Below are 57,671 nucleotides of genomic sequence, written 5' to 3'. Positions count from 1 at the left end.
CGCCGCTTTCAGCGCCTTCTGGATCCACGCGGACAGCTCGTCGAAGCGCTTCTCCGGACCGAGCGTCTTCGCCGGCGCCGACGGCTGCGGAGCCTCGCCGCGCGTCGCCAAGACCTCGGCGACGCGCGCGCTCACGCTCTTCTTCTGGTGCAGGACCCGAAGCATCTCGACGGCCTTCGGCGACGCGACCAGCGCGAGCTCCTCGACGAAGCCGGCGAGGCGCTCCTTCGGCAGCTTCGGCAGACGCTTGGCGTACCACTCGAGGACCGGCTCGCCCCCACGGAAGGCGAGCTGGATGTCGAAGGAGCCGACGTTGTCTCGATGCGCGTTCTCGACGATGAACTTGGCGTCGTCGACGTGGTGGAGGGTGTGCAGCCAGATGCCGGCTGCGCGCGGGGACTTGGTCGCGAGGACGGCGGGGGCGCCGCCGATCACCCGCGTGAGCTCCCTCCAGACGGAGTGCTTCCCCCAGCGGCCGAGCAGGGCCGCGACGCGGGCGCGCCCTGCCTCCTGCGCCGCCCGATCGAGGCGACGCAGGACGAACCCGAGCCAGTCGGCGACGTAGAGCGGATCGTGGAGGTTGTCGTGCTCGAGCTGGGCGTCGCTCAGCTCCTCGTAGACGGAGAGCGCGGCGTCGAAGACGACGTCGCCGCCGACCATCGCCTCGAGCAAGAAGAGCAGGTTCTTGACGTTGTTCTCCGGATGCCTCGACTCCGGGTGAACGATCCGAGCCAGGACGCTGCGAGCCTCCGCCTCGGTGACGGGGCCCGCCACCTTCGCCTGTTCGGCGATCGCGGCGAGCCTCTCTGCGAGGGGGAGCTCCTTCCGCGGCATCCCCATGATGCGCACGAACCGGTGCGCGACCTCGCGCGGCCAAGCCACGTGATAGATGTCCGCGGCGTACGAGTGGAACGCCTTCTGGCTCCACTTCGCAGGGTCCTTCAGGTGAGGATGGTCGTCGACCAGCGTGCGCAGCTCGGGCCAGCCTCGCTGGAACAGCTCCTCGGACTTCGGATCGATCGCGAAGGGTCTCATCGTGACGGCTCACCCCGCCGAGGCGTAGAGCTCCTTCGGGATCAACGGGAACACGACGAGCGGCCAACCGAGCGCCAGGACGACGTACGTGAGCCCCAACGGGACGCCCTCGCGCTCGCGGAGCTGGATCGCGGGGTAGTGCTTGCTGCCGCCTTCGCCGTGCTCGCCGAAGGTGAGCGTCACGCCGCCGACCTTGCCCCTCAGACGCCAGACGGCGGCGACGAGACAGAGGACCGAGCCGATGACCGGCATGAACACCCCGAAGAGCGCGAAGAACCACACGATGAAGAACATCATCGAGCCGTCGTAGCCCGTCCGCGCGGCGATCGGCTTGCCGCACACATGGAGGACCACGCATGTGACGACGAGGCAGAGCACGCCGAGCGCGTACGCGACGCCGCCGCGTGACGGGGCGAGCCACAGCCACGCGCCCGCCGCGACCATCGTCACCGCGTAGACCGTGCACGCGACGAAGCCGGCGCGGACCTGAGCGGCGATCTCGACGTCACGGCCCTTCACGCAACCCCCTTCGAGAGAACGTGGTCGCCGCCCTTCGTGGGCAACGCGAGGAGACGCTTGCTCGCGTCGCGCGCGCGGGCGAGGGAGTACGCCGCGTCGAGGAGCACGAGGCCGCGACCCTCGAGGGTGCCTTCGAGCAAGAGCCAGAAGGATCCATCGCCTGGCTCGAGGAGCTCCGCGACCCTCGAGCGCAGGACGAGGACGTCTTCGCCGCCCCGTGAGATCGCCTCGAACGATCTCGCCTCGTACGCATCGTGGTAGTCGCCCTCGGGCGGCATGTCGGGGAGCGAGCCGCGCCACTTGGCGAGGGCGCGCTTGGAGCCGAGGAGGATCGGCCCACCATCGGTCGCCACGACACCTGCTACCGGCGGCACCGGCGCCGTCGTCGCGGCGCCGCGGGACGAGAGCTTCTTCACGAGCTTCGAGAGCTTCTTCGCGACGGGCCGCCTCGACACCTTGGGCAGCACCGCGCGCAGGGCCGGCACCGAGCTCGCGGCGGCGCGCAGCTCCAGGCCGACGAGGATCGACGCGTCGCAGGTGTCCGTCGTCGCGAGGGCGTGGACGAGCACGTCGACGGGGGCGCGCGCCTCGAGCTCCTCCGCGATCACGATGATGTTTCGTCCGTAGCGCCTCCGGTAGAGATCCCAGAGCGCCGGCGTAAGAGGAACATGCCCGCGGGACAGGGCGGCGAACTTCGACAGCGCGTGTCCGAACGCCGCCTTGCCGTCGTCGAGGGCGGCGAGCCGTCGCCCGACGTCCTCCTCGCCGAGCAGGTGTGCGGCCACCGCCGCCGCCCCAGAGAGCGGATCGCCCTTCCGCATGTGCGTCGCGAGACGAGCGAGGACCGTCTTGCTCGCCGGTGCGGTGCGCTCCTCCAGATTCCCGCCGATCGCGACCTCCTCTGCGTAGGCCTGGATCATCTCCTCCGGGCTCTCGACGAGCTCGATGAGCGCGCGGTCGGCGGCCGGCCCTCCGCGCCGCTTGAACGCCGACGCGAAGGTCGAGCCGAGGATCGACGCGCGACGCAGCTGGAAGAGGTTCTTCTCCTGTCCCGCTAGGGCGTGGATGTCGGCTGGCCACGACGTGCGCGTGAGGAGCGCCGTCGTCGCGGCGAGGAGCTCCTCCAGCGATGCGCGCTCGGCGGCGTCGGACACCGCCTTGAAGTGGGCGTTCTTTCCGGTCTTGAGCGCGTCGTCGATCGCGCTCAAGAGCGATGGGCCCTTGCTCGCCACCGGCGTCTTCTTCTTCGCGGCCACGGCCCATCATCGCGCCGGCATGCGCGGGGGTGAATCGAGAACGACGTCACTTCGGCAGCCGGACGAGCCGAACGAGGCCCGCCTCGACCTCCTTCGACTTGACGCGAGCCGTCTTGATCGCGTACCGGCCGGGGGCGAGCGTGACCTCGAGGATCTCGTCTTCGTCCGCGTCTTCGTATGCACACGCCGAGTCGAACAGGGCGAGCTTGCCCTTTTTAGCGACGAGCAGCTCGAGCTTCGCGTCTTTCCACTTTCCCGACGCCAGCGCTCCGTCCACGGCACGAATGACGGCCGCGTCCTCGTCTCCGAACACACGCTGGATGAAGACCCCTCCGTCCTTGGTCGCGCGGTAGGCCGTCACCTCCGCCTCCCCCAGGACGAGCGCCTTGCCCTTGCCGACGTCGAGCACACCGACGGTGGACACGAACGCCTCCGCCCGTTCGTAGTCACTCTCGTCGTCGTCATCGTCGTCATCGTCACCGGCGCCCTTCCACGCCTTCTTGAGCTCGAGGGGGAGGAGGACGAAGGGGCCGCCTTCGGTCTCCACGTAGGTCAGCGTGTCCTTCTTCGCCATCCGACGGGCATATCAGATCCTCGACGCGCTACGTCTGCGAGCGGAGGTGGTCGAGCGCCCTTTTCCACGACGCGTGCGATATGCTCGTCGAATGGTGCGCTGCATCCGGGGCTTGGTCGTGTTGGTCGCGATCGTCGGCGCGTGCGGCAACGACGACGCGAGCACCACGCCGCCACCGTCGTCGCCGCGCTCGTTCGATCCCACGAGGTACGACTCCGCTTGCACCTCGGTCGCCGACTGCATGATCGTCGACGCGGTCAAGGACTGCGCGAGCTGCTGCGACAGCGCGGCGGTTCGCCGTGACGCGGCCAAGGCCGACTACGACGCCGTGGTCAAGGAATGCGCGGAGAGCAGCGTGCTGTGCACGCAGGCCTGCCTCCCGCAGTCGCTGGGATGCGTCGACGGCAAGTGCGCGCTCACCGCCGAGTGATCCTGCTCACGCGTGGAAGACGAGGACCCAGACGTCGTAGATGGCGTGGGTCCACACCGCGGCCGCGAAGCCGCGCGTGACGAAGATGAGCGTGAGCACGAGACCGAGCACCGCGCGGAAGGTGAAGCTCGTGAGGTGGAACGTATCGGACATGGAGCCGACGTAGTGGACGCCGCTGAACACGAGCGCGCTCGCGACCGCCCAGCCGAACATCACCATCCATGACCGGAAGGAGAAGCGCGTCACGATCTGCGTGCCGGCGAGCTCGACCTTCTGGTTCCCGAACACCTTCACGAGGACCTTCGCGCCGAGCCCGAAGAGGATCACGCGGAACGTGAGCTCTTCGTAGAACCCGGCGCCGAGCGACATGATGAAGCCGACGAAGCGCCCCTCGTCTCGGATCGACGACGGCCCCGCGAAGATGCTGCCCACCACGTAGCTCGCGAAGACCGCCATCGTGAAGGCGTAGACGACGCCCTCGATCGCGATCTGGAGGAACTTCCGCGGGCGGAACGCCTGCCCGCGTCCGGCGAGCGCGAAGGTGCCGGCGAAGATGACGCCGATCGCGAGCGTGGAGAGGAGGTACGTCGTCTTGTTGCCGGCGCTCAAGCTCAGCAGCGTGCCGGTCACGACGTCGGTGGCGTTCTGCACGCCGAGGAACACGACCGCGAGGTGATAGACGAGGAAGATCGGCAGGGTGAGCCCGAGATCGACCCACGCCCCAGGCTTGGCGGTGAGCGAGTCGGCGGCGGGGGCGGCGGCAGCCATACGGTTCGAGACGAAAGCTTAGCCACGCCGCCGACCTCACGCCATTTCGCGGCGGCGCGCGGCCCAGAATGGCTCGCCGGAGAAGCGGGACTCGAGCATGTAGACGTAGCGATGACGCTCGACGTACGCCGCGCGGATCTCCTCGAGACGACGCGCGTACGCGGCGAGCTCCTTGGGGTCGCCGCGGAGCGCGGCGTCCACCGCGATGCCCGCCTTCATGCCCGTGTAGAGTGCATTGAACAGTCCCTGCGCCGCGACCGGATCGAAGGAGAGCGCCGCGTCGCCGGTCGCGACCCAGCCACGACCGAGGAACGTATCGAGCCGCGCGCCGCACGCCTCGGTCACCTGCGGCGGCCCCGCGAACGTCGCGCCCGCGAGCCGCGCCGACACGAACCGCGTCGCCGCGAGCGCGTCCCTCCACCGCGCGGGCTCATCGCGCATCGCGCGCGCATCGACCTCGCCGACGTGGAGCACCACGACGTGCACGCCGTCCGGCAACGGCGCGGTGTACCACCAACCCCTCGCCGTCGCCTCGACCAGCGTGCGCGTATCACCGCGAGGCCCCGGGGGCGGCGCGCCGTGCACCTCGCGCGACTCCGGTGGACTGGAAGGGTCGGGCGGCATCGCCGCGGCGCGGGACTCCGACGGCCCAGGGCTGGATGGCGCGTCCAACGACACCGCGGCGCGGGACTCCGGCGGCCGCGAGCTGGGGAGGGCGGGTCGTGACGTCCACGCGTAGAGCGCGAGGAGGTCGTCGTCACGCGTGCGTGTTGCGCCTTCGCGGCGGGCGATCGTGGCGCGGCGGCCGGTGGCGTCGATGATGCACGCTGCGGTCTCCGTCGCCGCCGCGTCGGTGAAGCGGAGCGCCCAGCCGTCGGGGCCGCGCGTCGCGTCGCGGAGGCGGGTCGCGCGCAGCGTCGCGCCCGCGGCGACGGCGGCCTCGCGGAGGTCGCGGTTGAACCTCGCGCGATCGAGGTGCCAGCCGTGCCCGTGCGGATCGTGGATGAAGTCCGTCGCCTCGAGGTCGTCGCTCCCCCACGACGACAGGTTGCCGAACGCCGGAGCGTGCACGCCGAGGAGCCCACGCAGCTCCAGCTCGCCGAGCAAATGCCCCGCGATCGCCGGCAACGACTCGCCGATGACCCGGCCCTCGACCAGCGCGTCGTCGTCGACAAGGAGCACGCGCCGCCCCGCCCGCGCGAGCACGTACGCCGCGATCGCGCCGCCCGGCCCTCCCCCCACGACCGCAACGTCCCAGTTGTTCAACGTCGGGGCTTCGCCCCGACACCCCACCCCAGACACGGCCCTCGCGCTGCGCGCTCGGGGCGCTTCGCGCCCGCTGAAGCGGCCGCTTCTGGGGCTCCGCCCGACCCTGCCCTCGCGCGCTCCGCGGCCGGTTCTGGGGTCCCTGACGCCCAATCCCAGGCTCGCGCGTCGCGTTCGGGGCGCGTTGCGGCCCTGATCATTGGGGGCGGCGGATGCGGATTTGACGGAAAGCCTCGAGCTGGGCCTCGTCGTCCCAGCCGGCTTGTTGTGCTGCGCTCGCGGCGCTGCCGGGGGGGGCCGTCTCGCCCAGCGGGACGCTGCCGCCGCTGCCGCGGACGGACGGCGGGAGCGACTCGACGAACATCTGCGCCGGGAGATCGGGATCGCTCGCGGGGCCGGGGCGCGCCTCGACGACGCCGAGGAGATCCCACTCGCGGACCATCTGCATCATCTGCGCGGGCGGGCCGCCCGTCATGCGGCGCACCCAGCTCGCGCGGTTGCGGAACGCGGCGAGGCGCTGCTCGCGCGGGAGCGACGTGTTCATCGCGGTCGCGTAGTCCTCCGCCGTGAGCACGTGGTTCGGGACGCGCGCCGGCCAGAACGTCGGCAAATACGGATCGTATTGGGGCTCGTAGCCGGAGCGGCAGAAGATCGTGTCGCCGTGCCACGGCATCGCCATCCAGCGCGTGAGGTCGCCCGCCGCCTGCGCGTGGAGCGGGCCGTTCGGGCCGAGCGCGATCGCCTGCGTGAGCTCGGGGCCGTAGTCCGGCTCCTTGTCGCTCTCCTGCCGGCGCTTGACGCGGAAAGGTGCAGAATACATGGTCGCGTGGCGCATCGGCCACGTGAGCTCGCAGCCGGGGTGGAACGCGTCCGCGAGGCAGAAGTGGAGCGCCGCCATGTCGAGCATCGCGGGCTGCTCGCCGAGCGGCACCTGCTCGAGCGCGCGGAGCGGCTTCGCGGTCGGGTCCCAGTCGTCGATGAAGTCGCCGTTCGCCCAGCGCTCGAGGTGGAGCGAGCGGAGATGCCCGACCGAGAGATCGACCGCCGGCGACTGATCGAAGGTGCCGAACGCGTCGCCGTAGATCCACGGCCAGTCGCGGCGCGCCTTGCCCGGCGGGCGGAAGGAGCTCCGGATCTGCTCGCGGAATCCCTTGTTGTCGGCGTCGCGCCGGTTCAGGTTCGCGATGCTCGTCGCGTCGTCGAAGTCGAACTGGACGCCCTTGCGGTAGCCCTCCGAAAAGCCCCTGTTCACCCACTGCAGGTTCGAGAGCCGGCGCAGCGCCGGGAGCACGTCCTTCGTGAACGACGTGGTGGCCGGAAGCGCGAGCATGCCCGCGTCGACGAACGTGTCGACGAGGAGATCGTGCATCGTGCGCCAGCCGATGACGTCGGGCGCGTAGTTCGGCGGACCGACGATGACCCACGCCGGCTCGACCGGGATCTGCCGGCCGCCGAGGCGCACCACCGCGCTGACGGGACCGTCCGCGATGTCGTCCCACCAGCCGTCCGCGTTGTTGAAGCTGTCGCCGTCGCGCGGATCGTAGATCGGTTTGTTCTCGGGCGAGCCCGCCTTGCCGAGGCCGCCGAGGACGAGGAGCCGGCCGTGCTCGTCGGTGCGGACCTCGCCGAGCGAGACCGGCGCGCCGAAGAGCCTCGTGTCGAAGCGGTAGGCCGGACCCGAGATGCTCTTGCCCTTGATCGTCTTCGTGCCGCCGCCCGCGACGAGCGACGCGCGATCGGTGACGCCCGCGTTGCGGCGGATGCACTTCAGGGTCGAGGACTCCGGCAGGTCCATCGCCGCGATGAAGCGGTACCAGGCCGCCTTCTTGTTCGCGAGCTGCACGAACCAGTCGACGTCGGCGTTGTCGCCCGTGATCTCACGGACGATCTGCCCCTGCGCGTTGTAGCCGTAGATGCGGAAGCGCGCGGCCTGCCGCTTGAGCGCGCCCGCCCCGTCGCGGCTCTGCCCCACCTCCGTGATCGTGGGCTCCACGACCTCGGGCCCGATGAAGAAGCCCTCGGCGCTGTTGCCGACGCGCGCGACGCCGATGCCGGGGTGGATGACGGCGCGGACGATCTGCTCGTCCCCGTTGAGCTGCGACTCCGACTGCGCGAAGTAGTCCCGCCGGCACGCGACGCCAAGGGCGGCGCCCGCCGCGGCTCCGCCGATGAGCTGACGGCGTGTGATCTTCGGATCGCTCATGGCTGCGGCTCCCGGATCGGGACGTTGTTCTTCGTGCGCCGCTCGTCGGCGAGCTTCTTGTACGCGATGCCGCGCGCCTTGTTGATGCTGCCGACCGGGCGATGCTCCGGCAGCGCGTGCCACGCCGTGAACGACATGTTCTCGCAGGCGGCCTCGTTCGCGGCGACGTCCTGCTTCGCGATCGTGATCCGCGCCACCGTCTGCGGCGCGCTCACCGACTCGTCCCAGCGCACGGTCGCCTTGTCGAGCGGGAACGCGTTGGCGTCGTCGCCGCGGAGCTGCACCTGGAGATCGAAGCACGCGTCGCTCGCGGCGAGGTCACGCTCGACGCGCGCGCGGATGTAGCTCGGCTCGTCCTCCGCGGGAGGCTCCGGCGGCCACGCCGAGCACGGGCGCACCGCGTACTTCACGTAGTCCTTGTCGCCGAAGCGGTACGGCTGCGTCGACCAGTAGCGCGTGGCGAGCGCGTTCTCGACCGGCTTCTCCATGTCCTTGAGGATCTGGTCGAACGTCGGGTGCGCGGCGAGGTACTGGTCGAGCGTGCGATCGAAGATGGCGCGCGTGAACTCGAGGAAGTCCTGCGCCGTGTCGACGAAGAAGACGTCGTGGTTCTGCGTGAGGAAATCGTGCGTCTGCGCGTCCTCCTCGCCGGCGAGGATCTTCGTGCCCGGCACGCCGAGCACCTTCAGCGAGAAGCCCACCGTGCTGTTCGCCTTGTCCGGCGTCGCCGGCGAGGTGTCGCTCGAGATGCGGACCCACGCGTCGTGCGTCCCCGGCGTCGCGAAGAGGCCGACCTTGAGGCGCTCGGGCAGATCGGCGGAAATGTCGAATTTCGCCGTCGCGCACGCGTGGGGCTTGAGGAACACCGCGCGCTTCACCGGCGGCGGCCGCGAGCGCATCACGCGCGCGAAGAGCTCCGCGATCTCGTCCCCGGTCTTCGGATCGAACGGCCCGTCATCGTCGGCGGTGATGGAGCTCTCGTCCGCGACCGGAACGTTCACCGCCGCCGACTTGCACCCGAGCCCGAGCACAAAGAGAAGCACGATCCCACCCAGGCGCATTCGCCCAGGATACCGAAACTCAGCCGCTACGCGAGCCCCCCTCAGCCGGGGCGCAGGCGGTAGACGATCGCGACGACGATGAGGACCCAGATGACGAGGTTCAGCACGAACGGGACGTCGCTCAGCATTTCCTGGGTCGGGCTCTCCGCCTTGCGGCCGCGGCCGGCGCGGCCGGAGACCAACATGAGGAAGCGATAGATGCCGAAGAGCGTGAAAGGCGCGGTCAACCAGAGCTTGTCGGTCTGGAAGAACGCCTCCGTGTCCTTGTCGAGCGTGTAGGCCACGTACGTCGCGGCGGTCGCGATGCCCGTGACGGCGAGGGCCACCGTGAGCGACCGCTTCGTGTACGCCTCGAGCGCCGCGCGCTGCTTGCCCGCGGTGGCGCCTTCGAGCTCGTGCCGGCGCTTGCCGAAGCCGAGGAAGAGCGCGATGCCCGCCGTGCACGCGAGCATGTACCAGCTCACCTTCGTCTCCGTCGCGTAGCCGCCGGCGAGGACGCGGAGCACGAAGCCGAACGAGATGAGACCGACGTCGAGGAACGCGACCTTCTTGAGCTTGAAGCTGTAGGCGATGTTCTCGACGAAATAGAGCGCGGCGACGCCGGTGAACGCCCAGTTGAGCGTCCCCTCGTGGAGGCGGAGCGTGCCGAGGCTGATCGCGAACGCGAGGACGACGAGGAGCCCGGCGAAGCCGCGCGCCATGTTCTCCGGGACGACGCCGCTCGCGATCGGTCGCTCGCGCTTCACCGGGTGGATGCGATCGGCCTCGACGTCGACGAGGTCGTTGATCGTGTAGACCGCGCCCGCGAGGAGGCAGAACACCGCCGTCGCGGCGAAGGCCTTCCCCGCGACCATCAGGTTCAGCGTCGGATCGCCGCTCCCGACGGAGGTGCCGAAGAGGTCCTTGTGGAAGAACATCGGCGCCATCACGAACAGGTTCTTCACCCACTGGTGTGGCCGGATCGTCTTGATGAGGCCCTTGACCACGGACGAGCGCTTCAGCCGCACGGAGGGCGGGGGCTCGGATTCCAGGGCCGAGGACACGAGGTCGTTCTTACACCAGATGGCGGAGGGAGGCACGAACGCGAGCATTGCAACTCGAGCGCCATCTCGCTGACCTTGACGCGGGGGAGCGCGCGGCGGAAAACCCTGCGCCGTGAAGCGTCTCCTCTTCTTCTGCGCGGTGCTCTTCGCCGTGGTGCCCGGCCTCGCCGCCGCGGACGTGGGGCAGCGGCTCCCGCGGCTGACGAAGCTGTCCGACGACGTGGTCCGCGGAGGAATGCCGCTCGGCTACGTCCCGCTCCGCCAGATCTGGCAGGAGTGGGATCAAGGCGAGCCCGCCCAGGTCGAGGAGACGCTCGGCGCCCTCGCGCGCGAGCCCGCCGTCGCCCCGCCGCTCCGCGTCTACGCCGGGCTCCTCGAGGCCTACGCCCGCCGCCGCCGCGGCGACCTCACCGCCGCGAAGTCGAAGATCCGCGCGCTCGGGTTCGTGAGCCGCTGGGTCGTGGCGGGTCCCTTCGACAACGAAGGCAAGACCGGCCTCGATCGCAGCTTCGGCCCGGAGGAGGAGCTCGCCGACGCGCTCAGCATGGCGCGCACCTACGAGGGCAAGGAGCGCCAGGTCGGCAACCGCCTGACCCCCGACGCGTTCCCGTACGGGTGGGTCGACCTCGGCGCGATGATGCGCCCGCAAGAGATGGTCTGCGGCTACGCGACGACGTTCGTGCGCGATCCGCGGGCGAAGAACGCGCCGCGTCCCTTCTCGGTGTGGCTCGGCGCGAGCGGCGCGACGAAGGTCTTCTTCGACGGCATCGAGGTGCTGAAGGATCCCAAGTACCGCGACCTCGACAGCGATCGCTTCGGCGTGACGCTCACGATGCGCGACGCGAGCTGGCACCGCCTCACGGTGAAGGTCTGCGGCGACGACGACGCGCCGATGTTCTCCCTCCGCCTCGCCGATCCGAGCGGCGCGCCGGACCGGCAGCTCGAGTCGGATCCCGATCCGTCGCACGCGCGCGAGGCCGCGGCGGTGCGCTTCAAGAAGGGCGAGAAGCCGCCCTCTCCCGCCGTGAGCGGGCCCGTCACCGCGTTCGAGAAGCTCACCGCCGGTGCGGCGACGCCGGCGTCGCTCGAGGCGTACGCGCGCTACCTCGTGCTCACGAGCTCGGACGATCCGGCGGAGCGCCGCGCGCGCGATCTCGCGGTGCGCGCGGCCGAGAAGGCGCCGACCGTGCAGCGCTGCCTCCTCGCCGGCGACCTCGCCGAGAACCGCAACCAGCACGCGATCTGGCTCGACAAGGCGGAGGACCTCGTCCGCAAGAACAAGGACACGTCGCTCGAGGACCGCATCGACGCGCTCATCGCCCGCGCCGCCCACGCGCGCGGCGGCGCGAACTGGCGCGACGCGGTCCCCTACTTCGACAAGGTCCTCGCGCTCGATCCCGACAACGTCCCCGCGAACCTCGCCCACGTCGAGCTCTTCTCCGAGGCCGGCCTCCGCGAGACCGCGCTCTCGATGCTGCAGCGCGCGCTCGATCGCCGCCCGCGCTCGGTCGCGCTCCTCCGCGCGAACACCGCCGCGCTGCGCGACCTCGATCGCGTCTCCGAGATGGAGGAGACGGCCGCCCGCTACGCGACGCTCCGCTACGACGACACGCAGATGCTCACCGACCGCATCGAGCTCGCGCTCGCGAAGCGGAACCCCGCCCTCGCGAACCGCTGGATCGAGCGGCTCCTCGAGACGAACCCGGACTCCGGGCGCTCGCTCGCGACCGCGGCGAAGGCGTACGTCGCGCTCGGCGATCGACCGAAGGCGATCGCCACCTTCCGCCGCTCGCTCGACCTCGCGCCCGAGGACGTCGCGACGCTGCGCTCGCTCGCCGACGTCTACGCGGTGGGAGGGCAGACAGACGAGCAGCTCCGCCTCCTCAAGAAGGTGCTCGAGCTGAAGCCGCAAGAGAAGGACGTGCGCGAGTACGTGGCGCACACCGAGCCCGCGCGCCCGCGCGCCGACGAGGTCTACGCGCGCCCGAGCGCCGAGTTCCTCAAGCGCCGCGGCGAGCCCGCGAACGGCCGCACGCGGCGCACGCTCGTCGACCTTCAGGTCACGACCGTGTTCCCGAACGGCCTCGCGAGCCGCTTCCATCAGGTCGTCTTCCAGCCGCTCACCGACGCCGCCGCGGCGGAGGCGCGCGAGTACGGCTTCGGCTTCCAGGCCGACAGCGAGACGGTGCAGCTCCGCGGGGCGAAGGTCTACCGCAAGAGCGGCACCGTCGACGAGGCGATCGAGAGCGGCGAGGGCCCGACCGACAACCCGTCGATGGCGATGTACTCGTCGGCGCGCGCCTTCTACGTCCACTTCCCGCGCCTCGATCCCGGCGACGTGGTGGAGCTCCAGTACCGCGTCGAGGACGTCGCGCACCGCAACGCGTTCGCCGACTACTTCGGCGAGATCACGTACCTCCAGTCCACCGAGCCGATCGCGCACTCCGAGTACGTGCTCATCACGCCGAAGACGCGCACGTTCTACTTCAACAAGCCGAACGTCCCCGGCCTCCAGCAGAAGATCGAAGAGCAAGGGAGCTCCCGCGTCTGGCGCTTCACCGCCGCCAACGTCGCGCCGCTCGATCCGGAGCCCGGCGCGCCGCCGCTCGCGGAGACGCTGGGCCACGTCCACGTCTCGACCTACAAGAGCTGGGACGACATGGGGCGCTGGTACTGGGGCCTCGTGAAGGACCAGTTCACCGCCGACGACGAGGTCCGCCGCCGCGCGCTCGAGATCACCAAGAACGCCAAGACCGACAAAGACAAGGTCAAGGCTATTTACGACTTTGTCGTGCAAAAGACGCGCTACGTCGCGCTCGAGTTCGGCATCCACGGCTTCAAGCCGTACCGCTGCGCGCAGATCTTCGCGCGCGGCTTCGGCGACTGCAAAGACAAGGCGACCCTCATCGTCACGATGCTGAAGGAGCTCGGCATCAACGCGACGATCGTGGTCCTCCGCACCGGGATGAAGGGCGACTTCGAGCAGGAGCCCGCGAGCCTCGCGCCGTTCGACCACGCGATCGCGTACGTCCCCTCGCTCGACTGGTACCTCGACGGCACCGCCGAGTTCACCGGCTCCGGCGAGCTGCCGGCGATGGACCGCGGCGCGCTCGCGATCCAGATCAACGAGGGCAAGCCGAAGCTCGTGCACCTCCCCGAGCCGCCCGCGAGCGAGAGCGTCTCGTCGAAGCGCATCGAGGCGGCGGTGAACGCCGACGGCTCCGCGCAGATCGACTGGAACGTGTCCGTCAGCGGCGTGCACGCGTCGTCGTGGCGCGGCCGCTACCACGCGAAGGCGACCCAGAAGCAGCGCGTGCAGGAGGACCTCGCGAGCGAGATCCCGCAGCTCGACGTGCAGTCCGTGACGTCGAACGACCTCGACGACATCGAGAGCAACGTGGAGATCAAGGCGAAGGCGAAGGCGCCCTCGTTCGCGCGCAAAGACGGCGACACGCGCACGGTGGGGATGGGCGCGCGCGAGCACATGGTCCGCGGCTACGCGGCGCTCTCGAGCCGGCGCCAGTCGCTCCGCATCAGCGCGCTCACGACCGAGGAGAACGAGACGGTGGTCCGCCTCCCGCAAGGCGCGAAGGTCCTCGGCGCGCCGCACGCGGCCTCCGGCACCACCCCGTTCGGCACCTTCAAGGTCGAGACCGAGACGAACGGCAACGTCGTCCGCCTCAAGACGACGATCGCGCTCACGAAGTCACGCGTCGCGGCGAGCGACTACCCCGCCTTCCGCGCCTTCTGCGAGCAGGTCGACCGCGAGCTCGGCCAAACCCTCACGTATACGGTGGGCAAGTGATCAAGGTGCTGCGGCTCACGCTCGCGATCTTCACCGTCCTCGCGCTCGGGGCGTGCGAGAGCGGCCTCCCCGACGCGCGGACGCCGGTCGACATCGCGCGCATGCGTGAATATGGGCGCGCCTCGAACGACGGCGAGGTGATCGGACGCTGGCTCCTCGACGAGATGTTCGCGCCGGGCGGCACCGCGGCGGGGGCGGAGTCGGCGCGGAAGAAGCTCGCCGGCGACGGGATCAAGGACCGCGGCCTCTACGCGAACGTCGGCGCCGCGCTCTGGGACGAGACGCACGGCGATCCGCGCGCCGCCGCGCGCGAGTACATCGCGGCGCTGGGGCACGCGCGGAAGAGCGAGCTGATCCCGGCAGAGCTCGTGGCGTGGATCTCGACCCATCACCTCGTCGGCCTCCGCGGCAGCATCGCGAACCTGTGGAAGGACAACCGAGCCGCGCTCGACGCGATCGTCGCGTCGCCCGGCAACGTCGGCTGGCGCGCGCTCGCGGAGCTCCACGAGTGGTCGACCGCGGAGGCGCTCGACCGCGCCGAGGTCACCGGCGAGGCGTACGACAACCTCGTCACGACGCGGATGGGCTGCGCGAAGAACGTGCGCATCGCGGGCCCGTTCGGGCGCGGGACGGCGCCGGATCGCCGCCGCTCGTTCCCGGCCGAGAAGTCGCCGTGGCCGCCCTCGTGGCCGGAGGAGCCGCTGCGCGGGAACGTCCCGCACGTCCTCGCGACGGAGCGTCATCGCTGCCTCGTCGCGAGCAGCGAGCGGAACGACGACGGCGTCTATTACCTCGAGACGTTCTTCGACACGAAGACCCCGCGTGACCTGCTCGTCGCGGTGCAGGGCGCGATCGCGGTCTGGGTCGACGACGTTCGGATCGTGAACCGCGATCTCCGCGAGTGGGGCGTCTGGCAGCGCTTCGGCGGCGCGGTCCGCGTCGCGCGCGGGCGCCACCGCGTCCTCGCGCGCGTGATGGCGGACGCCGGCTCGATCCGCCTCCTCAACCTCGACGGCACAAGGGCGGCGATCGGGAGCGACAGCGACTCGTCCAAGCCGTACGGCGTCTCGCCGCCCACCGTCCTCGACGATCCGAACCCGATCTCGGACGTGGTCGCCGAGGTCGCGGCGGGGCGCGACCCCGGGCTCACGCCGCTCCAGCGCATGCTCGCCGCGCACGCGTCGTGGATCGACGGGCTCAGCGACGTCGCGTCCGCGCTCATCCAGCCGCTCGTGGAGCCGAAGGACGCGGCGCCGATCGCGCTCCTCTTCGCCGCGCAGTACGCGCAGCGCGATCCCGCGTACCCGGACCAGCAGCGGCGCATCAACGAGAAGGAGCTCTACTCCCGCGCGTCGAACGCGGACCCGCGCCTCTGGTACGCGCGCGCGTGGCTCCTCCTCGACGACGCGGAGGCCCGCGGCCTCGTCGAGGCGGTCGAGCCGCTGCGCAAGCTCGCGGCGGAGCTGCCGGCGGTGCCGCAGGTCACGGAGCAGCTCGCGCGCGTCTACGCGCGGCTCGGCTGGCGCGCGGAGCTCTCCAGCACCGCGCTCGCGCTGAGCCAGCGCTTCCCCGACGATCGCGACGCGCTCGGCATCTACCTCGGCGCGCTCGAAGGCGACGGCTCGCTCACGGAGGCCGACGCGGTCGCCGCGCGGATCAAGAAGCTCGATCCCGACGCCGAGGTCGACCTCGATCGCGCGCTCGCGCGGCACGACTGGCCGGCGGCGATCGCGGAGCTGCGCCGCCTCGAGAAGCGCCGCCCCGACAAGAAGGAGATCACGGGGCGCATCGCCGACGTGCTCATGCGCTCGGGCGATCCGAGCGCGGCCGCGGTAGAGCTCGAGAAGGCGCTCCAAAAGAACCCCGCCGACTCGGGCGCGCGCCTCCGCCTCGCCGACGCGAAGTACGCCGCCGGCGACACGACCGCGCTCCGCGCCGCGCTCGCGGCCGCGCTCCAGGCGGGCTCGAAGGGGCAGGAGATCCGCGAGGCGATGGAGATCGTCGAAGGCGCGACGCTGCTCGATCCGTACCGCACCGACGGGCGCAAGGTGATCAAGGAGTTCGAGGCCTGGGAGAAGAGCGGCAAGCGGATGGAAGGCACCGCCGCGCGCATCCTCGACTACGCCGCGGTCTGGGTGCACTCCGACGGCTCGAGCGAGATGCTCGAGCACGAGATCGTCCGCATGCAGTCGCAAGAGGCGGTCGACAAGGAGGCGGAGCAGAAGCCGCCGGACGGCCTCGTCCTGCGCCTCCGCGTCATCAAACCGGACGGCTCGATCCTCGAGCCCGAGACCGTCGCCGGCAAGCCCACCCTCACGATGCCTCACCTCGAGGTCGGCGACTACTTCGAGATGGAGCACATCACGATGATGCCGAGCGAGGGCGGCAAGGGACGGCGCTACCGCGGGCCGCACTGGTTCTTCCGCGAGGCCGACAAGGGCTACTGGCGGAGCGAGTTCATCGTCGTGTCGCCGAAGGACCGCCACGTCGAGACCGAGGTGGTGGGGCAGGTCCCCGCGCCGACCGTCACCGAGCGCGGCCCCTTCGTCGAGCGGCGCTGGCGCGTCGACGAGAGCCCGCCCGCGGTGGAGGAGCCCGAGGCGCCGAACCCGCGCGAGTTCCTCCCGAGCGTACGCATCGGCTGGGGCGTGAACCTCGACGACACGCTCCTCCGCTACGTCGACGCGGCGAGCGAGGAGACGCCGCTCGACCCGCGCCTCATCGCGGTCGCGAACGCGATCGTGAAGGGGATCCCCGCGACGAGGCCGGACGATCAGGCCCGTGCAATCTACAAGTACGTCGCGGAGGCGATCCAGGACGCGCAGGAGAACGACGGACGCCGCGTCGTGACGGGGCGCGCGGGGAGCCGTCAGTCCGCGTTCTTCTACCTGATGCGCCTCTTGAGCCTCCGCGCCGAGCTCGCGCTCGTGAAGAGCCGCATCGCGATGCCGCCGATCGGCAAGATGAGCGAGGTCGAGAGCTTCGACAACGTCGTCGTCCGGATCGAGACGACGCAAAAGAACGCGCCCGCCGAGCGCTGGCTCACGATCCGCGACAAGTTCGCGCCGTTCGGCTACGTGCCGGCGGACCTCCGCGGCCAGCCCGCGATCCGCCTCGTGCCGGGCACGCCGCGCGCGACGACGCCGGCGCTGGGCGACGCCGACGGCGTCATCCTCGACGGTCGGGCGACCTTGAAGGAGGACGGCTCCGCGTCGGTGGAGATCACGCAGTCGTACGTCGGCCGGATGGGCATCGCGCTCCGCGCGCTCTTCGATCGCGTCGCGGAGTCGAAGCGCTCCGAGTTCGTGGAGACGCGCCTCCTCGCGAACAACCTCCCGGGCGCGCGCCTCAAGGACATGCGGATCGAGAACAAGGACGCGCTCGACATGCCGCTCGTCCTCAAGCTCCGCGCCGACGTCCCCCAGCTCGCGCGCCCCGCGGGCCCGGGCCGTCTCATCCTGAAGGAGCTCTTCGCGGTCGACATCGCGCAGATCGCGTCGCTGCCGCAGCGGCAGACGCCGCTCCTCCTCGCGACGAGCTCGCACGTCGAGGTGAACTTCCAGATCGTGACGCCGACGAACATGCGCCTCCCGTCGTCGCTCCCCACCGGTGAGCTCTCGGACGGCGACCGCACGGTGACGGTGAAGGACTCGGTAGAGGGCAACTCCATCCGCCTCGTCCGCGTCGTCGACATCCCCGCCGGCCGCGTCCAGCCCGGCGCGGAGTACCAGAAGTTCATCCAGTTCACCCAGAGCGCCGACCAGCTGCTGGCACGCGAGATCGCGCTGGGGCTCTGACCCTACGCCTCGGCCCGCGCCTTCGCGAGGAGCGCGCCGAGGCCGAGGCGCGCCGCCCACGCATCGAGGTACGCGACGTCCAGCTCGGGGCCGCTCACGCGCAGCACCTCGACGACGTCGCGCCATTGCTTCTCGGAGACGCCTCCCCCCTCACGGAACCAGAGGAGCTTCCTCACGATCGTGTCTTCAGGCGCCTTCACGACGAGCGTCTCGCCACCCGCCCGGACCTGGATCCGTCGCTTTCGCGCGAACTCGATCTCGTCGTAGGGATGCGGGCCGACCGCGAACAGGTCGATCTTCATCAAGACAGGAAGGTAGAAGACGTTGCAGCTGCGCCCGTGGAGGAGCGCATCGCGCAGCATGCCGCGATCGACCTGGAAGTCGGCGCCGAGCGCGTCGGCGAGCGCGTCGATCCGGCCGAGCGGCAGCTCGACGACGATGTCGATGTCGTTCGTGGAGCGAGGCTCGCCCTGGAGCGAGCTCGCGACGGAGCCACCGACGAAGTACGTACCGCCGACCGCTTCGATCGCCGCCGCGACGCGCAGGGCGACGGCGATCGCATCCGGCGGCGGGCTCAACGCGCGTCGTCCGGGACTTCGCCGTAGACCTTGCACGCGGCGTCGCGGCCGTATAGGCGGACGGCGAGCCGGACGTCGAGCTCGTGCGCGTCGGCGTTCGGAAAGCGTGCGCGAATTCCTGCGAGCGCCAGCTCACGCGTCATCGTGGAGAGGGCCATCGCCTGCGCGAGCCGCTCGTGCGGAGCCTGCGCGCGCAGCAGCGCGTGGTACCGCTCGAGCATGACGGCGCACGTGTCCTGCACGAGAGAACTCTACCACGCGCGCGAGCGGCGCTCACACCGCGGCCGCGGCGGTCGTGAAGGGCATGCCGCCGTCGTCGGGCGTGGCGAGAATGCCGGGTTCGACGATCGTGGTGCGCTCCGTCGGTCGCAGCTTCGGCGCCGGCGCGGCGAGGCGGTCGAGCGCCGACGCGGCGAGCTCCGCCGCGACGCCGTACGCGATCTCGGTTCGCCTCTTCCTGCGTCCGGTAGCGAAAAACCCCCTTGGGCGCCCCACCGCCGAGCTCCAGCACGAGCTTGTCGAGACCGTCACGATCTCCAACCCCCTGCTTCCGCTTCCCCACGACCCGCACCCCCGAAGCCTACCGCGTTCCCAAGAACCCCCCAACCCGCAGCCCCCCAACCGGGGCCCCAGAAGCGGGCGCGCAGCGCCCCGAGCGCTCCGCGCGAGGGCCGTGTCTGGGGTGGGGGTGTCGGGGGCGAAGCCCCCGACGCTGAGAACCTCCCTACTTCTTCGTCGGTGCGGGCTTCGCGGCGCTCTTGCCGGCGTCGGCCTTGTCGGCGGCGATGCGTTCGCGGACGGCGGCGTACTTCGCTTCGAGGTCGATGACCTTCTGGATGGCGGCGATGCGGGTCGTGCCGGTCTGGGGGTATACGCCGGCGTCGCCGGTCACCTTGCTCGCGACGTCGACGTAGGCTTGCCACGCCGTCTTCGCCTCCGCCCACTTCTTCTCGCGCTCGTAGATGTCCGCGCGCAGGAACAAGATGCGCGCCTTCGTCTCCACCTTCTTCGGCTCCGTCGGCGCGAGCTCCACCGCCGACGCGATCGCCGCCTCCGCCTCCGGCATGTTGCCGTTCGCGAGGTAGGCCTCCGCGAGGAGGTAAGGGCCGAGCGCGTTCTTCGGCGCGAGCTGGATCGCCTTCTTGAACGTGTCGATCGCGGCGGTGTAGTCCTTCGCGACGAAGAGCTCGTTGCCCTTCACGGCCGTCTCCATGAACTGGCTGATCGCGACGATCTCCTCCGGGTCGTACTTCACGTCCGTCGCCGCGGGCGGGAGCTTCTTCTTCGGCGGCGGCGCGTCGTCGCCGAACGCGGCCAGCGGCGCGACGAGCATGGCCGGAAGGATGAGCGCGAGCGCGACCGAACGGGCGGACATCGCTCGGTACGCTACCAGATCTGCTAGCGTGCGTGGCTCGATGGAGCGCGTCCTCGAGCCCGAAGTGATGGATACCGCCGAGGAAGCGGCGGACTACGACGCGATGGACCACGGCGCGGTGAACGAGAGGTTCTGCGCCGACCTGCTCGCGGCGCGGGAGCTCTCCGGCAAGGTGCTCGACGTCGGGACCGGCACCGCGCTCATCCCGATCGCGCTCTGCAAGAGGACGCCGCACGTGCAGGTCGTCGCGATCGACCTCGCCGTCCACATGCTCGCCCTCGCCAAGCGCAACGTCGACGCGAGCGGGCTCGCGGATCGTATCGAGCTGATCAAGGTCGACGCGAAGGGCCTGCCGTTCGACGACGGCGAGTTCCCCGCCGTCGTCTCGAACTCGATCGTCCATCACATCCCCGAGCCGCGCAGCGTCCTCGCCGAGATGCTGCGCGTCACCGCGCCGGGCGGGCTCGTCTTCGTGCGCGACCTCTTCCGCCCCCCGACCGACGCAGAGGTCGATCGCCTCGTGCACCTCTACGGCGGCGAGCCCCCGCTCGACGAAGGGCAACGCGGCAGCTTCGATCACCAGCGCATGCTGTTCCGCGACTCGCTCAAGGCCGCCCTCACCCTCGACGAGGTCCGCGCCCTCGCGAAGGACGCCGGCATGCCCGGCGCGCGCGTGAGCATGACGAGCGATCGCCACTGGACGCTGCTCCACGAGAAGGCCTCGCATGACGGCGGCTGAGCCGCAGACGATCGCGCCGTTCGACGTCGCCTCCCTGCCCCGCATCGAACGCGCCGAGCTCGATGCCCAGGCCCAGCTCCGCGCCCTCCGCGCCGCGCTCGACGACGGAGAGCCTGTCGCTCGCGCGCTCGAGGCGATCGCCGGCGCCCCGATCCAGCTCTCGCTGCGACGCGCGGTTGCGAAGCCCGAGGTCGCGCTGAGCGCCGAGGCCGCGGCGCCGAGCGGCGCCGTGTCGGCGGCGTTCGTTCCCGCCGCCGAGCCGGGCCGCGTCTTCGTCGTCGAGGCCGAAGGGGCGCTCGCGCGAGAGCTCGTCGCGCGCGCGTTGAAGCAGCCGCCCGCCGGCATCGCGAACCCCACCAAGGGCGCGCCGCCCGACCTCCACGGCGCGTTCGCCGCCGTCGTCGTCGCCGCGGCGCGCGCGCTCGGGACGCCGCTCCGCCTCGCGACGGACGCGCCCGCGCCGAACGCCGCGACCGCCGCGCTCGACGTCACCGTAGGCGGCGCGACCTTCGACGCGCGCGTCACCTTCCCGCCCCTCGCCGCACGTCGCGGCGCGCCCGACCTCGATCGCCTCGGCTCGTCACCGATCGCGCTCCCCATCGTCGCGACTTCGTGCCTCGCCGCACGCGCGGAGGTCGAGGCGCTCCAGCCCGGCGACGTGTTCCTCGCCGGCCCGGAGGAGACGTGGAGCCTCGCGCTCGTCGCCGAGGGCGCGGAGCAGGGGCTCGCCGCGCGGGTGGGCAGCGACGACAGGCTCGTGATAACAACGGAGCCCGCCGTCCATTCGTGGGATCCGCCGATGACGACCGACAGCAAAGCCCCGCTCGATGTCGCGCTCGAGGCCCCCGTCGTCGTGCGCGTCGAGGTCGGCTCCGTGCAGATGACCGCGCGCGAGTGGGCCGCGCTGCGCGACGGTGACGTGATCGCGACCGGCGTGAAGACGGCAGGCAACCCCGCGGTGCTGCGCATCGGTGGCGTGGAGGTCGCGCACGGCGAGCTCGTCGTCGTCGACGGCGAGTACGGCGTCCGCATCACAGGGATGACGAAGCGATGAAACGAATGCTCTGCCTCGCCGCGCTCGTCGCGCTCGCCGGCTGCCCGAAGAAAGAGGAAGCGACGAAGGAGGTCGACGCCGGCGCGGTCGTCGCGACCGACGCCGCCGCCGGGCCCGCCGACGCAGGGGCGGCCGAGCCTGCGTCCACGAAGGCGACCTGGTCCGGTCCCTACACCCTCGCGCCGGGCACGCTCTCGATCCCGACCGGCAACAAGGACTACGCCGGCGTGAAGCAGTTCAAGGACGATCCGTCGAAGCACATGGGCGACGGGAAGATCGAGCTCACCGTCGACGGCGAGAAGGTCGCCGGCACGATCGAAGGCGCGGCCGGCCCCGCGATCATCGAAGGCTCCGTCGTCGACGGCGAGATCCGCGGCGTCGTGCGGCGGAAGGACCCGAAGGACGACGGCCTCACCGGGACGATCGCGGCGAAGATCGCCGGCGCCTCGGCGGAGGGGACGCTCAACCTCGCCGACGGAACGACCGCGATCGTGCGCGAGGCGAAGATCACGCTCACCAAGAAGTAGCGAAGTGTTCGCGGCGACCCGCTACATCGACTGGGCGATGAAGCTCTACGGCAAGGTGCCGTACGACCTCGCCTCGAGCGGCGTGCCCGCCGCGAGCTTCCAAGACCTCGGCGTCGACGCGCCGAACATCGACGACATGACGGCGTACCAGCGGTTCCCCGCCGCGATCGCGCGTCATGTGGACGTCCCCGTCGCCGACGTCGTGCCCGCGCTCGGCACGTCGCACGCGATCTTCCTCGCGTACGCCGCGCTCCTCTCCGCCGGCGACGCCGGCGACGAGGTCCTCGTCGAGACGCCGGGCTACGAGCCGCTCACGCGCGCCGCGGAGGGCCTCGGCGCGCGCGTGCGCACCTTCGAGCGCCGCGCGGAGGACGGCTTCCGCGTCGTCCCCGAGCGCGTCGCGGCCGCGATCACGCCGCGCACGCGCGCGATCGTCGTCACCACCCTCCACAACCCCACCGGCGTGCGCGTGAGCGACGACGAGATCCGCGAGCTCGCGAAGATCGCCGACGCGCGGGGAGCCCACGTCGTCGTCGACGAGGTCTACGCGCCGCTCGAAGACCTGCCCGAGGACGGCGTCTTCCGGCGGAGCGCGCGGAAGCTCGCGCCGAACGTCGTCGCGATCTCGAGCCTCACGAAGTGCTGGGGCCTCGGGATGCATCGCGTCGGCTGGCTGCTCGGGCCCGAGCCGGTCGTGGCGGCGGCGAAGGCGGCGTCGATCGCGACGGTCGGGCACCTGCCGCTCTCGCACGCCGCGTACGGCGCCGCCGCGCTCGGCGCGCTCGGGACGCTCTCGCGCCGCGCGAAGAGCCTCGTCGCCGGAAAGCGCGAGCTCGCGGAGGCGTGGGCGTCGAAGCTGCCGAACGCGCGCTGGAGCGCGCCGGCGGCCGGGCTCTTCGGCATGATCACGCTCCCCGGCCGCGGCGACCTCACCGCGCGCATCGAGGAGACCGCGCGCACCGCCGGCGTCCTCGTCGGCGCCGGCGCGTTCTTCGGCGCCCCCGAGTCGTTCCGCCTCTCGTGGGCGACCTGCGATCGCGAGCGCTTCGCGGAGGGCCTGCGGCTCCTCGAGCCGCTCTGCCGTTGACCCAGGCCAGAGCCCCCACGCGGGGGTGACACGCCTCGGTCCGCGCCGCGCGATCTCCGCGGCGTCCGAGAAAACACGACCGTCCGGAAGAAAACCGCGCGCCCGTCCCTTCGCCCCACGCCGCACCGCGAGGCTCGATCGTCGGGTAGACTGGAGGCCGGCTCATGTGGTCCACGTTCCCCCTGTTCGGAAGCACGCTGCTCCTCGCCGTCATGGTCGTGGCCAGCTACACGTTCGCGGTTTCGCTGTCGGCGGGGGCGACCGGACGGATCAAGACATTGCAAGCCGCACGCTTCGGCGCCTACGGCACGGTGGCGCTGATCGCGGTCGCCGTCCTCTGCCTCGCGTACGCGTTCGTCAGCCACGACTTCCGGCTCCGGTACGTCGCGCACTACTCGGACCGCAGCATGCCGACCATCTTCCTGTTCACCGCGCTCTGGGGCGGACAGGACGGCTCGCTCTTGTGGTGGCTCTTCCTCTTGTCGCTCTACATCGGCGTCTGCGTGAAGACGCTCGGGAGAAAGCACCTCGATCTCCAGCCCTACGTCATCGCGACGTTGATGGCGATCGTCGTCTTCTTCTGCGTCTTGATGGCGTTCGCCGCGAACCCGTTCTCGACCAGCGTCGCCGGGGCGCGCACCGACGGAGAAGGGCTGAACCCGCTCCTCCAGAACTTCTACATGATCATCCACCCGCCGAGCCTCTACGTCGGCTTCGTCGGGTGCTCGATCCCGTTCGCGTTCTGCGTCGCCGCCCTCGCGACCGGACGCCTCGACGCCGAGTGGATCGGCGCGTGCCGCAAGTTCACGATCTTCGCGCTCCTCTTCCTCGCGATCGGCAACACGCTCGGCATGCTCTGGGCGTACGAGGAGCTCGGCTGGGGCGGCTACTGGGCCTGGGATCCCGTCGAGAACGCGGCGTTCATGCCGCTCCTCTCCATCGCCGCGTTCGCGCACTCCGTGATGATCCAGGAGCGCCGCGGCATGCTGAAGGTCTGGAACGTCTTCCTCATCTGCCTGACGTTCTTCATGACGATCTTCGGCACGTTCCTCACGCGCTCGGGCGCGATCGCGAGCGTGCACTCGTTCGCGCAGTCGTCGATCGGCGAATATTTCCTCTGGTTCCTCGGGATGGTCGCGTCGTTCTGCATGACGCTCATCCTCTACCGCTGGCCCGAGCTCCGCGGCATCGACCCGACCGTCGCGAACAAGGACCGCCTCGGCGCCTCCCGCGCCGCGGTCACCTTCTTCCTCCCGCTCCTCGTCGGCGCCGGCGCCGGCGCGGTCCTGCTCATGATCGCGAGCTACGGCTGGAAGAAGCAGCTCACCGAGCAGGGCATGGGCGCGGTCGTGTGGGCGCTCGCCGCCGCCGTCGCGGCCGCCGCCTTCACCGTGTCGAAGAAGCCCCTCACGGCGTGGGTCGCGCGGGACCACGCCAACGTCCTCCGCGGCGCGGCCATCTCCGCGGGATGGATCGTCGTCGCCGGCCTCGCCCCCGGCGCGTGGGTGCTCTCCGGGAAGCTCGAGGCGATGAGCAACGCGTCCGTGCGCGTCGCGGTGTTCTCGGTCGTCGTCGGCGTCGCGGTCTACGCCGCGGTCGAGCTCGCGTTCCGTCGCATGACGCGCGGCCTCAAGCTCGCGGTGTCGCGCCCGCGCATGGAGTCGATCCTCTCGCGCGAGTTCACCTTCCTCCTCAACAACTACGGCCTCCTCGGGATCATGCTCTTCGTCCTCGTGGCGACGACGTTCCCGATGGTGAGCGAGGCGCTCTGGAACGAGAAGGTCACCGTCGGGCCGCCCTACTACAACGCGTGGATGCAGCCGCTCGGGCTCACCGTGTTCTTCCTCATGGGCGTCGGCACGCTCTTCGGGTGGAAGAAGACCTCGACCGAGGCGCTGCGAAGGGCCTTCGTCGCGCCGACGACCGCGGCCTTCCTCGCGATCGCGGTCCACTTCGCGTTCGGCCGCAAGGTCGGCTTCCCGGCGGTGGCGTGGAGCGAGCCGATCTACGGCGGCGCGCTCGGCGCAGCGCTCCGCGCGTTCAACGCGTACACGCCGGTGCTCGGCTTCGCGCTCTCGGCCTTCAACCTCGCCGTCATCGCGCAGGAGTTCTTCTTCCTCTACCGCTCGCAGGCGCGCGCTGGCGACAAGACGAAGCCCCTCCTCGCCAAGACCACGCTCGCGTTCCTCCTCCTCCTCGTGGCCTTCGGCGTGGCCTACGGCGCCGGCCTCACTCCGAGCCTGACCGGGCTCGTCGTCGTGGCCGCGTGCTTCGGCGCGATCGCGACGCTCTTCGTCTGGATCGTCAGCCTCCCGCCGGCGGGGCGTCGCCGCTACGGCGGCTACGTCGTCCACCTCGGCATCGTCCTCATGTTCTTCGGCTTCACCGGGAAGTCGTGGACGGTCGACCGGGAGACGACGATGACGCCGGGTCAGACCTACGCCGTCGAGCACCTGCAGGTGAAGTACGTCGGCCCGCGGATGGAGGTCGACAACAACAAGCGCATGATCTTCGCGGACGTCCGCGTCCTCGACAAGGACGGCAAGGACATCGGGCAGCTCTCGCCCGCGAAGTACATCTACAAGAAGATGCCGGACTCGCCGACGACGGAGGTGGCGATGATGCACTCCGTCCGCGACGACCTCTACCTCGTCGTCGGCAGCATCTCGCCCGAGACGAAGGTGGCGTCGCTCCAGATCCACCTGAACCCGCTCGTCGGCTGGATCTGGTTCGGCGGCATCATCCTCATCATCGGGAGCTCGGCCTGCATGTGGCCCGAGCTGCAGCCGCAGGAGTCGCGCGCGTGGCGGTTCGCGCGCGGCGCCGGCGCGGTGGCGACGAGCATCACGCTCGGCGTCGTGCTCGCGCTCCTGCCCGTCAGCGCGTTCGCGCAAGGGAACGCCTCGCAGCACGCCGGCAGCGTCCAGATCGACGACGCGAAGGAGAAGGCGGTCTTCCAGCAACTCCGCTGCATGTGCGGGACGTGCCCGCGCGAGCTCCTCTCGTCGTGCGCGTGTTCGACCGCGGACCAGACCCGCGAGCGCCTCCGCCAGCGCCTCTCGAAGGGCGAGTCTCCGCAGTCGATCATCGACGAGTACGTGCAGGAGTACGGCACCGCCGCGCTCGCCATCCCGCCCGACAAGGGCGCGATGAAGGCCATCTACGTCGCGCCGCTCCTCGCCATCTTCGGCGGAGGCATCGCGCTCGCGTTCGTCCTCCGCCGCTGGCGCTCCAACAGCGACGCCGCGGCGAAGACGTCGGAGGACGACGAGGCGCCGAAGCGCGACAAGCTCGACGACCGCATCGATCAGGAGCTCGAGGATCTCGATGAGTGAGGCCTCGCAGCTGGACGAGGCGAAGATCGCGAAGGTCGTCTCGCTCGGGCTCCCCGCCGTCACGGTCGTGAGCGCAGGGATCGTCGGCGTCATGATGGGGCCGGCGACGAGCATCCTCGTCCTCGCGGCGGGGCTGCTCCTCGGCGTCATCGCGATCCTCTGGAGCTCGATCCGCGTCCTCTCCGGCGACGCGCCGCTGCCGCCCGAGCTCGAGGAGCTCGACATGCACGCGCACGCGGACGCGCTCACGAGCCGCAAGACGATGCTCCTCCGCGCGCTGAAGGACATCGAGAACGAGCGCGCCCTCGGGAAGATCGAGGCGGACGACTACGAGCCGATCGCCGCGCAGTACCGCTCCGACCTCAAGGCGGTGATGACGAAGATCGACCAGGCCCTCGCCCCGAACCGCGCGCTCGCCGAGGAGGCCGCGCGCGAGCACCTCCTCAAGGCGGGCGTCGGCGGCGAGCCCGCTCCCGAGCCCGCTCCCGTCGCGAAGAAGAAGGCGAAAGACGAAGAGCCGGCGCGCGTCGAGTGCCCGAGCTGCAACGCGAAGAACGAGCCCGACGCGAAGTTCTGCAAGGAGTGCGCGACGAAGCTCGAGAAGGTCGAGACGACCGATGCTTGATCCGAAGAAGATCGCCGCGCTCGTCCTCGCGGCGCTGACGTTCGCCGCCGACGCGGGCGCGCAGATGGCGGACGAGGATCCGCACGAGGACGCACCGCGCGGTCATGGCGGCGGAGGTGTCCCCGGCCAACCGCCGGAAGACGCTGCCATGGACGCGCCGTCGCTCCCGGACGGGCAGCTCCAGATCATGGTCGTCGACGCCGAGAACAAGCCGCTCCCCGGCACGCATGTGACACTCGGTATCGTCTACAACTCGGTCGCAAAAGGCGAGAGCCGCAAGCGCCTCTCCTTCGTCACCGACGCGAGCGGCGTCGCGACCGCGGAGCACCTCGAGGGCGGCAGCGGCGTCGCGTACCGGCCTTCGGTCGCGACCGGTGACGCGACCTTCGCGGTGATGCCCTTCCGCATGCCGGACAAGGGCGGCATGCGCGCGATCCTCCACGTCTACCCGACGACCGACGACGTCGAGAAGGCGCTCATCGTGGCGCAGTCGATCGTCTACGCCGAGGTGAAGGACGATCGCGTCCAGATCCAGCAGATGCTCCGCGTCTTCAACTTCGGCAAGAACGCCTGGGTCCCGCGCGACCTCGTCATCCCGCTGCCAGAGGAGTTCACCGCGTTCACCACGCAGCAGGGCATGACCGACGTCGGCGTCGACGCGGTGCCGAAGAAGGGCGTAAAGCTGCGCGGCACCCTCGGACCCGGCCGCCACGACGTCGAGTGGCGCTGGCAGCTGCCGTACGCAGGCGAGGCCGAGGTGAAGCTCACCGTCGGCATGGCGCCGCACATGGCGAACGTGCAGGTCATCGCGCCCGCGTCGCGCGAGATGACGCTCGAGGTGCCGGGCTTCCCGCCGCCGCAATCGCGCAGCGACGGGCAAGGCCAGCGCGCCCTCGTCACCGAGAAACAAGCCGCCAAGTCCGACTCGGCGATCCGCTCCGTGGACGTCATCATCCGAGGTCTTCCGACGGAGGGTCCCGGGAAGATCATCGCGACGATGCTCTCGGGGGCGGGGCTGCTCTTCGGCCTCGTGCTCGGCACCCGCCGGCCCACGAAGGCCGATCGCAAGAGCGAGCGCGCGCGCCTCCTCGCGCAGCTCGAGGAGCTCGAGCGGGCCCGTCACACCGGCGACGTCGGACCGAAGACCTACGAGCGTGCACGACGCGAGCTCCTGGACGCCCTCGCGCGGACCTTCATCGAGGACGCCCCGACGGCCCCCGCCGCGTCGAAAAAACGATCGAAATAAGACGCCCGATCATCCCGGTTCGCCCTGTGAAAAAGCCTGCGGTCGAGGCTGGGGAGATGCGGCGGACGGGGGTGGGGACGAGAGGTGGGACAATTCCATTCACGAGCCCCCCCGATCTTGCACCCTCGTCACTCCCCAGTCACATTCGTCATAGCCCATTGGATCCTTTCGGCATTTTGGCTTATCCCCGGAACCCACAGGCCCTAGATCCAATACTGATCTTTAAATTTCTCTCTCCTTCCATACCGAGCCTCCAGGGAGCTCCGGGCGGGAAGGACCTCTCGGGAGCATGAGCCCGCACCCTTGACGGGGGGAGGCAACCCAGGCACTTCACTTAGCCCCGAGGACGAGATGGAGCTCACCGTCGCGAAGAAGGATTTGCTGAAGATCGTCGCCCGCATGCAGGGCGTCGCCGAGCGCAAGAGCACGATGCCGGTGCTCGCGAACGTCCTGCTCTCGGCGGAAGGTCAGAACACGCTCCGGCTCGCGGCGACGGACCTGTACCTCTCGCTCATGGGCCGCATCCCCGCGGACATCGCGAAGGGCGGCAGCGTCGCGGTGTCGGCGAAGGACCTCTTCGAGCGCGTGAAGATGATGCCCGACGGTCCGATCGTCATCTCGTCGCAGGACAACGCGACGACGACGCTGAAGGCGAGCGGCACCGCGCGTCGCTACACGCTGCGCGGCATGCCGGGCGACGACTTCCCGCCGCTCCCGCAGCCGGCCGAGGGCTCGCCGACGCTGGCGCTCGACGTCGACGTCCTCGCCGAGCTCATCGCGAAGACGCACTTCTCGATCTCGACCGACGAGACGCGCGCCCACCTGAACAGCGCGCTCTTCGAGTGGGAGGGCGACACAGTTCGCATGGTCACGACCGACGGGCATCGGCTCTCGAAGGTCGACGTGAAGGTCGAAGGGCGCCAGGCGTCGGCGACGATGCTCATCCCGCTGAAGGCGATCCAGGAGCTCCGCCGCCTCTGCGACGAGATGCTCGCGGACGGCCCCACCACCACGAACGACAAGGGCGAGGGCAAGAAGCCCGAGCTGCTCATCACCCAGAGCGGCGCGAGCGCGTTCTTCCAGGGCGCGGGCACTACGTTCAGCGTGAAGCTCGTCGACGCGCAGTTCCCGCCCTACTCCCAGGTCATCCCTGCCGCGTCGGAGAAGGTCGTCCGCGCGCCGCGCTCGGGCCTCGCGGACGCCCTCCGCGCCGTCTCCGTCGCCGCGAGCGAGCGCACCGGCGGCGTGAAGCTCTCGCTGACCAAGGGCTCGATGCGCATCACGAGCGAGTCGCCGGAGAGCGGCGACGGGTACGACGAGATCCCGGTCGAGTACGCGGGGCCGAACATGAGCATCGGCTTCAACGCGAAGTACTTCCTCGACGTGCTCGCGGCGGTGGGCGACGACGAGGTCGCGATCGGGCTCTCCGGTGAGCTCGATCCCGCGGTGCTGAGGCCCTCCGGCGCCACTACGACGTCCGATCGCCAGTTCTTGTCGGTCGTGATGCCGATGCGCATCTGAGTGCTGCGTTCGCTCGCCATCGAAGCGGTCCAGGTCCGGTCGTTCCGGAACCTCGCCGCGGTCGACGTCGAGCTCGGGCCGCGCTTCAACGTCATCAGCGGCGCGAACGGGCAAGGCAAGACGAACCTGCTCGAGGCGCTCTACGTCCTCGGGACGTCGAAGAGCTTTCGCTCCTCGAAGATGACGGACGTCGTAGCGTTCGAGGGCGAGCTCGCGAGCGTGCGCGCGCGTGTCCGCGAGGAGGGCGACTCACGCGTGCAGTCGGTCGGCATCCGCGCCGGCGCGCGCCTCGTGCGCGTCGACGACAAGCGGCCCCCTACCCTCGCGGCGTACGCCGTGCGCACGCCGATCGTCGTGTTCCATCCCGGAGAGATCGCGCTCTCGATGGGCGCGAGCGCGGAGCGACGACGCCTCCTCGATCGCACCGCGCTTTACCGCGCGCCCGCGGCGATGCTGGAGCTCGAGAGCTACACGAAGGCCGTCCGCTCGCGGCAGCGCGCGCTGGATACGCGCGGCGTCCAGGCGTCCGACCTCGGCGAGTGGGAGACGTTGATCGTCCGTCACGGCACCGCGCTGATGGACCATCGCGCGGAGGCCGCGGCATCGCTCTCGGAGCGCGCGCTCGAAGCGTTCCGTCGCATCGCCGCGCCGGACCTCTCCCTCGCGGCCAGCTACGCTCCGGGCGCGCCGCGCGACGCGGAGGCCTTCGCGGCGGCGCTGATCGACAAGCGAGCGGCCGATCTCCGGCGCGGGAGCGCGACGGTGGGCCCGCATCGCGACGACCTCGCGCTCTCCATCTCGGGGCACCCGGTGCGTGGGGTCGCGTCGCAAGGGCAACATCGCGCGGTGACGCTGGCGCTGAAGTCGGCGGAGATCGACGTCATCGGCGCGGCGCGCGGCGTGCGGCCGGTGCTGCTCCTCGACGACGTCTCGAGCGAGCTAGATCGCGAGCGCACGGCGGCGCTCTTCGCGTTCCTCCGCGAGCAGGAAGGCCAGGTCGTGCTCACCACGACGCGCCCCGAGCTGATCGACTCGGGCGCGGGTCAGCGGCGGGATTTCACGATCGACGGAGGGCGCCTTTCTCGCGTTGACGGTGGGTTCTTGACCCCCGGCTAGAAGCCGTCGACGCCGCGCGTCATCCGGGCCGAAATTCGGTCGCCGTTGACGCAGCTAAGTAGCTGGAATGTCGCCTCAAACCCAGGAGTTTCGCCTTGCTGGGAAGGGGGCTCCGGACTATGCTCGGAGTCCACCTGTTGAGCAGCCTCGGGGACCGGGGAGCGCCGCTCGAAATTCAAACGCGAAGGTACGTCGGGGTTCAAAGCTAGCTTTCAATCCAGATAGTCCACGCGAGAAGCACACGCCCAAAAGCATGACGACCGAAGCCTCCGTTCCGAGCACCAACGTCGAAGCCCCCACCCCGGGCGCGTACGGCAGCGAAAGCATCCAGGTCCTCGAGGGGCTCGAGGCCGTCCGCAAGCGCCCCGGCATGTACATCGGCGACGTGCACGACGGCTCCGGTCTGCATCACCTCGTCTGGGAGGTCGTCGACAACGCGGTCGACGAGCACCTCGGCGGCTTCTGCTCGCACATGGACGTGACGATCCATTTCGACGGGTCGATCACGGTCGAGGACAACGGCCGCGGCATCCCGGTCGGCCGTCACGCCGAGATGTCGAAGAAGCTCGGGCGGGACATCGACGTCGCCGAGGTCGTCATGACCGTCCTCCACGCCGGCGGCAAGTTCGACCACTCGAGCTACAAGGTCTCCGCCGGCCTCCACGGCGTCGGCGTGAGCGCGGTCAACGCGGTCAGCGAGTGGCTGAAGCTCGAGATCAAGCGCGACGGCAAGGTGTACTTCCAGGAGTACCGCCGCGGCGCGCCGACGAGCGAGATCAAGGTCATCGGCTCGACCGACAAACGCGGCACGAAGATCACGTTCAAGCCGGACCCGACCATCTTCACCGTCGTCGAGTACAGCTACGACATCCTCGCGAGCCGCCTCCGCGAGCTCTCGTTCCTCAACGCCGGCTTCGTCATCTCGCTCACCGACGAGCGCGAGCCCGCGCGGAAGGAGCTCTTCGAGTACCAGGGCGGCATCCGCGAGTTCGTCGCGCACCTGAACAAAACGAAGGAGCCGGTCCACGACAAGGTCGTGCACATCATGGCGGAGACGACGCCGGACGGCGGCGGCACGCCGATCGTCGTCGAGGTCGCGCTCCAGTGGAACTCGACGTACGCGGAGCAGATCTTCCCGTACACGAACAACATCCACAACAAGGACGGCGGCACGCACCTCACCGGGTTCAAGGGCGCGCTCACCCGCGTCTTCAACAACTACGGGACGTCGGCGAACCTCTTCAAGGAGGTGAAGAACGGCCTCACGGGCGAAGACATCCGCGAGGGCCTCACCGCCGTCATCAGCGTGAAGCTCCCCGATCCGTCGTTCAGCTCGCAGACGAAGGACAAGCTCGTCACTAGCGAGGCGAAGACGGTGGTGGAGAACGTCGTGCTCGAGAAGCTCGGTCGCTTCTTCGAGGAGAACCCCTCCACCGCGCGGAAGATCGTCGAGAAGACCATCCTCGCGGCGAAGGCGCGCGAGGCGGCGCGGAAGGCGCGCGAGGTCGTCCGCAAGTCGTCGATGGACTACACGTCGCTCTCGGGCAAGCTCGCCGACTGCCAGTCGCGCGATCCGGAGACGAGCGAGATCTACATCGTCGAGGGAGACTCCGCCGGCGGCTCCGCGAAGCAGGGGCGCGACCGGAAGTTCCAGGCGATCCTCCCGCTCCGCGGCAAGATCCTGAACGTCGAGCGCGCGCGCCTCGACAAGATGCTCTCCTCCGCCGAGATCGGCACGCTCATCACCGCGCTCGGCTGCGGCATCGGCAACCCCGAGCAGGGCGGCAGCTTCGACATCTCGAAGCTGCGCTACCACCACATCGTGCTGATGACCGACGCCGACGTCGACGGCAGCCACATCCGCACGCTGCTCCTCACCTTCTTCTATCGCCAGATGCCGGAGCTGCTCGAGAAGGGCTACCTCTACATCGCGCAGCCGCCGCTCTACCGCGTGTGGAAGGGCAAGAAGGGCCAGTACATGAAAGACCAGGCGGCCCTGGACCAGTTCTTCCTCGAGCAGGGCGTCGACGGCCTGACCGTGCGCTCCTCGAAGGGTCCGCGCTTCGCGGGCAAGCCGCTCTACAAGTTGGCGGAGCGCCTGCGCGGCTTCCGCAAGACGCTCTCGAAGATCGATCGACGCGCGGACGCGAAGATCGTCTCCGCCGTGCTCCGCGCCGCGAACATCGGCAAGAACGAGCTCCGCGACAAGGCGAAGGTCGAGGCGTCGATCAAGCCGATCCGCGATCTCCTCGAGCGGAAGTACCCGGACATCTTCCCGCTCACGATCTCGATGACGGAGGAGGCCGAGCACGGCACCTTCCCGCTCGTAGTCAAGCCGCGCCCCGGCTCGGCCGCGAGCGAGGTCACCGTCGATTGGAACCTCGTCGAGTCGGCGGAGTACGAGGAGCTCTACGCGATCGAGCAGGACATCCGCTCGATGGGACCGGCGCCGTATTTTGCGAGCGCGGGCAAGAGCGCGGAGGCGACCGAAGGCGAGGCCGCCGACGCGAAGGAGACGGAGCTCGAGGACGCCGACGCGCTCTGGGACTTCATCGAGCTCCGCGGCCGCAAGGGCTGGAACCTCCAGCGCTACAAGGGTCTCGGCGAGATGAACCCGGAGCAGCTCTGGGAGACCACGCTCGATCCCAACGCCCGCGTGATGCTCCAGGTCCGCCTCGACGACGCGGTCCAGACCGATCAGGTCTTCACCATCCTGATGGGCGACCAGGTCGAGCCGCGCCGCGACTTCATCGAGAAGAACGCGCTGAACGTCCGGAACCTCGACATCTAGGCGCGCGTGATACGCTCTCGAGCTGTCGTGGCTCGATCGCTTCGTGCGCACATGTTCGTCGCGGCGGTCGCGCTGTCGGTCGTCAGCGGCTGCGTGCTGCTGACCGGCGTGGGCGACCTCGAGGTCGCCGCGGGCGCGGACGGCGGCGACTCGATCGTGCTCGCCGACGGCGACGCTCCGCCGACGCCGGTGAAGGACTCCTCCGTGAGCGTCGCGACCCCGGACGCGGGGACGCCGGACACGAGCGCGCCGGACGCCGGCGCGGACGCGCGCGTCACCGACGCGAACGCGCCCGACGCGAGCGACGCCGGTCCGGCGGACACGGGGGCGCCGGCGGACACGGGGGCGCCGGACGCGCCGAACAGCTCCGCGGTCGTCAGCTGCGGCGCGGGGAAGACCTGCACGGGGCAATCGGCGCTGTGCTGCTGGGGCACGTTCTTCGAGACGAGCTCGTGCGCGGCGACCGCGTCGTCATGCTCGACCGGCGGCACGCTGCACTGCGACGACAAGGACGACTGCCCGGGCGACAGCGTCTGCTGCGTCTCGTGGAACCTCGCCGCGTTCGCGATGGCCTCACAGTGCGCGCCGACGTGCAACGTCGGGATGGGCCCGCTCGGCGGAAAGACGGGCCCGACGTGCCTCGCGAGCTCCCAGGGCGGCTCGTGTCCGAACGGCTCGTCGTGTCAGTCGATCGCGATCGCGCCGGCGACGTTGCGCGCCTGCCAGTAGCGCGGCCGTATCGCGGCGGACGCGTTCCCGTTGCAGGTCGCGTGCCCGTGCTTATTGTCGTGGAGGCCCCCGCGCTGCGGAGAGGCAAAAGGAGAGCTCAATGCGTCCCGATCGCATGACGACGAAGAGCCAAGAAGCGTTCCGTTCGGCCTCCGATCTCGCGAGCCGCCGCGGTAACCCCGAGATCGTCCCCGAGCACCTCATCCTCGCGATGCTCGAGCAAGAGGGGGGCATCGCGCTCCCGCTCTTCCAGAAGGCCGGCGGTGACCCCGCCGCGCTGAAGCGCAAGGTCGAGGAGTACCTCACGAAGCTGCCGAAGGTCAGCGGCGGCGCGGAGCCGACGCTGTCGCGCCGCACGATGGAGATCGTGCGAAAAGGCGAGGACGAAGCGAAGCACCTCAAGGACGACTTCGTCTCGGTCGAGCACTACCTGCTCGCGCTCGCGAAACACGACCGCGAGGCGCAGGCTGCGTTCGAGGCCTCCGGCGGCGTTCGTTACGACAAGCTCCTCCAGGCGCTCGCGTCCGTGCGCGGCGCGCAGCGGGTGACCGATCGCGATCCGGAGGGGAAGTTCCAGGCGCTCGACAAGTACACGCGCGACCTCACCGACGCCGCGCGGAAGGGCAAGATCGACCCCGTCGTCGGGCGCGACGAGGAGATCCGCCGCGTCATGCAGGTGCTCTCGCGGCGCACGAAGAACAACCCGGTGCTCATCGGCGAGCCCGGCGTCGGCAAGACCGCGATCGTCGAGGGCATCGCGCAGCGCATCGTGCGCGGCGACGTGCCGGAGTCGCTGAAGAACAAGAAGCTCGTGTCGCTCGACATGGGCGCGCTCGTCGCCGGCGCGAAGTACCGCGGCGAGTTCGAGGACCGCCTGAAGGCGGTGATGAAGGAGGTCGAGGCCGCGGCCGGCTCGATCGTCCTCTTCATCGACGAGATCCACACCATCGTCGGCGCCGGCGCGGCCGAGGGCTCGATGGACGCCGCGAACCTCCTCAAGCCTGCCCTCGCGCGCGGCGAGCTCCGCTGCATCGGCGCGACCACGCTCGATGAGTACAAGAAGCGCATCGAGAAGGACCCTGCCCTCGAGCGCCGCTTCCAGCCGGTCTTCGTCAGCCAGCCCTCGGTAGAGGACACGATCGCGATCCTGCGCGGCCTCAAGGAGCGCTACGAGGTCCACCACGGCATCCGGATCCAGGACGCCGCTCTCGTCGCGGCGGCGATGCTCTCGGACCGCTATCTCACCGAGCGGTTCCTCCCCGACAAGGCGATCGACCTCGTCGACGAGGCAGCCTCCAAGATCAAGATGGAGGTCGACAGCATGCCGGCGGAGATCGACCGCGTGCAGCGGCGGCTCACCCAGCTCCAGATCGAGCGCGAGGCGCTGAAGAAGGAGCGCGACGCGGCGTCGAAGGCGCGGCTCGAGGACATCAAGCGCGACATCGGCGAGCTCGAGAGCGAGATGGGCGCGATGAAGGCGCAGTGGCTGCGGGAGAAGGAGGTCATCACCGAGATCCGCGACGCGCAGCCGGAGATCGAGAACCTCCGCACCGAGGCCGAGCAGGCCCAGCGCCGCGGCGACCTCGGGCGCGCGGCCGAGATCCAGTACGGCAAGATCCCCGAGCTCGAGAAGAAGATCGAAGAGAAGCGGCGCGAGCTCGCGAAGGTGCAGGACAAGACGAGCTACCTCCGCGAGGAGGTCACCGATCAGGACATCGCCGGCATCATCGCGAAGTGGACCGGCATCCCGGTGAGCAAGATGCTCGAGGGCGAGATGCAGAAGCTCCTCCGCCTCGAGGACGAGCTCCGGAAGCGCGTCGTCGGCCAGGACGACGCCCTCACCGCGGTCGCGAACGCGGTCCGCCGCTCGCGCGCCGGCCTCGGCGACGAGAAGCGTCCGATCGGCAGCTTCCTCTTCCTCGGCCCCACCGGCGTCGGCAAGACGGAGCTCGCGCGCGCGCTCGCGGAGTTCTTGTTCGACGACGAGCGCGCGATGATCCGCCTCGACATGAGCGAGTTCCACGACAAGTACACGGTGTCGCGCCTCATCGGCGCGCCGCCGGGCTACGTCGGCTACGAGGAGGGCGGCCAGCTCACCGAGCCGGTGCGGCGTCGCCCGTACACCGTCATCCTCTTCGACGAGGTCGAGAAGGCGCACCCCGACGTCTACAACGTGCTCCTCCAGGTGCTCGACGACGGTCGCCTCACCGACGGTCAGGGCCGCACGGTCGACTTCAAGAACACCGTCATCATCCTGACGAGCAACATCGGCTCGCAGCACATCCAGGCGATCGAGGAGCGTGACCTTCCGTCCGAGGACAAGAAGGAGCTCATCGCGCGCGCGGTGATGGAGGACGTGCGGAAGTCCTTCCGCCCCGAGTTCCTCAACCGCCTCGATGAGACCGTCGTGTTCAACCGCCTCGAGCGGAAGGACATGCACGCGATCATCGACATCCAGCTCCGTCGCTTCACCGATCGCCTCGCGCGCCGCGACATCTTCGTCGAGCTCACGCCCGCGGCGAAGGACGTCATCGCGGAGGCGGGCTGGGATCCGCAGTACGGCGCCCGCCCGCTCAAGCGCGCGATCCAGCGTCACCTCGAGGACGCGCTCGCCAAGCGCGTGATCGCGGGCGAGTACCCGCCCGGCACGCAGCTCGTCGTCGACCGCGGCGCGAGCGGCGAGCTCACGTTCACGCAGAAGATCTCGAACTAAGCCGGCGCGTCGGCGGTGGGGAGCTCCGCCTTGAAGGCGCGGATCTCCTTCACCCGGCGCTCGTAGTCGCGCTGCGCCGGCTCGTCGAGGGTGACGCCGCCGAAGCGCGCCTCGATGTAGAGGTTCGTGAGATCGAGGACCAGCTTCGCGAGCGGATGCTTCCGCTCGACGAGGTCCTCGGCGTGCTTGAGCGGCGGCATCGCCGCGGGCCGCGCGATCCCCTGCATCGAGAGCGCGATCTCGAGCGCGCGGTAGAGCGCGGTCGCGGCCTCGAGCTTCGGATCGATGCGCGGCTTCTCGGCGCTGTCCGGCGCCTTCCGCGTGACGGAGCGACGGCGCCGCCAGAGCAAGTACGCGCCGAGGGAGGCGACGATGACGGCGGCCGCGATGACGGACGGACGCGTCACGCGCTCCATCGCGCCGGTGTTCGCGCCGGTCTTCGTGCGGAACTGCTCGTAGCGGCGGCTCAGGTCCTCGAAGATGTGGATCTGGGTCTTGAGGTCGTAGCCGATGACGTAGCGGTTCCAGCGCTGCGAGAGCGCCTCGAGCAGATCGCGGAGGTACACCCACGCGCCGGACGTCTCCTGGAGCGGCTGCGCGCCCGACGTCGGGGTCGGGTCGAAGGTGACCCAGCCGTGGACCGGCTCGTCGAGGTAGGCCTCGACCCACGAGTGCGCGTCGCCCTGACGAACGGCGTAGTACTGGCCGAAGCGGTTGTACGTCCCGCCGACGAAGCCGGTGACGTTGCGCGAAGGGATGCCGACCTCACGCAGCATGATCGCCATCGCGGTCGAGAAGAACTCGCAGTGCCCGCGCTTCGACTCGAAGAGGAAGTGATCGACCGGCTGGGGCTTGCCGCCGGAGGGCGAGCCGAGCTGGTACTTGAAGTCGTGCTTCAAGTGCTCCTCGATCGCCTTCGCCTTCAGGTACGCGGTGGGCTGCGCGTCGGCCCACTCGTGCGCGAGCTGCCCGATGCGCTCCGGCGTGTCGGCAGGGAGCCGGAGGTAGCGCGGGCGCTCGGAGAGCGGGAGGTTCTCGATGATGGGCTCGCGATCGGTCGCGATGTACGCGTCGTAGCGGATGCCGCGCGCGCCTTCGCCGGAGTAGCGGACCTCCCCCTCCGGGCCGCGCGTGAGCTGGAGCGTGTCGCCGACGAGCGCTTGTTGCGGGGTGCGGAGCTCGAGCGCGACGGTGCGCGGCGGGAGGAAGACGACGGTCGGCTCGATCGGCTCGAGCTCGATCGTGATCTTGCGATCGTGCGCCGGATCGTTCGGGTTGGCGTTCGGCTGCCGCGCGATCGGGAGGATGCCGCTGCTCGGGTTCGACGCGTTGAACGTCTTAGCCTGCGTGCGCGCCCAGGCCTTGCCCGAGTACTCGTCGAAGGCGGTGCCGCGGAGGCGGAGGGTGAGCTTCTGCGGTCGCGGCTCCGGGAGGTCGGGCACGTCGAAGCGCAGGGCGAGCGCGGGCACGTCGCGGATCGCTCCGACCTCGCCGAGGTCGACCCGGTCCGAGAACCCGATCATGCGATCGCCGTTGTGATGGTTCAGCAAGAGCAGCGAGAGCCCGACGCGCGGGAACACGATGAAGAGCGCGGCGGTGAAGAGGAAGATCGGGACCGAGAGGAGGCACGTCGTCGCGAGGAACCCGCGCCCGACGACGCGGCGTGAGCGGAGGATGCGCGGCACGTCGACGGGGAGGCCGGTGCGATCGCGCGCGCCCTGCCGGTAGTTGCCTTCGACCTCGCGCCGGAGGTGGCTGAGGACGAGCGCGCCGGGCGCGACGATGAGGAACCCGACGAAGCAGAGGCCGTAGGAGAGGCCGCCGCCGAGGACGGTCCCCGCGACGAAGTGGAGGAGCGCGAGGACGATGATCTGCTGGTCGTGCGCGGCGCCGCGGCGGGTGGCGAGGCGGATGATCTGCAAGATGGCGGCGAACTCGACCGCGACGTCGAGGGCGGGGCGACCGGCGAGGAGCCGCACCCCTTGCACCGCGAAGAGCGTGAGCGGGCCGATCGTCGCGAGGTGGCGGAGCGCGGGCTTGGTCTGCCAGGACTCGGGCACCGCGAGCGCGAGCGCGAGGCCGGCGATGACGAAGCCGGTCGTCCACGTCGACATCGACGCGGTGTTCACGACCGCGAGCACGCCGAGCGCGGCGAGCGCGTCCGTCATGATGCGGTGGACGAGGCCGAACCTCACGACGAGGCCTCCTCGTTCCTCGGGACGGGCGCGAGGAGCGTGGGTGTTGGGGGCTTGGGGGGCTCGAGCTTCGCCTCTGACGCTTTCGTCGATTTTGTCCCGGAGCTCGGCGGGTCGAGGCGCGGCGTCTTCGCGCGCTCGGCGAGCTCGGCCTGCGTGAGGGACTCGACGAGGGCGAGGAAGCGGAGGAGCCGATCGGCGCCGGTCGATCGATCGCCGCGGACGATCTCGCCCGCCGTCGTCTTCACCGAGACGGTGTCGCCGCGCTTGATGTGCGCGACGGAGCGCGAGGCGATGTCGCGGATGCGCCGCTCGAACGCGTTGAACCAATCGTCCTTCGCGTCGCCGCGGCGGACGACGTCGAGGGTGAGGTGCACGTCCGGCCGCGCGTCGCGCGCGCGCTCCCGCATCACGAGCTGCCCCGCCGCCGCGGTCTTGCGCCAGTGGATGTCGCGCCGGTCTTCGCCTTCGCGATGGAGCTTGAGGCCGACGTAGTCGTCGCCGAAGCCGCGGCCGAGGGAGGTGTCTCCTTCGCCGTGTCGCCCCGGCGGCAGCGCCGGCAGCTGGATCGGATCGATCGCGGGGTAGATGACGAGCTCGCCCTCGGCCGGGACCTCGCGCGATTTCTCGAAGAGCCCGAACGGAAAGCGCGTCGCGATGCGGAAGCCGACGTGGCGGTCGCGCCCGCGCTTCGCCGGCGTGCGCCGGTAGGCCGCGACCTGCGCGCTCTTCGGGCTGATCTTGAGGAAGAAGCAGCGCTTGTCGGCGGGCTGTCCCGCGCGGAGGTCCTCGACCTCGATCGCGTACGACGGGACGCGGCCCTTGTGGTTGAAGACCTCGATCTCGACGAGGTGCGGCCGCCCGACCTGCGCGCGGAGCGGGAGCCGGCGGACGACGGTGAGGTCGCGCAGGCTGAGCTCGCTCATGAGGCCGCTCACGATGATGAGCGCGAGGAGCATGCCGAGGAGCAAGTAGAGGAGGTTGTTGCCGGTGTTGATCGCGGCGAAGCCGACGCCGAGGGTGATGCCGACGAAGAACTTCCCTTCCCGCGTGAACTTCAGCCGGCGCGGCGCCTTGAAGCGGCTCCACGGCCAGCGCGACGCGGGCTTCGTGGCGGAGGACGGCTTGGCGTTCTCCGACTTCTCCGATTTCGCCGGCTTCTCTGGCTCGTCCTTCGAGAGCGGAATGGCCTCGCTCTTCGGAGGCTCCGCCTTGCTCTCCGGTCCGCGCGACAGGGCGGGGTTGCTCGGCTCCGGCGACTGCATGGCCATGCGGCGCTACTCCCTCCGACGGCGGAACGGTTCAGACCGGGACGGGGACGCGCGCGACGATGTCGCGCACCGCCGCCTCGGCTTCGTCACGTGAAGGCACGAATCCGTCGGCGTGCGTCGAGAGGCGGACGCGATGCGCGAGCACGGGGACGGCGAGGTCGTGGATGTCGTCGGGGATGCAGTAGTGGCGACCGCGGACGAGCGCGCGCGCGCGGGCCGCCTTCGCGAGGGCCATGCCGCCGCGCGTCGACGTGCCGAGGGAGAGCACGGGCGCCTGACGCGTGGCGAGGATGAGCGCGTGGAGGTAGCTGAGGAGCGAGGACTCCATCGTGACGCGGTCGACCTGGAGCTGCAGCGTCACGAGCTTCGCGGGATCGAGGACGACGGGGACGTCGCGCGCGGTGTCGGAGTTGCCTTCGAGGAGGAGGCGCATCTCGACCTGCGGCGGCGGATACCCGATCCGCAGGCGGAGGATGAAGCGATCGAGCTGGGACTCCGGCAGCGGGAACGTCCCCGCGAAGTCCTGCGGGTTCTGCGTCGCGATGACGAAGAACGGATCGGGCAGCGGATGGGTCTGCCCGTCGGCCGAGACCTGCGCTTCGTTCATCGCCTCGAGGAGCGCGGACTGCGTACGCGGCGAGGCGCGGTTGATCTCGTCGGCGAGGAGGACGTTGCCGAAGATGGGCCCTTGCCGGAATTTGAACTCGCCCTCGCGCTGATCGAAGATCGAGACGCCGACGACGTCGCTGGGGAGGAGGTCGCTCGTGAACTGAACGCGCCGGAGCTCGCCTCCGACTGCACGGGCGAGCGCGCGCGCGAGGGTGGTCTTCCCGACGCCGGGCACGTCTTCGATGAGGAGGTGTCCGCGGGCGAGGAGGGCGACGAGCGCGAGCTCCACGGCTTCGGGCTTCCCCTCGAGCGCGCCTTCCACGGCCTGCCGCAATTTCTGGATCAGCGGAAGCTCCTCTCCGAGCATAGCCGCAGCAGCAGTCATGGCGTCGAGCGTAGCACGGTTCTTGGCTCTCAACGTCGGGGGCTTCGCCCCCGACACCCCCACCCCGCGACCACGGCCCTCGCGCGGAGCGCGAGGGTTGCTTCGCAACCGCTGGAGCGGCCGCGGTCGCGGGGCCCCGGGGCGAGCCCGCCCGGTCGGGGCCGGCAGGTCGGGGCCGAGCGCATCGGGGCCGTCAGGTCGGGGCCGTCAGGTCGGGGCCCGACAGGTCGGGGCCGAGCGCATCGGGGCCCGCCCGGTCGGGGCCGGCAAGTCGGGGCCGGCAGGTCGGGGCCCGGCAGGTCGGGGCCCGGCAGGTCGGGGCCCGGCAGGTCGGGGCCCGCCACATCGGGCCCGCCACGTCGGGGCCGACCGCATCTGGCCCCACCTCATCGGGGCCGGCAGGTCGAGGCCGGCAGGTCGGGGCCGGCAGGTCGGGGCCCGGCAGGTCGGGGCCGAGCGCATCGGGGCCCGGCAGGTCGGGGCCGGCAGGTCGGGGCCCGCCACATCGGGGCCGACCGCATCTGGCCCGCCACAACGTGTCGGCTTTCGGGCCTTTCCCGGCCCCGTTGGAGGCGGAAGCTCGGCCGCGGGGGGCGCGCACCATGTCGGGGCCCGGGGGCGGGGGTCGGTGGGGCGCGACGTTGAGCGTGAGAACTCCTTTTCGCCGGGCCGAAAGAGCGGCAGGCTGCGGGCCGTGACGACCTCGGCTCCGGCGCCTGCGCGCGTGTCGCTGACGGGGGTGACGAAGACGTACCCGCCGGCTGTCCGAGCGCTTCGGGGGGTGAGCGTGAGCTTCGACGCGGGGCGAGTCGCGGTGGTGCTGGGCGCGAACGGTTCGGGCAAGTCCACGTTGCTCTCCATCGTCGGCACGTTGACGAGGCCCACGTCGGGAAAGGTCTCGCACGGCACCCTCGGCAAGACGCGCGACGCGGTACGGCGGACGCTGGGCTGGCTGGGCCACGACGCGCTCTGTTACGCGGACCTCACGGGCCGCGAGAACATCGAGCTCTCGGCGCGCCTCCACGGCCTCGACGCGGACGCGGCCTTCGAGGCGGCGCGAGAGCGCTTCGCCCTCGGCGTCTTCGCGGAGCGCCCGTTCCGCACCTACTCACGCGGCCAGCGCCAGCGCGTGGCGCTCGCGCGCGCGCTCGTCCACGCCCCGCGCCTCTTGCTCCTCGACGAGCCGACGACGGGCCTCGACAAGAGCGGCGTCGAGGTCTTGAACGCCACGGTCCGCGCCGAGGCGAAGCGAGGTGCGGTCGTCATCGTGGTGACCCACGACGAGTCCTTCGCCAAGTCCGTCGCCGACGACCGCATCGTGATCGACCGAGGCTCAATCCAGAGCCAGTCCGCCGAGACCCCACGAGCATCGTCGCCCGAGTAGCGACGGGTCGACGTTCGCGTGCATGATGCACGCAGTTCGTCGCCGAACCTGGCGCGCCGAATCGGGCTCCTCGCCTGCCGTTGTGACTGTGGGCTTCTGCGGAGCTCGGCTGTCGCGACCCGCGGGCGAGGTGCAGGAACGTCCTGGAGTCTCTCTCGATGTCGGACTCGAATCGCGTCGTCCGTCGGCGTCACGCGGGAAATTCGTCGCGCCGGTCGGCCTTCCCGTTGCCGGGGTGAGCGGAGTCCATGCGGAGCTCGACTGCCGCGACCCGCACGCGGAGTGGTTCACGCGGGAAGCACGACGCGACCCGACCGGATGGTGCCGCGAGCGTTCCTCCGGAACAGGACGAGGCGCAGGTGCCTCGGGGTGCCGGACCCGAACCTCGTCCTCCGCCGCGCCCATGCGACCGCGGGACGGGAGTGAGGTGGCGCCAATCCCATGGAAACCTCGCGACCGTCGGCGCGGCCACCCGCGTTGGTCCGCTCGAAGGCGACGAGCTTCTTTCGGCGTGTTCACGGAATGCCAGCCGCATCACGACGCGGACTCTTGCGCAGTAGGTTCTCGTGAGTCGGCATGAAGCGCTCGACGCTTCACTCGGTGTTGCAAGCCAAGAGGACCTCGAGGTCGAGTCGCCGCGCGCGGTGGTGCGAAGCGTCCCTTTCGTGGATGTCGAATGGTCCCTCGGCAGCGCAGGGGGCTCGGACTCCCTGGAGATGCCACCGGAGCATGAACACAGAGTCGAGAGGCGATGCTTCGTGATCGCGGCGCCGGAAGTCGTGGCCGGTCACACGCGTCGCGCGCTGTTTCACGTGGAACATTCGAAGGACGAAGCGTCGTCGGACAGGTTCGAGATGCGCCTCGAGTGCGTCGTGAAACAGCGAGAGGAGCCGAAGGGCGAGGCGCCGTGTATCGCGCGCAGTCTCGTCCGGAAGGCCAGGCGCGCGCGACTGAGGCGCATGCCTCGCGAGGTCGTCGGATCCGTCCGAGGCGCCCTCCACCGGGAGGCGGAGAGCGGCGAAGCGGAAACGAGCGCACCGTCAGGAGCTGGACGCGGTGCCCCGGGCACGAGAGGTGGAATCGAGGATGCGTCGCACGTTGCTGGTGTCCAGGTGAAACGCTCGATGTCGCGGTGTCGTCGGGGCCATTCGAGGCGGGCCCCGCCACTGGAAGCGGAGAACGAGAGGAGTCGGAGCGGCGAAGCGGGAAACGAGCGCACCGTCAGGAGCTGGAAGCGGTGCCCCGGCACGCGAGGTGGAGTTGAAGATGCGTCGCACGTTGGCTGGTGTTCATGTGAACGCTCGAGGTCGCAGTGTCGTCGGACCCCTTCGAGGCGACGACGCCGCTGGGCGGAGAACGAGAGGAATCGAAGCGGGAACGAGCGCGCCGTCCGCGTCCGGAAGCGGTGTCGGGGCGCGAGGTGGAGTCGAGGATGCGTCGCATGCCTCGCGAGGTGTTTCACGTGAAACGCTCGAGGGGAATCGGATCCGTTCGAGACACTCTTCACCCCGAGTGCGCGGCGACCGGGAGGAGTCGAAGAGGTGCTCCGCGACGGCGCGGTTCGCAAAGCCGTGGCGCGACAATGCGGTGGAGTCGAGGACGCGTTGCTCGCGTCACACTCCTCGCGAGGTGTTTCACGTGAAACGCTCGCGGGCGCTGCATCATCGGGCCCGCTTGAGACGCCCTCTCCACCCACGTGCGCCGGGACCACGAGGGCGCAGGTGTCGCACGGGCTTGAAGTCGAGGCTCAACCTCCGCACGGTAGCGCCGTAGGGCGCGTGCCTGCGTCTCCCTCCAGGTGTTTCACGTGAAACGTGCGGCCGCTGCGATCTCGCGAACGAGCGTGTCGACGTCGTCGTCGGTGTGGCTGGCGGTCAGGGTGAGGCGGAGACGGGAGGTGCCGTCGGGGACCGTGGGGGGGCGGATGGCGGGGAGGTCGATGCCTGCGGCGGCGAGGTGCTTCGAGAAGGCCAGCGCGCGCGCCGGCGCACCGAGGACGATCGGGACCACGTGGCCGAAGCCGAGCGGCTGGATACCCTCGATCGCCGCAAGCTTCGTGCGCGCGCGTGTCGCGAGGCGGAGGGCTCGCTCGCGCAGCGCGGGCTCCGCGCGCGCGCGCGCGACGGCGGCGCGGCCCGCCTCTGCGCTGGCGGGGGAGAGGCCCGTCGAGAACACGAACGAGCGCGCTCGGTTCCAGAGCCACTCTCGCAGCACCGCGCGGCCGCCCACGAGCGCGCCCTGGCTCCCGAACGACTTGCCCAGCGTCACCACCAGCACGTCCGGCGTGATGCCCGCCTCCGCGCAGCGACCGCGGCCGTCCGGACCCAGGACGCCGGCCGCGTGCGCCTCGTCGACGACGAGCGCCGCGTCGTGCTCGTCGCAGAGACGGCGCAGCCGCCCGAGGTCGGGGCCGTCGGCGTCCATCGAGTAGTAGCTCTCGACGACCACCCAGCGGCGGACCCCACGCGCCGATCCGACGAGCGCGCGCTCGATCGCCGCGGCGTCGTTGTGCGGGACCACGACCGGGCGCACCCGCGCGAGGCGCATGCCGTCGATGAGCGAGGCGTGGTTCAGCGCGTCGCTGATGACGACGTCGTCGGGCTCGAGGAGCGCCGAGAGCGCCCCGACGTTCGCGGCGTAGCCCGACGTGAAGGCGAGACACGACTCGACTCCGAGGAACGACGCGACCTCGCGCTCGAGCGCCTCGTGCTCCGTTCGTTCGCCGGCGACGAGGCGGGAGGCGCCGGCGCCCGACGGCGCGTCGATGCGCGTCCGCGCCGCGAGCCCGAGGTAGTCGTTGGAGCAGAACGAGATCGCGCCAGGTTGCTGTGGCGCGCGCGGGTGACGGCGGAGGCCTCGGGCGTCGAGCGCGTCCAACGCCGCGCCGAGGTGGGCGAGGGGATCGATGCGCTTCATCCGAGCACCGATCAGACGTTCACGATCGGACGTTCACTGGTCCGATGCGCAGGTCACCAGCGCCTCGTCCAGCTGCCCGAGGACGCGCTTGAGCATGTCCTTCGCGCGGCGCTCCACGTGGATGCGGCGCGCGCGCTCCTGCTCGAGCTCGTGCGCCAGCGCGATCGCGGCGAGGAGAACGGCCTGTCCATTCGCGGGCTTGCCGGGAGGCAGGACCTCCTCGACCTTCGCGTTCACCGTCCCGACCAGCCGCTGGAGCTCTTCCTCGCTCGACGAGCTCACGACCCTGTAGCTCTGCCCCGCGATTCGAAGGCTGATCGGGCGACCATCCATTCGACCGACGCTAGCACAGCGCTCAGCGCGTGATGGCTTCGTAGATGAAGAGCGCCGGCAGCAGGAAGTACTCGAGGTCGAGGTGCACACCGAGGACCGCGTCCGCTTGTTTGCCGTCGCCGAAGCCGTAGCGGCCCTGCAAGAAGAGGCCGACGCCCGGCGAGTAGAGCGAGTGGTAGTTGAAGCTCCGCGCGCCCCAGAAGATGGTGGCCTGCGCGCCCGGCTCCCAGCCGAAGCGGCTCGTGCGCGCGAAGGCGCCGGCGGAGAAGATGAACGCCGGTTCACCCGCGGGTACGAGCCACTCGAGACCGCCGCCCGTCTGGAACGTGTCGAACGCCTCGGTGGCGAGGTCGACGTAAGGACCGAAGGCCATCTGTCCGGCGCGGTCGCGGAAGAAGAGCGCGTCGAAGCGGCCGCCGAGGTGATAGGCGACGCGCGGCCCGTTCGAGGCGCGCATCTCTCGCAGCGTCGCGCCCGTCGTCAACGCTCCGCTGAATTGCGGCTCGGCCGCGGCGGACGGCGCGAACGCGACGGCGCCGAGCGCGGTCGCGACCAAGACGAAGAAGGAGCGTGCGCCGAGACGCATCGCTCCTTCTTCTCACGAAACCGGTGCCGTCGGGGAGAGGGTCGGTCAGCCGCCCTTGCACGCCTCGCGGTCCTGACAGAACTCGCACGGCACCACTTCGTCCTGACCGGCCGAGCACGGCGGCTCGGCCTCGGCGCCGCCGCCCGTGCCGCCGGTGCCGCCCGTCGTCGTCTGGCGGTTGCAGTCGATGCCGGGCGTGAGGGGATCGTCGCCCGTCAGGAACGAGATGAGGCAGCGATTGCAGACGCGGATCGGGAGCTGGTACTCGTCGGTCTCGAGGTCGACGCCGCCGAGCGATTCGCCGAAAGCGCGGATATTGGCGAGGATCAGCCTCGTCTGTCCCGGCGCGAGCCCGTTCGCGATGCGCGACATCGTGGGCGCGTCGATCGCGATGATCTGGATGGGGCCGAAGCTGGGGACCGCGCCCGTCGCCGCGTCGACGAAGCCCTGGCTCAGCGAGGTGAACTCTCCGAGGCTGTTGCCGTTCGCGTCCGTCACGCGGACGATCGCGCCGGTGATCTTCGCGCGGTTCGGCTCGGTCCTCGCGGCGAGCGGGTCGCCGCGCTGGATCATCTGGTTCCCGACGAGGAGGATCGCGCTGTAGTTGTCGCGCACGGCGACGTCGACGACGCCCTCGAAGAGCGCGGGCTGCTGCGGATCGCCCGTGTAGACGCAGGCGCCGCCCTGTCGATTGACCGACGGCGCGAGGGCCTGGCGAATGAAAATGGACTGGTCGTTGTCGGCGCAAGCCGGAGCTACCAGGAGGGCGAGCGTGGCGATCGCCGTGGCCGTGAGCGTATGTCCGAGAAGCCTCATCTTGACCTTCCGAGGACGAGCGTAACGTCCGGGCTCGGGCCCAGCCAAATTTGGCGCAGGTTGACTCGGCACGAGGCTTTTGCAAGAAGCCGCGCATGCCGATCGAGATTCGTCAGACCCCGATGGGGGGTGAGCTGCGGGATTTCCTGGACGTCGTGGACGTCATCTACGAGGACGACCCGCGCTACATCCGTCCGCTCGACATGGACCTGCGGGATCGGCTCGACCCGAAGAAGAACCCGTTCTTCGAGCACGCCGACGGCGTCGTGTTCACCGCCCATGACGGCGGCAAGTGCGTCGGGCGCGTCACGGCGCAGATCGATCGCGAGCACCTCGCGCGGCACAAGGACGACGTCGGCTTCTTCGGCTTCCTCGACACGGTCGACGACCCCGCGGTGGCGGCGGCGCTCCTCGAGCGCGCGGAGGCGTGGCTCAAGGACCGCGGCATGAAGACGGCTCGCGGGCCGATGTCGCTCTCGATCAACGAGGAGATCGGCTGCCTCGTCGACGGCTTCGATTACCCGCCCGTCCTCATGAACCCGCATCACCGTCCTTATCAAGGCGGCCTGATCGAGAAGGCCGGCTACGCGAAGGCGAAGGACGTGTGGGGCTGGCGCTACGAGGTGGGGGAGCCGAACGCGCGCGTGAAGAAGGCGCAGGAAGACATCCGCGCGATGCCCGAGGTGACGGTGCGGAAGATCTCCAAGAAGGACATCGATCGCGACGTCGCGCTCACGCTCGACATCTTCAACGAGGCCTGGCAGGACAACTGGGGCTACGTCCGCGCGACGCAGAAGGAAGCGGACAAGATGGCGGCGGACATGAAGATGTTCCTCGTCCCGGACATCACCGTCCTCGTCCTCATCGACGGCAAGCCCGCCGCGGTCGCGGTCGCGCTGCCGAACGTCAACGAGCTGATCGGCGATCTCCGCGGCAAGCTCTGGCCGCTCGGCCTGCCGAAGCTCTTCTATCGATTGAAGGTCGAGGGCGCGAAGAGCGGCCGCCTCCTCCTCCTCGGGATCAAGAAGGAGTTCCGGCTCAACCGGAAGTACGCCGCGCTCTCGCTCTTCCTCTACGCGGAGATGAACGACGGCGGAAAGCGCGCCGGCATGTCGTGGGGCGAGCTCGGCTGGACGCTCGAGGACAACGCCGCCGTCAACGCCGGCATCCGCATGATGGGCGCGAAGAAGTACAAGACCTACCGCGTCTACGAGAAGAGCCTGGCATGACCGAAGAAAAGAAGATGCGCGTTCTCGTCACCGGCGGCTCCGGTTTCCTCGGCAGCCACGTCGCGGAGCAGCTCACGCGCGACGGTCACACCGTCGTCGCGTTGGTGCGGAAGAGCTCCAACCGCAAGTTCCTCTCCACGCTCCCGAACCTCGAGCTCGCGGAGGGCGGGGTCGAGGACCGCGCCGCGGTGGACCGCGCGATGAAGGACGTCGACGCCGTCGTCCACTCCGCCGGCCTCGTGAAGGCGCGGAGCGAGGCGGAGTTCCGGCAGACGAACACGGAGGGCACCGTCAACCTCCTCGAGGCCGCGCGCGAGCACGCCCCGAACCTCAAGCGGTTCGTGCACGTCTCGAGCCTCGAGGCGTGCGGGCCCTCCCTCGACGGCAAGCCGGTGGAGCCGAGCCAGGAGCAGCCGGTCACCGCCTACGGCCGCTCGAAGCTCGCCGCGGAGAAGGAGGTCCTGGTACGGAAGGACAAACTCCCGGTCGTCATCCTCCGGCCAGCAGCAATTTACGGGCCGCGAGACATCGAGATCTTCGAGGCGTTCCTCGCGGCGAGCCGGCGGCAGTATCCGGTGATCGGCGACGGCTCGATGGTCGCCTGCTACACCTACGGCCCCGATTGTGCGCGCGCGTGTGTGGCGGCCATCAACGCGGACATCCCGAGCGGCAGCGTCTACTTCGTCGACGACGGCGAGCCGCTGCCGATGTCCCGCGCGATGGGCGAAATCCTTCACGAAGCGCTGGGCACGAGCGCGCTCGTCCGCTTCGGCGTGCCGTTCCCGGTCCTCCGCCTCGCGTCGATCGGCGTCGAGGCCTACGGGCGGGTCCGAGGGCGGGCGGTCATGCTCACGCGCGAGAAGGTCGCGGCGCTCAGGAACCACTGGGTGTGCGAGAGCAAGAGGACCCGCGAGGAGCTCGGCTGGCAGCCGGAGGTGACCTTCCCCGAAGGTGCGAAGCTCACCGCAGCCTGGTACCGCGAGAACGGCTGGCTGTAAGCGCGGTTAAAATTCGCGGAGACCTTGCACGGTTCATTGCCCCTCTCCTACGGTTGATCCCCGCTAGGGAGTCGCATTGCCTCAGTTCGTCGGCGGGAAGTACCAGCTCATCGCACAGCTCGGAGGAGGCGGAATGGCCGACGTCTTCCTCGCGAAGCTCTCCGGAAAGAGCGAGTTCGCCAAGCTCTCCGTCGTCAAGAAGCTGAAGTCGACCGAGGACGACGACCCCGAAATCACGGCGATGTTCGCGGACGAGGCGCGCCTCACGTCACGCCTCAACCATCCGAGCATCGTCCAGACCTTCGAGGTCGGCGAGGACGAGAGCGGTCCGTTCCTCGTGATGGAGTACATCGAAGGCCAACCGCTCGGCCGCATCCGCTCGCGCGCGGCGCGCCGCGGCAAGACGCTGTCGCGCGCGATGGCGCTCAAGATCATGCGCGAGACGGTGGGCGCTCTCGCCTACGCGCACGAGCTCGCCGACCACGACGGCAAGCTGCTCAAGGTCGTCCATCGTGACGTCTCGCCCGAGAACATCATGGTCACGTACGCGGGCCTCACGAAGCTCGTCGACTTCGGCGTCGCGAAGACGGCGGCGTCGATGAGCAAGACGCGCGCGGGCGTCCTCAAGGGCAAGGTCGCGTACATGGCGCCCGAGCAAGCGCGCTCGGACGAGAACATCGACGAGCGGGTCGACATCTTCGCGGTCGGGCTCATCCTCTGGGAGCTCCTCACCGCGAAGCGCCTCTGGGAAGGCCTCTCCGAGGCGAAGGTGTTCGAGCGCCTGCTCGACAAGGAGCCGCTCCCGCGCGCGAAGGAGGTCGTCCCCGAGATCCCCGACGAGCTCGACGAGATCTGCGCGAAGGCGATCGCGAAGGACAAGGAGGATCGCTACGCCACGGCGCACGAGCTCCTCGACGCCCTCGAGCGCGCGATCGCGAAGCTCGACCTCCGCGCGTCGGATCGCGAGATCGGTCAGTTCGTGTCCGGTCTGTTCGAGGCGGAGCGCGAGAAGGTGAAGGCGCTGGTCACGAGCGCGATGGCGAAGAAAGAGGAGGAGACGCCGAGCTCGCCGAAGACGCTCGAAGACTCGGATCCTCTGATGTGGCGCGCCGACACGACCGGCGATCACTCGATCCCGAAGCTCCCGACCGAGAGCAGCAAGTCGAGCGGGACGAAGGAGGACTCGAAGTCGAGCACGTCGACCGCCGTCTTCGAGACGAAACACGCGGAGGCGCAGTTCCGGACGCGACCGGCGAAGCCGCTCCTGATCGGCGTGGGCGCCGTCGCCGCGCTCGCGCTCGCGGTGCTGGCCGGCAAGAACCTCGGCGGAGCGCCGCCGCCGCCGCCGGTCGAGGAGCCGCTCCCCGTCGTCGCGACGGAGACGCCGCCGCCGCGCCCGATCGCGACCGAGCCCGTCGACACCAGCATCACGATCGAGGTCACCGTGCGCCCGCAGAACGCGCGCATCTTCGTCGACGGCGCGCGCGTCGCCGGCAACCCGTACAAGATGAAGACCTCGCGCGGGTCCGCCGCGCACGAGGTCCGCGCCGAGGCCGAGGGCTACGAGACGCGCACGATCGCGGTCACGTTCGATCGCGATCGCGCCATCGATCTCATCCTCAACCGGCAGGCATGGGGCGTCCCCGCCCCGGCTCCCGCGCCCGCCCCCACCACCGCGCCGCCGCCCGCGCCGAAGCCACCCGCGCCGGCGCCCGCAGCTCCCGCGCCGGCGCCCGCCCCCGCTCCGACAGGGATCAGCGAAATCGATCCCAGCAAACCGAAGCCCGGGCAACAAGACAAACTCGACACCGACGTCTTCAAGAGGTGATGACAATGACGGGAGCCTGGCTCGCCGTACGACGAAGCTCGATCGTTTTCGCCACGACGCTTTCCCTTACTTCCTGGTCCGGAGTCGCCCTCGCCGACGACGAGGCGGTGACCCGCTTCGAACGCGGCGTGCAGCTCTACGAGGGAGAGAACTACGAGGGCGCGCTCGTCGAGTTCACGACCGCGTACGAGCTCTCGAAGAACTACAAGCTGCTCTACAACATCGCGATCTGCCAGACCGCGTTGAAGGACTACGTCGTCGCGACGGAGACGTTCCAGCGGTACCTCGCCGACGGCGGGGCGGAGATCCCCGAGGCGCGCAAGGCGGACGTCAACGAGCGCCTCGCGAAGCTCGCGCTCAACGTCGCGCACGTGACGGTCACGACCGACGCGCCGCCGGGGACGACGCTCATGATCGACGACCAGCCGGTCGCGACGACGCCGCTCCCGGAGTCGATCGCGGTGAAGATCGGGCGCCGTCAGTTCTCGATCGTGGTGAACGGGCGCCGCGCGGCGCAGACGGTCTCGATCGCTTCGGGCAACGAGAACGCGCCGATTCACCTCACCGTCGCGGAGACCGTCCCGCCGCCGGTGGAGGCGCCGCAGCAGAGCGCGCCGCCGCAGGCAGCTTCGCCGTCGTTCCCCTATCTCTGGTGGGGCATGACGGGCGCGCTCGGCGTCGCCTCCGCGGTGGTGGGGACGTTCGCGGTGGGCAAGCGCAACGACTTCGAGGAGCGGCAAGCCACCTTCGGCGTGAGCCGCAAGTCGCTCGAAGACGCGCAGTCGAGCGCGCAGACGCTCGGCGTCGTCACCGACGTCCTGCTCGTCGCGACCGTCGCGGCGGCGGGCGTCTCGACCTGGTTCACGATCGACTACGTGAAGAAGAAGAAGCGGAGCACGGGGCTGGTCGTGACTCCCTTCGGTGTAGGATACACGCGGAGCTTCTGATGAAGACGAGCGCAGGTGGAGTCGTCGCGACGACGGTCTCCCTTTTTCTCATCGCCGCCGCCGGGTGCGTCGACGAAGACCCGATCGTCACCGGCAATCGCCGCCCCGACTCCGACGCCGGCGCGACCGACAGCGGACCGACGATCGCCACCGTCGTCCCCGAGAGCGACCAACCCGACGAGGACGCCGCCGACTGCCGTCACTGTCAAGAGACGCTCAGCACCGACACCGCGCGCGGAACGCTGTGCCGCAAGAACGTCACGCCGGGAGGCATCAGCTCGACGCGGACCCTCAACGCCCTCGTCGACTGCGTCTGCTACGACCAATGCATCGAGCCGTGCACGAGCTACTGCTCCGGCTCGAAGAACAACGAAGACTGCCAGCTCTGCGTCATCACGCAGTGCTCGGCGCAGTTCAACGCCTGCGTCGCGGATCAGGCCCCGTGATGCGGCGCACACTCTTCACGATCGCCGTCGCCGGTCTCGTCGTCGCCTGCACCGCGATCGTCTCGACCGATCCCGTTCAATGCAAAAACGACGGCGACTGCACGAAGCGCGGTCCGGACTTCGTCGACACGGTCTGCGACAACGGGCTCTGCGCGCCCTCCGCCGCGCAGGCCGACGCCGCGCCCGCCGGCGAGTGCGCGAAGAACAGCGACTGCGCCGGCAAGGGCGAAGGCCTGGTCTGCGCGTCGCACACGCTCGAGTGCGTGAAGCTCGAGAGCGACGACTGCAAGGTCGTGTACGGCGACGGCGCGGCGGACGGCACGATCCTCTACGGGCTCCTCAGCGAGATCGGCCCGGAGGACACCAACTACTTCCGGCAGCAGCAGCACGTCTCCGCCGCGAAGCTCGCGTTCGCGGAGTTCTTCGAGCGCGCGGGGGCGAGCTTCCCCGGCGGGGCGAAGGGCGCGCTCGTCGCGTGCAGCGAGCACTTCCCGCGCAAGGTCTCCGCGCACCTCGCGAACCTCGGCGTGAAGGCGGTCATCGGTCCGTCGGCCGAAGATCGGCAGCGCGCCGTCGTCGAGACGCTGCTTCCCGCGCGCGTCCCGTCGTTCACGCCGTGGATCAACGGCAACCCCGGCTCCGTCGTCCCCGGCAGCGCCGGCTTCGCGTGGCTCGCGGCGTTCCAGCGCGCGGACGTCGTCGCTCCGCTCAACGCGCTCGTCGCCGAGCGCGAGGCGCACCTCCGCTCGCAAGGGAAGACGAAGGTCCGCGTCGCGGTCGTCGTCAACGAGCCCAACCCCACCGAGGCGGGGGTGCCGTTCAACGCGTACGCGGAGTACGGCGACATCATGGACCAGCGCCTCGTCTTCAACGGCAAGACCGCGGTCGAGAACCAGAGCGACCCCACCTGCGACGGCAACGCTTGCTACAAGCGGTTCGCGACGAACCAGGCCGTCCTCGCGACGGTGAACGAGCGCGCGGACGCGATCGTCGCGTTCAAGCCCGACCTCGTCGTCCCGTTCACGGACATCGACTGGGGCGCGCAGCTCTTGCCCGCGCTCGAGGCGCGCTTCGCGGCGCTCCCGGTCGCGGAGCGCCCGACCTACGTGCAGCCGTTCCTCCAGATCGAGGACGCGGGGTACAAGGAGCTCGACGTCGCCGACGCGTCGCTGCGCGCGCGCATCACCGGCATCCGCCCGCTGCGCGACAACAGCTTCGAGCTCTTCGCGAACAAGTTCCGCGCGGCGTACACGTCGCCGAGCGACACGACGAAGCAGGGTCCGCCGCCGAACCCGGGCGCCGGTCGCGCGTTCGAGACGTCGCTCCTGCTCCTCCTCACCACCTACGCGGCGCTCGCCGAGAAGCCGAACGCCACGCCAGAGGAGATCGTCGCGGCGCTCCCGATCGTGACCGATCCGAACGGCACACGCGTGACGCTCAACGATCTCGTCACCGGCGTCGGCGCGCTGAACGCGAAGGCGCGGATCAACTTCGACGGTCTCTTCACCTTCTTCGACCTCGACATGAGCACGCACTCGGCCCCCGCGACCTGGACCACCTGGTGCCTCGGCCCGTCACGAACCTACGACTCGACCAACCGCATCTTCCGCAACAACACCTTCGACGGCCCCCCCGACGTTTGCCCCTAACGCGCGAACCTCGAAACGGGGCCGTGTCGGGGGCGGAACCCCCGACGGTGCTAGAGGACGCGAGCACGCACCGCCTGAGTCGATCAGACCGCAATCGGTGCGAGTAATTTCAGCCACTTGCCTGCCTGATGCGGCGGCATGTTGCGTGCTGGTCAACATGGCATGTCCTATTCGGTCGTCCGGCCGCTACCGGTCCATCCGCGGCGTGCTGCCGCGGCGAGGACCGTCATCACGCGCGGCCGGACCCAGGAGCGGATCGGTTGGACCTTCCTCCTCTTCTGGTTCGTCGCCGGCATGTTCGGCGGCGTCGCCCTGATGAAGAGCGCGCTCGGCCGCACGCCGGTGCTCCAGCACGTGGCGCAGGAGATCCGCGCGTTCGTGCGCTGACGCTCAAAGTCCGAGGCGGCGGCGCAGATCGGCCGCGTCGTCGAACGAGAGGAGCGCGCACATCTGCCCGAGGAGGCCGGCGAAGGCGTCCTCGGGCATCGATGCGCGGGCGCCGCCGAGGATCTCGGCGCGCTCTTCGCGGTTGGAGGAAGGGATGAACGAGCGCAGCGCGCGCATCATCTCCGGCGGCGGGATCGACGCGAGGATCGCGTCGTGGATGTCGAGGAGCTCCTTTGGCGTGAAGAGGCGCTCGAGGAGCGGCTGCACCACGCGCTCTTCGTACGCCATGTGCGCGAGCGTCTCGGCGACGAAGACGCTGTAGTGGAGGTACAGAGTCTGGCCGAGCGATCGCTGCGCGGCGGGGAGGTCCGACTCGCGCAGCGTGCGCGCGAGCGAGCGGAGCTCGGCGACCTGCGTCGCGTGCTCGGCGTGCTCCTCGTCGAGGGTCGTGACCGGCGCCGCGGAGCGCGCGAGGAGCGCGGGGCGCAGGAACGCGTCCTCGTGCTCGATGTGCGCGTCGCAGAACGCGAGCACCGACTCGAGCTCGTCGATGACGTTGTCGCGCTCGAGCGGCTCGGTGAAGTCGGCGGCGCCCATCCGGACGAGGAGGAACGAGAGCTCGTAGCGCAGCGCCTTGTGCGGCGCGCGGTAGACCTGCGGGTGCGACGGCTGGACGTGCCGCGAAGGAAGCGTGGACGGGGCCTGGGACGCGACGTTGTTCATGCCTCCACCATGACCCACGCCCGCGCGGCGCGATCCTAAGAGGTCCGTCCCTACTCCTTCATTCGACCTTAAGGCGACTCGGCCAGGTCGAGCGGGCACTCGAGCTCGAGGCGGAAGCGGCCGCGCGCGACGGGGACGAGGCGGATCTCGGGGCACTTCTGCTCGAGGCGCTTGCGCAACAGGACGAGGCGGCTCTCGAGGTTGTCGCGGAGGGCGGGGAGGCCGAGCGAGCCGTCGAGGCGGAGCTCGCGGTTCGTGAACTCCGTGCGGCCGCTCGCGACGTGCTCGCCGAGGAGCTTCCAGAGGATGCGGCCGGGGAGGTTTCGGACGAGGTACTCGTCGTCGTTGAAGACGCAGTCGTCGCTCTTGAAGAAGCGGAGCTTGAGCGTGCGCGTGCACTCGACCGGGGCCTGCGAGGGCGACTGCGCCGCGGCGACCGGCTCGTCGTCGTCTTCGTCGTCGTCCTTCTCGCGCCGCGCGAACGCGTCGATCGCGGTCGCGATCTGGTTGGCGATGATCTCGAGGAACGCCTCGTGCCACGGCTCGAACGCGGCCGGGCGCGGGCTCTCGAGCGCGAGGACGCCGACGAGCTCGTCGTCCGCGACGAGCGGGATCGCGAGCTGGCTCTGCGCGTCGACGAGGCCCGGGAGCGGGATCTCGGGCCGGAGATCGCGCCCGCCGGTGGAGCGCTGCACGCTCGTGCGGATCGCGCGTCCGTAGCGGAGCTCCGCGCCGACGCCGGAGACGCGCAGCGAGCAGCGCTCGCGCGCGACGGTGCCGATGAGGCCCTCGCCGAACCCGACCTCCGCCCCGATGCCGCTCTCGCCGTAGCCGCGCGCGGCGATCGCGTAGAGGCGCTTCCCGGACTCGTCCGGGAGCAGGATCATCGAGTGCTCGAAGCCGACCGCGTGCTCGAGCGCCTCGAGCGTCGCGGTGTAGAGCGAGCCGACGTCGCGCGGGAGGCGCATCGCCTTCGAGACGTACTGGAGCGCGTAGAGCTCGCCCTTCCACTTCAGCTGCGTGGGCTCGAGCGGGCTCGAGGTGTCCTCGATCGTGTGCATGAAGTTCTCGGTCTTCTCGACGGAGACGACGTCGAAGACGTCCGCGGAGCGGAGCTTGAAGACGCCCGCCATCCCGGTGTGGGTGGCGATCGCGTCGATGCGGCGGCTCATCGACTCGAAGAACGGGCCCTCCGTCTCGTCGTGGTGGTAGCGGAGCACGACGCGGTAGGCCTCGAACGTGACCGGATCGTAGACTTGGAGGCACGCCAGCTTCGTCGCGAGGACGTTCTGCTTCGTCTTGTTGAAGAACTGGCAGGAGAGCGCGACGCGGCCGTCGTCGAGCAAGTACATCTGGCTCGTGTACGTGACGTTCGGGATCCCGTCGGCGCCGCAGGTCGCGATGACGGTGGGCGCGACGCCCTGGAAGCACCGCGCCGGGAGATCGGTGATCGAGAGCGGCTTGCTCATGTCCTCCCTCCGGTCCATGGCTCGCCCGCGTTCGGGCCCGGCGTCTGGCTGAATATCTTTTCGACCTCCACCTCCACCGCCGTCGCGGGCCACGCGTTCCACGGCTTGAGCGTCGACCGCTGCATCCCGATCATCGCGAGCCCGTCGGTGAGCGCGCCGTGGTAGCGCATCACGACGTCGCGCTCCTCCGCCGCCGCCTCCCGCACCTCGCGCACGCGTCCCTTGATCTGCATCGTGCGGTGGTCGATCTGGCGCGAGAAGCACACCGCGACCTGTCCGTTGTCGCGGATGTTCGCGAGCGTGCGCT

46 protein-coding genes (2 of these 46 only partly in view) are annotated in these 57,671 nt (G+C 70.0%); 23 read left to right on the top strand and 23 right to left on the bottom strand.

Features of this window, described 5'->3' with window-relative positions:
• The 4 genes in view from KF837_20680 to KF837_20665 are tightly spaced (at most 46 nt apart) and all read right to left on the bottom strand, a layout consistent with a single transcriptional unit that may run on beyond the window.
• Positions 1-1,035, bottom strand: the 5' portion of a protein-coding gene (locus KF837_20680; GenBank protein MBX3229746.1) for a hypothetical protein. It extends 222 nt beyond the left edge of the window; the window shows 1,035 of its 1,257 coding nt (coding positions 1-1,035); it begins with the start codon at positions 1,033-1,035; the stop codon falls past the left edge of the window.
• A 9-nt stretch (positions 1,036-1,044) separates the two neighbouring features.
• Complete coding sequence (locus KF837_20675) at positions 1,045-1,554, bottom strand: hypothetical protein (protein MBX3229745.1); 510 nt, start codon at positions 1,552-1,554, stop codon at positions 1,045-1,047.
• On the bottom strand, positions 1,551-2,810 hold the full coding sequence (locus KF837_20670; protein ID MBX3229744.1) for a hypothetical protein: 1,260 nt from the start codon (positions 2,808-2,810) through the stop codon (positions 1,551-1,553). Before KF837_20670 ends, KF837_20675 begins: the two co-directional genes overlap by 4 nt.
• Before the next feature lie 46 nt (positions 2,811-2,856).
• Positions 2,857-3,384, bottom strand: a complete 528-nt coding sequence (locus tag KF837_20665; protein MBX3229743.1) for a hypothetical protein — start codon at positions 3,382-3,384, stop codon at positions 2,857-2,859.
• Between the two features lie 91 nt (positions 3,385-3,475).
• Here KF837_20665 and KF837_20660 point away from each other — a divergent pair, with 91 nt between their 5' ends.
• Positions 3,476-3,814 carry a hypothetical protein gene (locus KF837_20660; protein ID MBX3229742.1) on the top strand — a complete coding sequence of 113 codons (339 nt, stop codon included), beginning with the start codon at positions 3,476-3,478 and terminating at the stop codon, positions 3,812-3,814.
• Positions 3,815-3,820: 6 nt separating this feature from the next.
• On the opposite strand, the gene KF837_20655 is transcribed toward KF837_20660, so the two are convergent.
• The 5 genes from KF837_20655 to KF837_20635 form a co-directional block, all read right to left on the bottom strand.
• Entirely contained in the window at positions 3,821-4,582 is a 762-nt protein-coding gene (locus KF837_20655; GenBank protein MBX3229741.1) for a CPBP family intramembrane metalloprotease, read from the bottom strand.
• A 36-nt stretch (positions 4,583-4,618) separates the two neighbouring features.
• Positions 4,619-5,824, bottom strand: a complete 1,206-nt coding sequence (locus KF837_20650) for a hypothetical protein (protein MBX3229740.1) — start codon at positions 5,822-5,824, stop codon at positions 4,619-4,621.
• Positions 5,825-6,044: 220 nt separating this feature from the next.
• Positions 6,045-8,051, bottom strand: coding sequence for a LodA/GoxA family CTQ-dependent oxidase (locus KF837_20645; protein ID MBX3229739.1), 2,007 nt, complete (start codon positions 8,049-8,051; stop codon positions 6,045-6,047).
• On the bottom strand, positions 8,048-9,052 hold the full coding sequence (locus tag KF837_20640; protein MBX3229738.1) for a hypothetical protein: 1,005 nt from the start codon (positions 9,050-9,052) through the stop codon (positions 8,048-8,050). Before KF837_20640 ends, KF837_20645 begins: the two co-directional genes overlap by 4 nt.
• Before the next feature lie 101 nt (positions 9,053-9,153).
• Positions 9,154-10,203, bottom strand: a complete 1,050-nt coding sequence (locus KF837_20635; GenBank protein MBX3229737.1) for a UbiA prenyltransferase family protein — start codon at positions 10,201-10,203, stop codon at positions 9,154-9,156.
• A gap of 64 nt (positions 10,204-10,267) precedes the next feature.
• On the opposite strand from KF837_20635, the gene KF837_20630 reads away from it, so the two are divergent.
• Both KF837_20630 and KF837_20625 read left to right on the top strand, forming a co-directional pair.
• Positions 10,268-13,960, top strand: a complete 3,693-nt coding sequence (locus tag KF837_20630) for a DUF3857 domain-containing protein (protein MBX3229736.1) — start codon at positions 10,268-10,270, stop codon at positions 13,958-13,960.
• Positions 13,957-17,757 (top strand): tetratricopeptide repeat protein, encoded by a 3,801-nt coding sequence (locus KF837_20625; GenBank protein MBX3229735.1) that lies wholly within the window; start codon positions 13,957-13,959, stop codon positions 17,755-17,757. Before KF837_20630 ends, KF837_20625 begins: the two co-directional genes overlap by 4 nt.
• Before the next feature lie 2 nt (positions 17,758-17,759).
• On the opposite strand, the gene KF837_20620 is transcribed toward KF837_20625, so the two are convergent.
• From KF837_20620 to KF837_20605, 4 genes are all read right to left on the bottom strand, one after another.
• Positions 17,760-18,335 (bottom strand): hypothetical protein, encoded by a 576-nt coding sequence (locus KF837_20620; protein MBX3229734.1) that lies wholly within the window; start codon positions 18,333-18,335, stop codon positions 17,760-17,762.
• On the bottom strand, positions 18,332-18,556 hold the full coding sequence (locus tag KF837_20615; protein MBX3229733.1) for a hypothetical protein: 225 nt from the start codon (positions 18,554-18,556) through the stop codon (positions 18,332-18,334). Before KF837_20615 ends, KF837_20620 begins: the two co-directional genes overlap by 4 nt.
• 52 nt (positions 18,557-18,608) lie before the next feature.
• Positions 18,609-18,830 (bottom strand): hypothetical protein, encoded by a 222-nt coding sequence (locus tag KF837_20610; GenBank protein MBX3229732.1) that lies wholly within the window; start codon positions 18,828-18,830, stop codon positions 18,609-18,611.
• Positions 18,831-19,059: 229 nt separating this feature from the next.
• Positions 19,060-19,710, bottom strand: coding sequence for a tetratricopeptide repeat protein (locus KF837_20605; GenBank protein ID MBX3229731.1), 651 nt, complete (start codon positions 19,708-19,710; stop codon positions 19,060-19,062).
• Here KF837_20605 and KF837_20600 point away from each other — a divergent pair.
• The 12 genes from KF837_20600 (at position 19,679) to clpB (ending at position 37,193) form a co-directional block, all read left to right on the top strand.
• Positions 19,679-20,449 carry a class I SAM-dependent methyltransferase gene (locus KF837_20600; GenBank protein MBX3229730.1) on the top strand — a complete coding sequence of 257 codons (771 nt, stop codon included), beginning with the start codon at positions 19,679-19,681 and terminating at the stop codon, positions 20,447-20,449. The genes KF837_20605 and KF837_20600 overlap by 32 nt on opposite strands.
• Positions 20,436-21,503 carry a FliM/FliN family flagellar motor switch protein gene (locus tag KF837_20595; protein MBX3229729.1) on the top strand — a complete coding sequence of 356 codons (1,068 nt, stop codon included), beginning with the start codon at positions 20,436-20,438 and terminating at the stop codon, positions 21,501-21,503. The genes KF837_20600 and KF837_20595 overlap by 14 nt, the downstream gene beginning before the upstream one ends.
• A complete protein-coding gene (locus KF837_20590) occupies positions 21,500-22,030 on the top strand; it encodes a hypothetical protein (GenBank protein ID MBX3229728.1) in 531 nt (176 codons plus the stop codon). The genes KF837_20595 and KF837_20590 overlap by 4 nt, the downstream gene beginning before the upstream one ends.
• A gap of 4 nt (positions 22,031-22,034) precedes the next feature.
• Complete coding sequence (locus KF837_20585) at positions 22,035-23,117, top strand: pyridoxal phosphate-dependent aminotransferase (protein ID MBX3229727.1); 1,083 nt, start codon at positions 22,035-22,037, stop codon at positions 23,115-23,117.
• A gap of 164 nt (positions 23,118-23,281) precedes the next feature.
• Positions 23,282-26,452 carry a cytochrome c biogenesis protein CcsA gene (ccsA, locus tag KF837_20580; GenBank protein MBX3229726.1) on the top strand — a complete coding sequence of 1,057 codons (3,171 nt, stop codon included), beginning with the start codon at positions 23,282-23,284 and terminating at the stop codon, positions 26,450-26,452.
• Positions 26,445-27,077: a zinc ribbon domain-containing protein gene (locus KF837_20575; protein ID MBX3229725.1), complete on the top strand. Its 633-nt coding sequence runs from the start codon at positions 26,445-26,447 to the stop codon at positions 27,075-27,077. Before ccsA ends, KF837_20575 begins: the two co-directional genes overlap by 8 nt.
• Positions 27,070-28,323 (top strand): hypothetical protein, encoded by a 1,254-nt coding sequence (locus KF837_20570; protein ID MBX3229724.1) that lies wholly within the window; start codon positions 27,070-27,072, stop codon positions 28,321-28,323. The genes KF837_20575 and KF837_20570 overlap by 8 nt, the downstream gene beginning before the upstream one ends.
• Positions 28,324-28,674: 351 nt before the next feature.
• The gene (gene dnaN / locus KF837_20565) at positions 28,675-29,844 is read left to right on the top strand and encodes a DNA polymerase III subunit beta (protein ID MBX3229723.1); all 1,170 of its coding nucleotides are present in this window, start codon (positions 28,675-28,677) and stop codon (positions 29,842-29,844) included.
• Complete coding sequence (gene recF / locus KF837_20560) at positions 29,845-30,960, top strand: DNA replication and repair protein RecF (GenBank protein MBX3229722.1); 1,116 nt, start codon at positions 29,845-29,847, stop codon at positions 30,958-30,960. It begins immediately after the preceding gene.
• A 253-nt stretch (positions 30,961-31,213) separates the two neighbouring features.
• Positions 31,214-33,751 carry a DNA topoisomerase (ATP-hydrolyzing) subunit B gene (gene gyrB / locus KF837_20555; GenBank protein ID MBX3229721.1) on the top strand — a complete coding sequence of 846 codons (2,538 nt, stop codon included), beginning with the start codon at positions 31,214-31,216 and terminating at the stop codon, positions 33,749-33,751.
• 27 nt (positions 33,752-33,778) lie between these two features.
• Positions 33,779-34,480: a hypothetical protein gene (locus KF837_20550; GenBank protein MBX3229720.1), complete on the top strand. Its 702-nt coding sequence runs from the start codon at positions 33,779-33,781 to the stop codon at positions 34,478-34,480.
• Positions 34,481-34,580: 100 nt separating this feature from the next.
• Entirely contained in the window at positions 34,581-37,193 is a 2,613-nt protein-coding gene (gene clpB, locus KF837_20545; protein MBX3229719.1) for an ATP-dependent chaperone ClpB, read from the top strand.
• Here the strand turns inward: clpB and KF837_20540 are convergent.
• The 3 genes from KF837_20540 to KF837_20530 are packed head-to-tail and all read right to left on the bottom strand — an operon-like array spanning position 37,190 to position 41,653.
• Entirely contained in the window at positions 37,190-39,388 is a 2,199-nt protein-coding gene (locus KF837_20540) for a DUF3488 domain-containing protein (protein MBX3229718.1), read from the bottom strand. The genes clpB and KF837_20540 overlap by 4 nt on opposite strands.
• Positions 39,385-40,653 carry a DUF58 domain-containing protein gene (locus KF837_20535; GenBank protein MBX3229717.1) on the bottom strand — a complete coding sequence of 423 codons (1,269 nt, stop codon included), beginning with the start codon at positions 40,651-40,653 and terminating at the stop codon, positions 39,385-39,387. Before KF837_20535 ends, KF837_20540 begins: the two co-directional genes overlap by 4 nt.
• A gap of 37 nt (positions 40,654-40,690) precedes the next feature.
• Positions 40,691-41,653, bottom strand: a complete 963-nt coding sequence (locus KF837_20530; GenBank protein MBX3229716.1) for an AAA family ATPase — start codon at positions 41,651-41,653, stop codon at positions 40,691-40,693.
• Positions 41,654-42,377: 724 nt separating this feature from the next.
• Here KF837_20530 and ccmA point away from each other — a divergent pair.
• Positions 42,378-43,037, top strand: coding sequence for a heme ABC exporter ATP-binding protein CcmA (gene ccmA, locus KF837_20525; protein ID MBX3229715.1), 660 nt, complete (start codon positions 42,378-42,380; stop codon positions 43,035-43,037).
• 1,803 nt (positions 43,038-44,840) lie between these two features.
• Here the strand turns inward: ccmA and KF837_20520 are convergent.
• From KF837_20520 to KF837_20505, 4 genes are read right to left on the bottom strand one after another with little or no spacing between them, the layout of a single operon-like run.
• Positions 44,841-45,953, bottom strand: a complete 1,113-nt coding sequence (locus tag KF837_20520; protein MBX3229714.1) for an 8-amino-7-oxononanoate synthase — start codon at positions 45,951-45,953, stop codon at positions 44,841-44,843.
• Between the two features lie 33 nt (positions 45,954-45,986).
• Positions 45,987-46,286 (bottom strand): cell division protein ZapA, encoded by a 300-nt coding sequence (locus KF837_20515; GenBank protein MBX3229713.1) that lies wholly within the window; start codon positions 46,284-46,286, stop codon positions 45,987-45,989.
• Positions 46,287-46,308: 22 nt separating this feature from the next.
• On the bottom strand, positions 46,309-46,872 hold the full coding sequence (locus tag KF837_20510) for a hypothetical protein (protein ID MBX3229712.1): 564 nt from the start codon (positions 46,870-46,872) through the stop codon (positions 46,309-46,311).
• A gap of 45 nt (positions 46,873-46,917) precedes the next feature.
• The gene (locus KF837_20505; GenBank protein MBX3229711.1) at positions 46,918-47,688 is read right to left on the bottom strand and encodes a hypothetical protein; all 771 of its coding nucleotides are present in this window, start codon (positions 47,686-47,688) and stop codon (positions 46,918-46,920) included.
• Positions 47,689-47,783: 95 nt separating this feature from the next.
• Between KF837_20505 and KF837_20500 the strand changes: the two genes are divergently transcribed.
• The 7 genes from KF837_20500 (at position 47,784) to KF837_20470 (ending at position 55,172) form a co-directional block, all read left to right on the top strand.
• Complete coding sequence (locus KF837_20500) at positions 47,784-48,917, top strand: hypothetical protein (GenBank protein MBX3229710.1); 1,134 nt, start codon at positions 47,784-47,786, stop codon at positions 48,915-48,917.
• A gap of 14 nt (positions 48,918-48,931) precedes the next feature.
• Positions 48,932-49,915 (top strand): NAD(P)-dependent oxidoreductase, encoded by a 984-nt coding sequence (locus KF837_20495; protein ID MBX3229709.1) that lies wholly within the window; start codon positions 48,932-48,934, stop codon positions 49,913-49,915.
• 76 nt (positions 49,916-49,991) lie between these two features.
• Entirely contained in the window at positions 49,992-51,743 is a 1,752-nt protein-coding gene (locus KF837_20490; GenBank protein MBX3229708.1) for a serine/threonine protein kinase, read from the top strand.
• 107 nt (positions 51,744-51,850) lie between these two features.
• Positions 51,851-52,690, top strand: coding sequence for a hypothetical protein (locus KF837_20485; GenBank protein ID MBX3229707.1), 840 nt, complete (start codon positions 51,851-51,853; stop codon positions 52,688-52,690).
• On the top strand, positions 52,690-53,136 hold the full coding sequence (locus KF837_20480) for a hypothetical protein (GenBank protein ID MBX3229706.1): 447 nt from the start codon (positions 52,690-52,692) through the stop codon (positions 53,134-53,136). Before KF837_20485 ends, KF837_20480 begins: the two co-directional genes overlap by 1 nt.
• The gene (locus KF837_20475) at positions 53,133-54,785 is read left to right on the top strand and encodes a hypothetical protein (protein MBX3229705.1); all 1,653 of its coding nucleotides are present in this window, start codon (positions 53,133-53,135) and stop codon (positions 54,783-54,785) included. Before KF837_20480 ends, KF837_20475 begins: the two co-directional genes overlap by 4 nt.
• 162 nt (positions 54,786-54,947) lie before the next feature.
• A complete protein-coding gene (locus tag KF837_20470; GenBank protein ID MBX3229704.1) occupies positions 54,948-55,172 on the top strand; it encodes a hypothetical protein in 225 nt (74 codons plus the stop codon).
• A 3-nt stretch (positions 55,173-55,175) separates the two neighbouring features.
• On the opposite strand, the gene KF837_20465 is transcribed toward KF837_20470, so the two are convergent.
• The 3 genes from KF837_20465 to KF837_20455 form a co-directional block, all read right to left on the bottom strand.
• The gene (locus KF837_20465) at positions 55,176-55,895 is read right to left on the bottom strand and encodes a hemerythrin domain-containing protein (GenBank protein ID MBX3229703.1); all 720 of its coding nucleotides are present in this window, start codon (positions 55,893-55,895) and stop codon (positions 55,176-55,178) included.
• A 68-nt stretch (positions 55,896-55,963) separates the two neighbouring features.
• A complete protein-coding gene (locus KF837_20460) occupies positions 55,964-57,364 on the bottom strand; it encodes a GAF domain-containing protein (GenBank protein ID MBX3229702.1) in 1,401 nt (466 codons plus the stop codon).
• Positions 57,361-57,671 carry the 3' portion of a pyridoxamine 5'-phosphate oxidase family protein gene (locus KF837_20455; protein ID MBX3229701.1) on the bottom strand. It continues 157 nt past the right edge of the window, so the window shows 311 of its 468 coding nt (coding positions 158-468); its start codon lies off the right edge, out of view — the gene reads right to left on this strand; its stop codon occupies positions 57,361-57,363. The genes KF837_20460 and KF837_20455 overlap by 4 nt, the downstream gene beginning before the upstream one ends.

It is taken from the genome of Labilithrix sp. (assembly GCA_019637155.1).
In the GTDB taxonomy this organism is placed as follows: Bacteria; Myxococcota_A; Polyangia; order Polyangiales; family Polyangiaceae; genus Labilithrix.
Note: the sequence above shows the minus strand (reverse complement) of the source record. Positions and strands in the feature narration are given on the sequence as shown.

Excerpts from the sequence above, each read along its gene's own strand:
- KF837_20590 (MBX3229728.1), top strand. The coding sequence starts at position 21,500 with ATGAAACGAATGCTCTGCCTCGCCGCGCTCGTCGCGCTCGCCGGCTGC.
- KF837_20460 (MBX3229702.1), bottom strand. The coding sequence starts at position 57,364 with ATGAGCAAGCCGCTCTCGATCACCGATCTCCCGGCGCGGTGCTTCCAG.
- KF837_20480 (MBX3229706.1), top strand. The coding sequence starts at position 52,690 with ATGAAGACGAGCGCAGGTGGAGTCGTCGCGACGACGGTCTCCCTTTTT.
- KF837_20535 (MBX3229717.1), bottom strand. The coding sequence starts at position 40,653 with ATGCAGTCGCCGGAGCCGAGCAACCCCGCCCTGTCGCGCGGACCGGAG.
- KF837_20520 (MBX3229714.1), bottom strand. The coding sequence starts at position 45,953 with ATGAAGCGCATCGATCCCCTCGCCCACCTCGGCGCGGCGTTGGACGCG.
- KF837_20665 (MBX3229743.1), bottom strand. The coding sequence starts at position 3,384 with ATGGCGAAGAAGGACACGCTGACCTACGTGGAGACCGAAGGCGGCCCC.
- KF837_20505 (MBX3229711.1), bottom strand. The coding sequence starts at position 47,688 with ATGAGGCTTCTCGGACATACGCTCACGGCCACGGCGATCGCCACGCTC.
- KF837_20530 (MBX3229716.1), bottom strand. The coding sequence starts at position 41,653 with ATGACTGCTGCTGCGGCTATGCTCGGAGAGGAGCTTCCGCTGATCCAG.
- KF837_20635 (MBX3229737.1), bottom strand. The coding sequence starts at position 10,203 with ATGCTCGCGTTCGTGCCTCCCTCCGCCATCTGGTGTAAGAACGACCTC.
- clpB (MBX3229719.1), top strand. The coding sequence starts at position 34,581 with ATGCGTCCCGATCGCATGACGACGAAGAGCCAAGAAGCGTTCCGTTCG.
- KF837_20515 (MBX3229713.1), bottom strand. The coding sequence starts at position 46,286 with ATGGATGGTCGCCCGATCAGCCTTCGAATCGCGGGGCAGAGCTACAGG.
- KF837_20600 (MBX3229730.1), top strand. The coding sequence starts at position 19,679 with ATGAGCGCGAGCGCGACCGAACGGGCGGACATCGCTCGGTACGCTACC.
- ccsA (MBX3229726.1), top strand. The coding sequence starts at position 23,282 with ATGTGGTCCACGTTCCCCCTGTTCGGAAGCACGCTGCTCCTCGCCGTC.
- KF837_20615 (MBX3229733.1), bottom strand. The coding sequence starts at position 18,556 with ATGCTCGAGCGGTACCACGCGCTGCTGCGCGCGCAGGCTCCGCACGAG.
- dnaN (MBX3229723.1), top strand. The coding sequence starts at position 28,675 with ATGGAGCTCACCGTCGCGAAGAAGGATTTGCTGAAGATCGTCGCCCGC.
- KF837_20605 (MBX3229731.1), bottom strand. The coding sequence starts at position 19,710 with ATGTCCGCCCGTTCGGTCGCGCTCGCGCTCATCCTTCCGGCCATGCTC.
- KF837_20655 (MBX3229741.1), bottom strand. The coding sequence starts at position 4,582 with ATGGCTGCCGCCGCCCCCGCCGCCGACTCGCTCACCGCCAAGCCTGGG.
- KF837_20660 (MBX3229742.1), top strand. The coding sequence starts at position 3,476 with ATGGTGCGCTGCATCCGGGGCTTGGTCGTGTTGGTCGCGATCGTCGGC.
- gyrB (MBX3229721.1), top strand. The coding sequence starts at position 31,214 with ATGACGACCGAAGCCTCCGTTCCGAGCACCAACGTCGAAGCCCCCACC.
- KF837_20465 (MBX3229703.1), bottom strand. The coding sequence starts at position 55,895 with ATGAACAACGTCGCGTCCCAGGCCCCGTCCACGCTTCCTTCGCGGCAC.
- KF837_20575 (MBX3229725.1), top strand. The coding sequence starts at position 26,445 with ATGAGTGAGGCCTCGCAGCTGGACGAGGCGAAGATCGCGAAGGTCGTC.
- KF837_20510 (MBX3229712.1), bottom strand. The coding sequence starts at position 46,872 with ATGCGTCTCGGCGCACGCTCCTTCTTCGTCTTGGTCGCGACCGCGCTC.
- KF837_20595 (MBX3229729.1), top strand. The coding sequence starts at position 20,436 with ATGACGGCGGCTGAGCCGCAGACGATCGCGCCGTTCGACGTCGCCTCC.
- KF837_20570 (MBX3229724.1), top strand. The coding sequence starts at position 27,070 with ATGCTTGATCCGAAGAAGATCGCCGCGCTCGTCCTCGCGGCGCTGACG.
- KF837_20470 (MBX3229704.1), top strand. The coding sequence starts at position 54,948 with ATGTCCTATTCGGTCGTCCGGCCGCTACCGGTCCATCCGCGGCGTGCT.
- KF837_20500 (MBX3229710.1), top strand. The coding sequence starts at position 47,784 with ATGCCGATCGAGATTCGTCAGACCCCGATGGGGGGTGAGCTGCGGGAT.
- KF837_20645 (MBX3229739.1), bottom strand. The coding sequence starts at position 8,051 with ATGAGCGATCCGAAGATCACACGCCGTCAGCTCATCGGCGGAGCCGCG.
- KF837_20495 (MBX3229709.1), top strand. The coding sequence starts at position 48,932 with ATGCGCGTTCTCGTCACCGGCGGCTCCGGTTTCCTCGGCAGCCACGTC.